The sequence below is a fragment of the Mycobacterium sp. Root135 genome (genome assembly GCF_001426545.1).
Taxonomy (GTDB): domain Bacteria; phylum Actinomycetota; class Actinomycetes; order Mycobacteriales; family Mycobacteriaceae; genus Mycobacterium.
This window is the reverse complement of sequence record NZ_LMEZ01000001.1, coordinates 171269-228226: the sequence shown is the minus strand read 5'-3', so window position 1 is coordinate 228226 and position 56958 is coordinate 171269. Positions and strand designations below refer to the sequence as shown.

At 67.4% G+C, this 56958-nt stretch carries 54 protein-coding genes and 2 pseudogenes (2 of these 56 only partly in view); 35 read left to right on the top strand and 21 right to left on the bottom strand.

Translation table 11 applies throughout. The features are described from left to right. Together ASD37_RS01080 and ASD37_RS01075 are read left to right on the top strand one after the other, a co-directional pair. Positions 1-1629: the 3' portion of an amidohydrolase family protein gene (locus ASD37_RS01080; RefSeq protein ID WP_056546813.1), read on the top strand. The gene continues 162 nt to the left of window position 1, outside the view; 1629 of the gene's 1791 nt are visible here — the last part of the coding sequence; the start codon falls outside the window, past its left edge; its stop codon occupies positions 1627-1629. Further along, positions 1619-2062, top strand: a complete 444-nt coding sequence (locus tag ASD37_RS01075) for a nuclear transport factor 2 family protein (RefSeq protein WP_056546808.1) — start codon at positions 1619-1621, stop codon at positions 2060-2062. The genes ASD37_RS01080 and ASD37_RS01075 overlap by 11 nt, the downstream gene beginning before the upstream one ends. Before the next feature lie 52 nt (positions 2063-2114). Here the strand turns inward: ASD37_RS01075 and ASD37_RS01070 are convergent, their stop codons facing one another. The 4 genes from ASD37_RS01070 to bfr form a co-directional block, all read right to left on the bottom strand. Next, the gene (locus ASD37_RS01070; RefSeq protein WP_056546805.1) at positions 2115-3275 is read right to left on the bottom strand and encodes a DUF222 domain-containing protein; all 1161 of its coding nucleotides are present in this window, start codon (positions 3273-3275) and stop codon (positions 2115-2117) included. 165 nt (positions 3276-3440) lie between these two features. Further along, positions 3441-4793: a glutamine synthetase family protein gene (locus tag ASD37_RS01065; protein WP_056546802.1), complete on the bottom strand. Its 1353-nt coding sequence runs from the start codon at positions 4791-4793 to the stop codon at positions 3441-3443. Positions 4794-4828: 35 nt separating this feature from the next. Then, positions 4829-5311 (bottom strand): carboxymuconolactone decarboxylase family protein, encoded by a 483-nt coding sequence (locus ASD37_RS01060; RefSeq protein ID WP_056546800.1) that lies wholly within the window; start codon positions 5309-5311, stop codon positions 4829-4831. A gap of 76 nt (positions 5312-5387) precedes the next feature. Then, positions 5388-5867, bottom strand: coding sequence for a bacterioferritin (bfr, locus tag ASD37_RS01055; protein ID WP_056546797.1), 480 nt, complete (start codon positions 5865-5867; stop codon positions 5388-5390). A 374-nt stretch (positions 5868-6241) separates the two neighbouring features. Here bfr and ASD37_RS30740 point away from each other — a divergent pair, with 374 nt between their 5' ends. Further along, positions 6242-6436: a bacterioferritin-associated ferredoxin gene (locus ASD37_RS30740; protein WP_082569886.1), complete on the top strand. Its 195-nt coding sequence runs from the start codon at positions 6242-6244 to the stop codon at positions 6434-6436. A 4-nt stretch (positions 6437-6440) separates the two neighbouring features. Here the strand turns inward: ASD37_RS30740 and ASD37_RS01050 are convergent, their stop codons facing one another. Genes ASD37_RS01050 through ASD37_RS01040 form a run of 3 tightly spaced genes read right to left on the bottom strand, consistent with a single transcriptional unit; the run spans position 6441 to position 8366 of the window. Beyond that, positions 6441-7199, bottom strand: a complete 759-nt coding sequence (locus ASD37_RS01050; protein WP_056546794.1) for an enoyl-CoA hydratase/isomerase family protein — start codon at positions 7197-7199, stop codon at positions 6441-6443. Between the two features lie 16 nt (positions 7200-7215). Next, positions 7216-7656, bottom strand: a complete 441-nt coding sequence (locus ASD37_RS01045) for a TIGR03618 family F420-dependent PPOX class oxidoreductase (protein WP_056546791.1) — start codon at positions 7654-7656, stop codon at positions 7216-7218. Further along, complete coding sequence (locus ASD37_RS01040) at positions 7653-8366, bottom strand: EthD domain-containing protein (protein WP_056546788.1); 714 nt, start codon at positions 8364-8366, stop codon at positions 7653-7655. Before ASD37_RS01040 ends, ASD37_RS01045 begins: the two co-directional genes overlap by 4 nt. 85 nt (positions 8367-8451) lie before the next feature. Between ASD37_RS01040 and ASD37_RS32085 the strand changes: the two genes are divergently transcribed. Both ASD37_RS32085 and ASD37_RS01035 read left to right on the top strand, forming a co-directional pair. After that, positions 8452-8652, top strand: coding sequence for a hypothetical protein (locus tag ASD37_RS32085; protein ID WP_235567938.1), 201 nt, complete (start codon positions 8452-8454; stop codon positions 8650-8652). A gap of 17 nt (positions 8653-8669) precedes the next feature. Further along, positions 8670-10439, top strand: a complete 1770-nt coding sequence (locus ASD37_RS01035; protein WP_235567937.1) for an FUSC family protein — start codon at positions 8670-8672, stop codon at positions 10437-10439. Positions 10440-10453: 14 nt separating this feature from the next. Here the strand turns inward: ASD37_RS01035 and ASD37_RS01030 are convergent, their stop codons facing one another. Together ASD37_RS01030 and ASD37_RS01025 are read right to left on the bottom strand one after the other, a co-directional pair. After that, positions 10454-11077, bottom strand: a complete 624-nt coding sequence (locus ASD37_RS01030; RefSeq protein WP_056546785.1) for a PaaI family thioesterase — start codon at positions 11075-11077, stop codon at positions 10454-10456. A 41-nt stretch (positions 11078-11118) separates the two neighbouring features. Continuing rightward, positions 11119-11685 (bottom strand): TetR/AcrR family transcriptional regulator, encoded by a 567-nt coding sequence (locus tag ASD37_RS01025; RefSeq protein ID WP_056546781.1) that lies wholly within the window; start codon positions 11683-11685, stop codon positions 11119-11121. A gap of 151 nt (positions 11686-11836) precedes the next feature. On the opposite strand from ASD37_RS01025, the gene ASD37_RS01020 reads away from it, so the two are divergent. Genes ASD37_RS01020 through ASD37_RS01005 form a run of 4 tightly spaced genes read left to right on the top strand, consistent with a single transcriptional unit; the run spans position 11837 to position 16292 of the window. Further along, the gene (locus tag ASD37_RS01020; protein WP_056546778.1) at positions 11837-12502 is read left to right on the top strand and encodes a GntR family transcriptional regulator; all 666 of its coding nucleotides are present in this window, start codon (positions 11837-11839) and stop codon (positions 12500-12502) included. Positions 12503-12559: 57 nt separating this feature from the next. Next, positions 12560-13975: an allophanate hydrolase gene (locus tag ASD37_RS01015; protein WP_056546775.1), complete on the top strand. Its 1416-nt coding sequence runs from the start codon at positions 12560-12562 to the stop codon at positions 13973-13975. Beyond that, positions 13972-14673, top strand: a complete 702-nt coding sequence (locus tag ASD37_RS01010) for a cysteine hydrolase family protein (protein ID WP_056546772.1) — start codon at positions 13972-13974, stop codon at positions 14671-14673. The genes ASD37_RS01015 and ASD37_RS01010 overlap by 4 nt, the downstream gene beginning before the upstream one ends. 11 nt (positions 14674-14684) lie before the next feature. After that, positions 14685-16292, top strand: coding sequence for a hypothetical protein (locus ASD37_RS01005; RefSeq protein WP_056546769.1), 1608 nt, complete (start codon positions 14685-14687; stop codon positions 16290-16292). Positions 16293-16306: 14 nt separating this feature from the next. On the opposite strand, the gene nagB is transcribed toward ASD37_RS01005, so the two are convergent. Further along, positions 16307-17071 (bottom strand): glucosamine-6-phosphate deaminase, encoded by a 765-nt coding sequence (gene nagB, locus ASD37_RS01000; RefSeq protein WP_200959730.1) that lies wholly within the window; start codon positions 17069-17071, stop codon positions 16307-16309. Between the two features lie 116 nt (positions 17072-17187). Here nagB and ASD37_RS00995 point away from each other — a divergent pair, with 116 nt between their 5' ends. Continuing rightward, positions 17188-18039 (top strand): GntR family transcriptional regulator, encoded by an 852-nt coding sequence (locus tag ASD37_RS00995; RefSeq protein ID WP_156720677.1) that lies wholly within the window; start codon positions 17188-17190, stop codon positions 18037-18039. A gap of 19 nt (positions 18040-18058) precedes the next feature. On the opposite strand, the gene ASD37_RS00990 is transcribed toward ASD37_RS00995, so the two are convergent. The 3 genes from ASD37_RS00990 to ASD37_RS00980 are packed head-to-tail and all read right to left on the bottom strand — an operon-like array spanning position 18059 to position 21656. After that, positions 18059-19756: an ABC transporter ATP-binding protein gene (locus ASD37_RS00990; protein WP_056546763.1), complete on the bottom strand. Its 1698-nt coding sequence runs from the start codon at positions 19754-19756 to the stop codon at positions 18059-18061. Beyond that, positions 19753-20685, bottom strand: a complete 933-nt coding sequence (locus ASD37_RS00985; protein WP_235567936.1) for an ABC transporter permease — start codon at positions 20683-20685, stop codon at positions 19753-19755. Before ASD37_RS00985 ends, ASD37_RS00990 begins: the two co-directional genes overlap by 4 nt. 14 nt (positions 20686-20699) lie before the next feature. Then, positions 20700-21656, bottom strand: a complete 957-nt coding sequence (locus ASD37_RS00980) for an ABC transporter permease (protein WP_056546757.1) — start codon at positions 21654-21656, stop codon at positions 20700-20702. Between the two features lie 159 nt (positions 21657-21815). Here ASD37_RS00980 and ASD37_RS00975 point away from each other — a divergent pair, with 159 nt between their 5' ends. The 6 genes from ASD37_RS00975 to ASD37_RS00950 all read left to right on the top strand — a co-directional run bounded on the left by ASD37_RS00975 (position 21816) and on the right by ASD37_RS00950 (position 30792). Beyond that, the gene (locus ASD37_RS00975) at positions 21816-23462 is read left to right on the top strand and encodes an ABC transporter substrate-binding protein (RefSeq protein WP_056546754.1); all 1647 of its coding nucleotides are present in this window, start codon (positions 21816-21818) and stop codon (positions 23460-23462) included. After that, positions 23459-24925, top strand: coding sequence for a M17 family metallopeptidase (locus tag ASD37_RS00970; protein ID WP_056546751.1), 1467 nt, complete (start codon positions 23459-23461; stop codon positions 24923-24925). The genes ASD37_RS00975 and ASD37_RS00970 overlap by 4 nt, the downstream gene beginning before the upstream one ends. Before the next feature lie 77 nt (positions 24926-25002). Continuing rightward, positions 25003-26352, top strand: a complete 1350-nt coding sequence (locus tag ASD37_RS00965) for an aspartate aminotransferase family protein (protein ID WP_056546748.1) — start codon at positions 25003-25005, stop codon at positions 26350-26352. 21 nt (positions 26353-26373) lie between these two features. Further along, the gene (locus ASD37_RS00960; protein WP_056546745.1) at positions 26374-27843 is read left to right on the top strand and encodes an FGGY-family carbohydrate kinase; all 1470 of its coding nucleotides are present in this window, start codon (positions 26374-26376) and stop codon (positions 27841-27843) included. Continuing rightward, positions 27840-29126 carry a diaminopimelate decarboxylase gene (gene lysA / locus ASD37_RS00955; RefSeq protein ID WP_056546744.1) on the top strand — a complete coding sequence of 429 codons (1287 nt, stop codon included), beginning with the start codon at positions 27840-27842 and terminating at the stop codon, positions 29124-29126. The genes ASD37_RS00960 and lysA overlap by 4 nt, the downstream gene beginning before the upstream one ends. Then, positions 29119-30792 carry a serine hydrolase gene (locus ASD37_RS00950; protein ID WP_162253209.1) on the top strand — a complete coding sequence of 558 codons (1674 nt, stop codon included), beginning with the start codon at positions 29119-29121 and terminating at the stop codon, positions 30790-30792. Before lysA ends, ASD37_RS00950 begins: the two co-directional genes overlap by 8 nt. A 14-nt stretch (positions 30793-30806) precedes the next feature. Here ASD37_RS00950 and ASD37_RS00945 read toward each other — a convergent pair whose 3' ends face one another. Together ASD37_RS00945 and ASD37_RS00940 are read right to left on the bottom strand one after the other, a co-directional pair. After that, on the bottom strand, positions 30807-31094 hold the full coding sequence (locus tag ASD37_RS00945) for a HigA family addiction module antitoxin (protein ID WP_056546739.1): 288 nt from the start codon (positions 31092-31094) through the stop codon (positions 30807-30809). A gap of 12 nt (positions 31095-31106) precedes the next feature. Continuing rightward, positions 31107-31388 carry a type II toxin-antitoxin system RelE/ParE family toxin gene (locus tag ASD37_RS00940; protein ID WP_056546736.1) on the bottom strand — a complete coding sequence of 94 codons (282 nt, stop codon included), beginning with the start codon at positions 31386-31388 and terminating at the stop codon, positions 31107-31109. 163 nt (positions 31389-31551) lie between these two features. On the opposite strand from ASD37_RS00940, the gene ASD37_RS00935 reads away from it, so the two are divergent. From ASD37_RS00935 to ASD37_RS00910, 6 genes and pseudogenes are all read left to right on the top strand, one after another. Further along, entirely contained in the window at positions 31552-32169 is a 618-nt protein-coding gene (locus ASD37_RS00935) for a TetR/AcrR family transcriptional regulator (protein ID WP_056546733.1), read from the top strand. Continuing rightward, positions 32162-33262, top strand: a complete 1101-nt coding sequence (locus tag ASD37_RS00930; RefSeq protein ID WP_056546731.1) for a hypothetical protein — start codon at positions 32162-32164, stop codon at positions 33260-33262. The genes ASD37_RS00935 and ASD37_RS00930 overlap by 8 nt, the downstream gene beginning before the upstream one ends. Beyond that, positions 33195-34871: a tetratricopeptide repeat protein gene (locus ASD37_RS00925; RefSeq protein ID WP_056546728.1), complete on the top strand. Its 1677-nt coding sequence runs from the start codon at positions 33195-33197 to the stop codon at positions 34869-34871. The genes ASD37_RS00930 and ASD37_RS00925 overlap by 68 nt, the downstream gene beginning before the upstream one ends. Positions 34872-34908: 37 nt before the next feature. Next, a pseudogene (locus ASD37_RS31275) lies at positions 34909-35499 on the top strand (rhomboid-like protein); the annotation flags it as partial. Between the two features lie 39 nt (positions 35500-35538). After that, entirely contained in the window at positions 35539-36018 is a 480-nt protein-coding gene (locus ASD37_RS00915) for a nucleoside deaminase (RefSeq protein ID WP_056549584.1), read from the top strand. Next, positions 36015-37316 carry an alpha-amylase family glycosyl hydrolase gene (locus ASD37_RS00910; RefSeq protein WP_056546726.1) on the top strand — a complete coding sequence of 434 codons (1302 nt, stop codon included), beginning with the start codon at positions 36015-36017 and terminating at the stop codon, positions 37314-37316. The genes ASD37_RS00915 and ASD37_RS00910 overlap by 4 nt, the downstream gene beginning before the upstream one ends. Here the strand turns inward: ASD37_RS00910 and ASD37_RS00905 are convergent. Beyond that, positions 37313-37737 (bottom strand): annotated as a pseudogene (locus ASD37_RS00905) (DUF1810 domain-containing protein). The gene ASD37_RS00910 and the pseudogene ASD37_RS00905 sit on opposite strands and share 4 nt — an antisense overlap. Positions 37738-37826: 89 nt before the next feature. On the opposite strand from ASD37_RS00905, the gene ASD37_RS00900 reads away from it, so the two are divergent. From ASD37_RS00900 to ASD37_RS00890, 3 genes are all read left to right on the top strand, one after another. Further along, positions 37827-40025, top strand: a complete 2199-nt coding sequence (locus ASD37_RS00900; protein WP_082569884.1) for an adenylate/guanylate cyclase domain-containing protein — start codon at positions 37827-37829, stop codon at positions 40023-40025. Further along, complete coding sequence (locus tag ASD37_RS00895; protein ID WP_056546724.1) at positions 40022-41425, top strand: mechanosensitive ion channel domain-containing protein; 1404 nt, start codon at positions 40022-40024, stop codon at positions 41423-41425. The genes ASD37_RS00900 and ASD37_RS00895 overlap by 4 nt, the downstream gene beginning before the upstream one ends. Before the next feature lie 433 nt (positions 41426-41858). Further along, positions 41859-42854: an esterase family protein gene (locus ASD37_RS00890; protein ID WP_056546719.1), complete on the top strand. Its 996-nt coding sequence runs from the start codon at positions 41859-41861 to the stop codon at positions 42852-42854. Between the two features lie 209 nt (positions 42855-43063). Here the strand turns inward: ASD37_RS00890 and ASD37_RS00885 are convergent, their stop codons facing one another. Further along, entirely contained in the window at positions 43064-43297 is a 234-nt protein-coding gene (locus tag ASD37_RS00885) for a hypothetical protein (RefSeq protein ID WP_056546716.1), read from the bottom strand. A 304-nt stretch (positions 43298-43601) separates the two neighbouring features. Here ASD37_RS00885 and ASD37_RS00880 point away from each other — a divergent pair, with 304 nt between their 5' ends. Further along, a complete protein-coding gene (locus tag ASD37_RS00880; protein ID WP_056546713.1) occupies positions 43602-43892 on the top strand; it encodes a hypothetical protein in 291 nt (96 codons plus the stop codon). Here ASD37_RS00880 and ASD37_RS00875 read toward each other — a convergent pair. Then, the gene (locus tag ASD37_RS00875) at positions 43889-45361 is read right to left on the bottom strand and encodes a cell wall metabolism sensor histidine kinase WalK (protein ID WP_056546710.1); all 1473 of its coding nucleotides are present in this window, start codon (positions 45359-45361) and stop codon (positions 43889-43891) included. The genes ASD37_RS00880 and ASD37_RS00875 overlap by 4 nt on opposite strands. After that, positions 45358-46146 (bottom strand): response regulator transcription factor, encoded by a 789-nt coding sequence (locus ASD37_RS00870; protein WP_056546707.1) that lies wholly within the window; start codon positions 46144-46146, stop codon positions 45358-45360. Before ASD37_RS00870 ends, ASD37_RS00875 begins: the two co-directional genes overlap by 4 nt. A 348-nt stretch (positions 46147-46494) precedes the next feature. Here ASD37_RS00870 and ASD37_RS00865 point away from each other — a divergent pair, with 348 nt between their 5' ends. Continuing rightward, a complete protein-coding gene (locus ASD37_RS00865) occupies positions 46495-48027 on the top strand; it encodes a SulP family inorganic anion transporter (RefSeq protein ID WP_235567991.1) in 1533 nt (510 codons plus the stop codon). A gap of 7 nt (positions 48028-48034) precedes the next feature. Here ASD37_RS00865 and ASD37_RS00860 read toward each other — a convergent pair whose 3' ends face one another. Then, positions 48035-48964: an NADP-dependent oxidoreductase gene (locus ASD37_RS00860; protein WP_056546703.1), complete on the bottom strand. Its 930-nt coding sequence runs from the start codon at positions 48962-48964 to the stop codon at positions 48035-48037. Between the two features lie 76 nt (positions 48965-49040). Between ASD37_RS00860 and ASD37_RS00855 the strand changes: the two genes are divergently transcribed. Both ASD37_RS00855 and lon read left to right on the top strand, forming a co-directional pair. Beyond that, positions 49041-49670, top strand: a complete 630-nt coding sequence (locus ASD37_RS00855; RefSeq protein WP_156720675.1) for a VC0807 family protein — start codon at positions 49041-49043, stop codon at positions 49668-49670. Positions 49671-49734: 64 nt separating this feature from the next. Continuing rightward, positions 49735-52056: an endopeptidase La gene (gene lon / locus ASD37_RS00850; protein ID WP_056546697.1), complete on the top strand. Its 2322-nt coding sequence runs from the start codon at positions 49735-49737 to the stop codon at positions 52054-52056. 25 nt (positions 52057-52081) lie between these two features. Here lon and ASD37_RS32080 read toward each other — a convergent pair whose 3' ends face one another. Then, complete coding sequence (locus tag ASD37_RS32080; RefSeq protein ID WP_235567935.1) at positions 52082-52480, bottom strand: hypothetical protein; 399 nt, start codon at positions 52478-52480, stop codon at positions 52082-52084. Positions 52481-52664: 184 nt separating this feature from the next. Here ASD37_RS32080 and ASD37_RS00840 point away from each other — a divergent pair, with 184 nt between their 5' ends. The 6 genes in view from ASD37_RS00840 to ASD37_RS00815 are tightly spaced (at most 58 nt apart) and all read left to right on the top strand, a layout consistent with a single transcriptional unit that may run on beyond the window. Beyond that, positions 52665-53699, top strand: a complete 1035-nt coding sequence (locus tag ASD37_RS00840; protein ID WP_056546693.1) for an LLM class flavin-dependent oxidoreductase — start codon at positions 52665-52667, stop codon at positions 53697-53699. 12 nt (positions 53700-53711) lie between these two features. Next, positions 53712-54044, top strand: coding sequence for a TfoX/Sxy family protein (locus ASD37_RS00835; RefSeq protein WP_056546690.1), 333 nt, complete (start codon positions 53712-53714; stop codon positions 54042-54044). A 38-nt stretch (positions 54045-54082) separates the two neighbouring features. Continuing rightward, complete coding sequence (locus tag ASD37_RS00830; RefSeq protein ID WP_056546687.1) at positions 54083-54640, top strand: hypothetical protein; 558 nt, start codon at positions 54083-54085, stop codon at positions 54638-54640. 58 nt (positions 54641-54698) lie between these two features. Then, complete coding sequence (locus tag ASD37_RS00825) at positions 54699-55745, top strand: endonuclease domain-containing protein (protein WP_235567934.1); 1047 nt, start codon at positions 54699-54701, stop codon at positions 55743-55745. Beyond that, positions 55742-56362 carry a hypothetical protein gene (locus tag ASD37_RS00820; RefSeq protein WP_056546684.1) on the top strand — a complete coding sequence of 207 codons (621 nt, stop codon included), beginning with the start codon at positions 55742-55744 and terminating at the stop codon, positions 56360-56362. Before ASD37_RS00825 ends, ASD37_RS00820 begins: the two co-directional genes overlap by 4 nt. Further along, positions 56362-56958, top strand: the start of a protein-coding gene (locus ASD37_RS00815; protein WP_056546680.1) for a helicase HerA domain-containing protein. Its footprint extends 2595 nt past the window's final position; 597 of the gene's 3192 nt are visible here — the first part of the coding sequence; its start codon is at positions 56362-56364; its stop codon lies off the right edge, out of view. Before ASD37_RS00820 ends, ASD37_RS00815 begins: the two co-directional genes overlap by 1 nt.

The following is a 56958-nucleotide window of genomic DNA, read 5'->3' as shown; positions in this document are numbered from 1 at the left end:
TGGGTGCTGCCCGGCATGCTCGACATTCACACCCACTACGACGTCGAGGTGCTCAACGGACCCGCGCTGGCCGAGTCGCTGCGCCACGGCGTGACCACCGTGATGCTGGGTTCCTGCTCCCTGTCGACCATCCACGTCGACGGCACCGAGGCCGGGGATCTGTTCGGCCGCGTCGAGGCGATCCCTCGCGAGCACGTCATCGCCGCGGTCGACGGCCGCAAGACGTGGCGCACGTGCGAGGAGTACGTCGAGGCGCTCGAAGGGATGCCGCTCGGACCCAACCTGGCGGCGTTCATCGGCCACTCCGACATGCGGACGGCGGTCATGGGTCTCGACCGCGCGACGCGCAAGCGCGAGCGGCCCACCCGCAGTGAGCAAGCGGAGATGGAGCGCATGCTCGCCGAGGCCCTGCAGGCGGGCTTCGTCGGAATGTCGTCGATGCAACTGCTCTTCGACAAGCTCGACGGTGACGTCTGCCGGTCGCGCACCCTGCCGTCGACCTACGCCGGGGCGCGCGAGCAGCGGCGGCTGAAGTCGTTGCTGCGCAAGGCCGGTCGCATTCTGCAGTCGGGGCCCAACATCGAGAACCCGGTCAACCTGGGGTCCCAGCTCGCACAGTCGCTCGGCATCTTCCGCAACCCGCTCAAGACGAGCCTGCTGTCGGCGGCCGACGTCAAGTCCAACCCGTACGCGATCGCGATGATGGGTCCGGTCGCCCGGCTGATCAACCGGCTTGGCGGGAACTTCCGCTGGCAGCACCTGCCCGTGCCGTTCGAGGTGTACGCCGACGGCATCGACTTGGTGATCTTCGAGGAGTTCGGCACGGGTGCGGCGGCCCTGCACCTGCGCGACGAGGTCGAGCGCAACGCGATGATGCGCGACGAGGACTACCGCCGCAGGTTCCGCAAGGACTACGAGAGCAAGTTCGGCGTGCGGGTCTGGCACCGCGACTTCTTCGACGCCGACATCGTCGACTGCCCGGACGCCAGCGTGATCGGGAAGTCCTTCGGACAGGTCGGCGTCGACCGGGGCAACATCCATCCAGTCGACGCGTTCCTGGACCTGGTGTTGGAGCACGGCGCCGCATTGCGCTGGCGGACGACGATTTCCAACCACCGGCCGGAGGTGCTCAAGAAGCTGGCCCGCGATCCCGGTGTGCAGATGGGCTTCTCCGATGCCGGCGCGCACCTGCGGAACATGGCCTTCTACAACATGGGTCTGCGACTGCTGCGGCACGTCCGAGACGCGGAAGCCGCAGGCACGCCGTTCATGACCGTCGAGCAGGCGGTTCACCGGCTGACCGGCGAGCTGGCCGACTGGTATCGGCTCGACGCCGGGCATCTGCGGATCGGTGACCGTGCCGACGTCACGATCGTCGACCCCGCCTGCCTCGACGAGCGACTGGACGCCTACGCCGAGGAACCCGTCGAGCAGTACGGCGGGTTGTCGCGCATGGTGAACCGCAACGACGAGACGGTCAGGGCGGTACTCGTCGGCGGTCGGGCCGTGTTCCTCGACGGCGAGCCCACCGATCTGGTCGGCCGACGACGCACGGGTCGCTTCCTGCGCACCGCGCACAAGTCCCCCGCCATCCCCACGCAGAAGGACGAGTTGACCAGTGTCGGTTGAGAAGACGGTGTTGGACATGTGGGCGGCACTGTCGGCCCGTGACTGGGAGGGGTTGAAGTCCCACCTCTCCGAGGACTGCATCTATCTTGACGTGCCGGTCGGGCCCGCCGCCGCGGCGAAGGGACCCGACGACATCGTCAAGAGGCTGAAGATCGGCCTCGAGCCGTTGGCCTCCTACGAGAACTTCACCGGACTGCTCGTCGTCGACGGCGTCAACGCCATGTACGAACATCACGAGGAATGGCATTGGGCGACGGGAGAATCGGCCGTGCTCCGGTTCGTCACCGTGCACCGGGTGGAGGACGGCAAGATCTCGCTGTGGAAGGACTACTGGGACATGAGCGCGCTGGCGAACCACGCTCCCCCGTCATGGCTGGAGGACTTCGCCAACGCCGACATGTCGTGGATGTACGACGCGAGCGGCGTCGTCTGAGGGTTGGTTGGCGATCTCAATCCCCGCGCCACTGGCATCGTCAGGCCAAGTTCTAGGGTTCCGGTGGGGATTGGCCAGGGTGCACCACCGGAGTGATGGTGGCCCCTTGGCTGGCCCGGCAGGCGATCGCCCCGGGTAGGAACTGCCCGCCCATCATCGCGGCGGGCCGCAGGCCGGCGAGCCGACCCAGTGCGGGGGTGAGGGCTTCGGTGAGGGTCAGCTCGCGCTTCGGCTTGGTAGACATCGCCGGCGGTTCACCGTCGAGGCTCGCTCGCCCGTCGGCGGGGTCGCCGGCCGAATTACTCGGTGTGGCAGCGTCATCGGAGTCGGCGTCCACGGTGTCGGCCGGTTCGGGCACGGTGGGCTCCGGAGTGTCGAGCCCTGGCGGCGGTGTGGGCCGTTCGTCGAGGGTGTCCGCGCTCGCGATCACGTAGACCACCACCCCCGTCGAGGGCGGGTTCTCACCGGCCGGGCAGTCGTCGGCATCGCAGAGGCAGGCCAGGCGGTCGGCCCCGTGGGCCAGGGCGCCGATGGCGTCGGCGCGGCGTTGGTCCAGCGTGCGCGGGTCGGCCGGGCAGATGGTGCGAGCCAGGGCGTCGACGCGGGCGTCGAAGGCCTCGGCGTCATGGGCGAACAGCGTGGCGTAGACGGTGGCCATGCCGCTGCCGTCCTCGTCGATCGCCACGTCCACCGCACGCCCGCGTGCCTTGGTTTCGGTGCGGCGCACTGCGTGGGGGTCGACCTGGGCGACGAAGGCGTCCACGGTCTTCTCCGCCGTCGCGACCGACATGGGCTCCCGGGTGCTCAGCGCTTCGGCCAACAGTCGGTCGAGTTCATGTAATGCCACAGGGTCGACGACCAGGGCGCCGCGCTGCACCACTGTGCGCACCAGTTGGTAGGTGATCAGTCCTTCGGCGAACACTGCCGCGACCAGCGGGAATCGTTCGTGCAGCGCGACGGCGATCAGCAGTTGATTGGAGGCGGCGCCATGGGTGATGCGGGCCTCTGCGCCGATATGGGCGGCGACGGCGTCGAAGTTGTCCAGGCACCACTGGTCACGATCGGCTGACCCGGAGGCGGCGTAGGCAGACCTCAGCATGGCCGCCATCGCCGCCACCTTGCGAGCGCACGCTGCGGACTCCACCCGTGCCCACGCCGCAAGCGAACCGGCACCCGAGGTGCCGGTCGTGGCGTCCACCAAGCTGTCGAACATACTTTCGATCTTACAGCGTCGGACGACGAAAGTGATTGCGCTGCAATCGTTCTGTGTATAAGTCGCCTGCCTGTGGACAACCTCGCCTGGGGCACCGGAATGTCGGAGTCGAGTGCTAGTGCCGCCGACTCAGGGCACTTCGAGCACTCGCCCTACACACGCTCCCTAAACACTCCATGCCAGCCGGAACTTCTCGGCCAGTTCCTCGGGCGTCAGATCGGCGAAGTGCTCGTGCTCGTACCGTCGAACGGCGACAACCGAATCCACCACGGCGTCACCGAGAATGCCTCGCAGCAGCGCCGATTCGGCCAGGGCGGTGACGACGGCCCCTTGATCGGTGGACAGCAGGCCGATGTCGGCCGTGGTCCGTTCGTCGGCGGACAGAGTCCCGGGGTCGACCGCCACCTCGGGTAGAAGCGGCAGTTCGCGTTCGATGCCGTCCAGGGCGAGCCCGAGGATCGCCGCCGTTGCAAGGTAGGGGTTCGCCGTGGGGTCGACGACCTTCACCTCGACGTTCGCACCGTGCGCGTTGCCAGGCCCACCCCGCAGGAAGCGGACGGCCGCCTCGCGGTTCTCGGTACCCCAGCACACGCTGGCACCCGCCCAACTGCCCGGCTGCATTCGCAGACCCGACAGGATGGAACCGCACAGCATGGCCTGCGCCTCGGGCAAACCGGCCAGCACGCCGGCTACGGCAGCTTCGCCGGCGGGCCTCATCCCCTGCGCTCCCTGGCCGCCGGAGAACAGCGGAACCCCGTCGTGGCGAAGCGAGAAGTGTTGATGCGCACCGGAACCGACGCTTCCCGCGAACGGCACCGGAGACAGGCTCACGCGAAGCCCGTGCCGTCTGGCGGTCCTTGCCACCAGGATCCGGGTGGCCATCAGCTGATCGGCCGCGGCGACCGGTGGCTTGGGCGCCAACGAGATCTCGAATTGGTTGGCACCGTATTCGGGGTGGAACTGCTCGACGGACACCCCGGCGGTCGTGGCCGCTTCGGTGACGTCGCGGACGAATCCCTCGAATTCCAGGACACCGGCCAGTCCGTACTGCGCCCACAGATGTGACGGCAGGGCGGCGCCGTCGGGCGCGACCAGGACGAACTCCATCTCGTGGCCGACGAGTGCGCTGAGGCCTGCGGCGGCGAGGCGCTCTTCGATGCGCGCCAACGCGCCTCTGCTGCAGAAGGGGTCGGGAGCACCGTCCTGGTCGAAGAACGAGCCCGGTGCCCAAGCCAGGCCGTCGCCGAGGATTCTCAGCGCGTCGACGTCCACGCGGATCCGCTGGTCGCCGACGACACCGATGGCGCCGCCGACGGCAATGCCCGACTGGTCGATAGTGAACACGTGCCAGACCGGACTGGCACCAAGCCCGGGGTTGGCGAATGCACTCATCCTGCTCAACGGCACGGTCTTGGCGTGACAAAGCCCCGCCGCGTTGACGACAGTGCCGACCAGAGTGGTGACTCCGGCCGACTCGAGGGTGGACGTGGCTGCGGCGGTGAGTGGTGTGGCTGCCATGGGCCCATTCTGCACGGACCTGGCGGCGGCGCAGGTTAGAGCGTGATCTTGCAGGACTGGCCGATGTCCAACGTTCGCAGCACTCGGCCCATGCCGAGCCACATCGCACACGACAGAGCCAGGTCGGTCAGCAGTTCGGCGTCGAACTGCTCGTTGCAGCGCGCCCAGAAGTCTTCGTCGTCGCGTAACTCGGTGTGGCCGTTGGCGAATCGGGCGGCGAACTCGGCTGCGACGCGCTCCTGGGGGCTGTAGCCGGGCCAGGTCTTCCATTCGGCGGCGTGCGCGTAGAGGTCCTCGTCCACCCCGGCCGCCTCAGCCGCGGAGTCGCGCGTGTTCTGGCACACCACGCATTCGTTGTCGAGTGCGAGCACCATGCGGGCCAGCTCGCGAGTGCGCATCGGCAGCCGGTTCTTGGTGTAGACGGCGTTGGTGAATCCCGCCATCGGGATGCCGATGTCGGGAGACCGCGTGATCCACCCGGCTGCGTCGTCGTCGGCGAAGTCCCCGATTCTGCTCATGGGCGCATAGTACGCCGGAGACGACGTTTCTGGAACAGGTTCTAGTTTTCCGGCCAGGCCGCTAGAGCCGACGTGCCTATTGCGGCGGGCGTGCCACGCACTGGGCGGCGTAGAGCTGCTCGCCGAGCTTGTCCATCAACTCGAGCTGCGTCTCCAGGTAGTCGATGTGCTGCTCTTCGTCGGCGAGGATCGTCTCCAGCAGAGTCGCGCTGGTGGAATCCTCCTTCAGGCGGCACATGACCACGCCGGGCTTGAGCCGGGCGACGACGTCGTACTCGACCGTCAGGTCTGCCTCGAACTGCTCGCGCAGCGTCTGGCCCACCTTGAGGGAGAACAGCCGTTGATAGTTCGGAAGCCCGTTGAGCAGCAGGATGCGGTCGGTGATCGCCTCCGCGTGGTTCATCTCCTCGAAGGCTTCCTTGCGCGTGTGTCCGGCGAGCTCGGTGAAGCCCCAACTCTCTTGCATCTTCGAATGCAGGAAATATTGGTTGATCGCCGTCAATTCGCTCGTCAATTGCTCATTCAGCAATTTCAGTACGTCGGGATCGCCATTCATGTTCGTCGCTCCTAACGACACCGTGAGGGCTGGTCACGTGTCAGTCGTGGGCTTGCCGGCGCGCCTCGTCCGAAGCGAGAACGCCTCCACAATCTAGTTCACCGACGGCGCCCAGGAGAGGTAACGAAGGCATCCGGAGGCGTGTCGTCGGAGTTGCCCATGATGACAGAAGCCCAGGTGAGGGTAGGCAAACCACGGTTTTCGGGCCCGGTGATGGACTGGCTGTCCTAACTAAGGTTAGACTGGGCTAACTTGGATCGCTGCACGATTTCTTCGGAGACGATGACGATGAAAGGGAACGAAATGCCTACATTCGTGCCCACGAATTCGTCGGCACTCCGACCGTCGAATTGTCGCGTAGAGGTAATCGGCTGATGTTCGTATGTTTGTGCACCGGCGTAACGAGTCAAGCCGTCAGCGACCTCGTCGCTTCCGGTGCGTCGACGTCCAAGCAGATCGCCGAGGCGTGCGGAGCGGGTTTGGACTGCGGCCGCTGCCGGCGAACGGTGCGAGCCATCATCGAGGCGGCCAGCGCAAGAACCCCGTGCCCCCTGCACGCGGCGAGCTGAGCGGCTAGGTCGTTCGCCGATCGGCGAACGACGCCAGCGCGTCGGCGTTGGCCACCGCCCCCAGCAGTTCTTCGAACTGGGCGTACTCCCGGGCAGCCGCGGCGGCGATTTCACCGCGTGTGGGCTCGACCATCGTCTGCTTGACCGCGATCAGGCTCGAAATCGGCCGCGAGGCAAGGATTTCCGCGTGCCGGCGAGCCTCGGGCAGAAGGTCGTCTGGCTCGCAGACCTTCCACGCGAAGCCCATCCGCTGCGCTTCCGTGGCGTCGATCCACTCCGAGGACAGCAGCATCCACGCCGCGTTCTGCCGACCGACGAGCTGGGGCAGCAGGTAGGAGGACGCCGCTTCCGGGGCGACGCCGAGGCTGGTGAACGGGCACTTCAACCGCGCCGTCGACGACATGAACACTAGGTCGGCGTAGCCGAGGATGGTGGCGCCGATGCCGACGCCGAGGCCGTTCACCGCGAGGATCAACGGCTTCCGTAGCGCGGTGAGGGTTTCGATCATCCCGGGGAAACCGTGTTGCCCGGACTGGAACTCGGGATCGGTGATGCGGGCCTGCATCTCGACTAAATCGTTGCCCGCACTGAAGGCGCGGCCCGCTCCGGTCAACAGCACGACGGCGACGTCTGCGTCGTCGTCGGCCTCGCGCAGCGCGATCGTCGTGGCGTCGTACAACGCCTCGTTGAACGCGTTGAGCGCCTCCGGGCGATTGAGGGTAAGGGTTCGCACCCCGTTGGCATCGCTTGTCTCCAGCAGCACGGCTGCAGCGTATTCGCTACCCGTTGGAGTAGACGCGCCCGGGTGCGATCAGGACGACGGTGCGTCGCTGTTCCGCCATCACCCTGTCGTATTCGGCCCAGTCGTCGTGCTTTCCGCCCGCCGCGCTGAACACCTCGCGCAGCAGAAGCCGAAGGCCGTCGCCGTTGAGCCACGGCTGAGGATCGTCCGGCCCGGCCAGCTCGGCGTTGCCCTCGACCGTCGCCCACCGCCATCCGTTGCGGAACGTCACCGCAATCTGCGGTCGCGCCCGCAGATTGGCCAACTTCACCCTGCCGTAGGTGACGAAGGCCAGCGTCGGTTCGCCCGTCACGGGATGCGCGACGAGGCCCGCGTTGACCAGTGACGCCTGGACCGTGCCGTCACCGCGGACGGTGGAGACCACTGCCAGACCACTTTCCGAGGACGCCAGCTCGACGGCGTCGCCGAGGCTCGTCATGCCGTCAGCTCCGCGGCGAACGGCGAGCGCATGACGTACCGACTCGTCGGGACGGTGTCGACGCGTCGATTGGCACCGAACGCGGAAGTACTGGCCACCATGCGGTTCATCCGATCCTCGAGGTCAGCGTCGTCCGCCGCGCCGAAGAAGGCGTGCAGATCCTTGGTCGCCTCCAACGGAAACAGCTCCTCGACGATCGCGTCGATCACCGGCGCGTCGGAGGTCAGCGCTCGCACCACCGCGTTCTGGGTGTAGCCGAACGTCGACTGAGTGGCGATCGCCACCGGGGTGTGGTCGACATGCCAACGCGCAAGCCAGGTTTCCTCGTCGAGATCGGCCGGCCGCCGCAGCAGCGCGACGTTGGCGAAGCCTGGTGTGCGCGCTCCCGCGGCCGTCGGAGGCGGGGGCAGCGGCACCGATTCGGTGACGAGATAGGCGTCGAGTCGGTCGCATTCACCGGCCAACAGGTCCAGCGCGCCACGCACGTGCGGGCCGTAGGACTGCTGGGTCCAGATGCTGACGAAGCCGACGACGGGCGGATCCAACGTCGTCAGTGTCATCAGCGAGTCACCGACGACGGCGTCTCGGACGTTGACCGCCAGCCCTGGTGCTCCCAGCGCGAGCAGGTCGTCGGCGACTTCCGTACGCACCCGGGTGCACCACGCGTCGTCGCCCGCAGCCGCCCTGAGCGTGATGATCACCTTCTCCACCGGACGAACGTACCGCCACGGCCGCCGCCCTGACCCACATTGGCGGATCGGCCCGGTAGTTTTGAGGCGTTGTGACGGGCAGGCGATGAACGGACTGGCGAAGCGACTCACCACGCCCGATCTCGGCGCGGTGGGGCGCAGCCTCGTCGGCGTCATCCTCGCCGCGGTGGCCGGCCTGCAGTGGGGCTCGGCAGGAGCGGCCACGGCGGGGCGGCCGCCGGTGCGGCGGCGATCGCGGGAGCCACTGCGCTGCAAGATAGTCCACGCGGGCCGTTGGTCCTGGTAGGCGCAATCTCGGTTCAGATGGCTGCCGCAGTGCTGATTGGCACGTCGACTTCGTCCTATGGCGTGCTCTTCGTACTCGCGGCGACGGCGTGGTGCTTCATCGCCGGTATGCAATGGGCCGTGAGCACCAACGCCGGGTTGATCGCCGCGGCGTCGGGTGCCTTGCTGGTCACCGCGCCGCCCGTCGCGCCGACCCTGTCGTCGGTAGGCACGGCGGCCCTGCTCGCCCTCGGCGGCGGTCTGGTGCAGGCGGTGCTGATCGGGCTGTGGCCGCGGCGTCGATGGCGGCTTCAGCGCGACGCCCTGACGAGGGCGTACCGTGCGCTCGGCGTCGACGCGAGGCGTCTCGCGTCCGATCCGACCGTGGGCCTTGACCCGGCGCCGCTGCTCTGGCTGCGCGACACGTTCACGATGAGCGACAGTCAGGCCAAGCGTCGCCCGCTCGCCTACCGCGCCTGGTACGGCCTGCCGCAGCGGATAGCGGTGACGCTGACGGCCCTGGCGGGCAGGTCGCCGGACGACCCCGCGGTGGCCGACGTCCTTCGCGCTGCCGCGGCAGTGCTCGACGTCGTCGCCAGCCGCAGTCACAACGCCAAGCGGGACGCCACCCTCGGGGTCATGCAGGTGGAGGCGGCGACCGACACGGTCGCGGTGGCGAACGTGGCCCTGGCGCACCGCCTTTCCCACCAACTCCGCGAGGCCGTGGCGCTGCGCTTTGGCGAGCTGACTCCCGACGTCGACCACGTCACGCGACTCGGTCGCCGTGGCGGGCTGTCCGCGATGCCGATTGCCGCGGCGGCGATCAGAGCGCACCTGGCGTGGGGGTCGCCGATCCTGCGGCACGCGATCCGGCTCTCCGCGGGCGTCGGCGCCGGGGTGGCGGTGGAGCGCTTTGCCGACGTCCCGTACGGGTACTGGATTCCGCTGACCGTGCTGATGGTGCTGCGGCCCGAGACCGCCCACACCTACACCCGGTGCGTCGGCCGGATCGCGGGTAACGCCGGGGGCATCATTGCGGCGTCGGTGGTGACGATCATCTGGCATCCGACCGGGCTGGCGGCCGCCGTGCTGGCGGTGATCGCCCTCGGAATCGCCTATGCGGTATCGAAGTTCGGCTACGTCGCGACGAGTGCCGCCCTCGCCGCCGTCGTCGTGTTCGTGATCGACGTGAGCAGCGCCGCCGACGCAGGCACGATGGCCGACCGGTTGATCGCGACGCTGATCGGCGGCGCGCTAGCGGTGCTCGTCCACGTCGTGCTGCCCGACCATTCCATGGTTCGGCTCCGGCAGCGGGCGGGTGAGCTGTTGAAGACCGAGATCGACTACGCCGCAACCGTCATCAAGGCCTTCGTGCACGGTCTCGACCATCCCGCCGAAGCCCTGGCCGCCGCGTGGGAACACGCCTTCCGGGCCCGTGCGGCGTTCGAGGCGGCGGCGGGTGCGACGACGTCGGACTCGGGCGACCTACGACGGTGGTTGAAGTCCTATCGCACCGCTCTCAACGCCATCACCACGTCGTGCGCGACGCTCGAATCAAGCCTGCCTGCGCAGCCCCCCGCCACCCTGCACACCGACTTCGTGGTGGCCGTCGACGAGTACGCCGAGGCGTTGTCGGGAGCACCAACGGCCCCTGGCGCCCCGTGGCGGATCGACGGGGATCGGCTGGCCGCCGCCGAACAGCGCATTCGCGAGGCCGGACGGAGACTGGGGCCCGACGACACGTCGAGTCGCGTCCTGGTGGCCGAGATCGGCGACATCACCCGCAGTTTGGTCGGCATCACCGACTGAATGCGGGGTCGGGATCAGTCGCGGGCCCACCGCGGTCGAATGAACACGCCCTCCGCCTCGACGGTGACTCCCTCGGCGTCGCAGAGGCGACCCTCGGCGAAGGTCTTGACCCCCTCGGTGCGCACGACGGCGGCCTCGACGTGCAGGTCGCCCAGCGCGGTCATCCTGCGGTAGCGCATGGTGATGGTGCCGGTCAGCCGGGGCTTGTCGGGTGCGCTGGCCGCTCCGCCGAGGGCGTGGTCGAGGATCAGCGCGGCGATCCCGCCGTGGACGTGCCCGGGAGGGCCCTCGAAGGCCGCGCCGAGGTGGAAGTCGGCGCGCACGCCGCCGTCGGCCGTCGGCGCGAAGACCAGTGGCGGAGCGACCGGATTGCGCATCCCGATCACGACGTTGCCCCACGGCATCTGGTCACCGTCGGCGCCGAAACGCACGCCGAAGGAGCCCTCGAGTTGCCTGCTGCGGAGTCGTGCGGTCGCAGCGTCGATTTCGGCCTTCGCGGCGGCCACGGCGTCACCGTCCACCTCGGTGCGAATGGTGGCGTCGATCAGTTCGCGAACGGAGTTCGTCAACGGCTCGTAGATGCGGCGAAGCCGTTCCACGTCCTCGGCGCTGAGGTTCTCCACCGGAAAGTCAAGCATTGCTGAACTAGAACACGTTCTAGCGCCGGTGTCGAACGCGACTACCCCGCCGGCGCGGGGCCGACCAGCAGTTGGCGGACCACCGGGGCGGCCCAGCGGATCAGCTCGTCGTGGCTTAGATTCGCCACGAAGGGGTTGGTCAGCACGTAGCGCGTGGTGGCCAGGCCGATGATGAACGAGCCCATCAACCCGGCGCGTTGGCCCGGGTTGTCGGGGGTGACGGCGAACAAGACCGGCGCCACCTGGGTGGCGAAGACCTTCCGCATGGTGTCGGCCGCGGTGACGCTCGTCATCGCGGCCCGCAGAAGTGCGACGAAGGTGGTGTCGTCCTCCCAGACGGCGAAGAACTTGGGCAGCAACACTTCCGCGACCCGGTCGGGGTCGACGCCGGTGAGGTCGGGCAGGTCGAGGGTGAACTCGACGGCGGCGGCGAAGAGGTCCTGCTTGCTGCCGAAGTAGCGGATGACCAAGGCCGGGTCGACGCCGACGTCGCCGGCAATCGCCCGCAGGGTGGTGCGCTCATAGCCCTCGGCGCCGAATCGCGTGCGCGCCGCGGCGAGGATGTCGGCGCGCGTCTCCTGGGCGTTGCGAGCTCGAGTCGAAGCCATCCCCCGAGGGTATGTCATCGACTGTTGACAGAGCCGCCGAAACGCCTTGCGGCGTCTCCGCCCCGAATTCGCGGGCTCGTGTGAGGCACCCGACTCCCCTAGGATCGTCGACATTCGGAGGTCGACGGACGACGGCGGGAGGTGGTGAGCCATGGGGTCGCTGGGGTCGGACGGGTCGGGGCTGCCTGCCACCCTGGTCGAATTGGCCACCCAACGAATCCGTGACGCGATCCTGCGGGGTGCGCTCGAGCCCGGCGAGAAGATCGTCGAAGAGCAGCTGTGCGCCGACTTCGGGATCAGCAGGGCGCCGCTGCGGGAGGCGTTGAGACTGCTCGCCCAACAGGGACTGGTCGAGCACCTGCCGCGGCGGGGTTCCCGCGTGACGGAGTGGTCGCCGACCGACATCCTCCAACTCTTCGCGCTGCGCCACGTCTTGGAGCGCCACGCCGTCGAGACCGCCCTGCCGCTCGCCGACCCGGCCACCGCCCTCCAACCCGTCCGCGACGCGTTGGCCTGCATGCACGAGGCGACCGACGACTTGGCGCGCGACGACGCGCACCGCGTGTTCCACGCCGCCGTCGTCCAACTCGCCGACAACCGTCAGCTGGACTTCACCCTCGAACCGATCCTGGTGAAGCTCCAGCTGCCGATGGCGATCAACCTGCGGGCCGAGGCACGGCACCATCACGCGGAGGACGGGGTCACGCGCCATCGCGAGATACTCGCGGCGCTGGAGACCAACGACGCGACCACGGTACTGGCCGCCCTCGAGGGTCATGGCCACCTGGACTACCTCGACCTCGGGGCACATCGCTAACACGATCGACACACAGCCGTACCAGGACTGGAATGATTCTGTCGACAATCGACAGTTATGGCTCAAGACTCATACCGACCGTCGATCGGCCCCTCGGTTGCCGAGATCCTCGCCTCACATGCCGGGGGCACCGGATCACCGACCAAGACGGCGACCAGGGTGGCCGACGCCATCGCCGCCCGCGGAGACGACGGCACCTGGCTCTCGACGGTGCCGCGCGACGAACTCCTCGCCGCGGCGGCAGACATCGAAAACCGGCCGGGGGCAAGGACTCTGCCGCTCTACGGCGTGCCGTTCGGCGTCAAGGACAGCATCGACGTCGCTGGCGTGCCCACCACGCTGTCGTGTCCCGACTACGCGTACGTGGCGACGGCGACCGCACCCGCCGTGCAACGGTTGCTCGACGCCGGCGCGCTCTACGTCGGAAAGACCAACCTGGACCAGTTCGCCACCGGGCTGAACGGTACGAGGACGCCGTACACCGTGCCGCGCAGCGTGTTCGGCGGCGAGATGATCTCGGGCGGCTCGAGTTCGGGCTCCGCCCTGGCAGTCGCCCTCGGCCAGGTGCCGTTCGCGGTCGCCACCGACACCGCAGGGTCCGGTCGCGTGCCCGCAGCACTCAACGGCGTCGTCGGCTACAAGCCGTCGCGGGGACTGATCAGCACGGTCGGGCTGGTGCCGGCCTGCAAGTCGCTGGACTGCATCAGCCTCATGGCGGGGTCGGTCGACGACGTCGACCGGGTGATGGACGTGATGACCGGCCGGGACGACGCCGACGCGTGGTCGCGCGACCGGGGGCCGCGCTTCGCCGGTGGCGACGTCCGCGTGGGGTTGCCGCCGGTCGAGGAACTCGAGTTCTTCGGCGACGACGCGATGCGCACCGCGCACCTCGGGTTCCGCGACCAACTCGCCCGCCATGCCACGATCGTCGAAATCTCGCTTGAGCCGTTCCTGGCCGCGGGCACACTGCTCTACCAGGGGCCGTGGGTGGCCGAGCGCCTCGTCGAATTCGGCGACTTCCTCGCCGCGAAGCCGGAGTCGATTCACCCGGTGGTGCGCGACATCCTGCGCAGCGGCGAAAAGTACACGGCCGTCGACGCGTTCGCGGCGCTGCAGCGGCTGCAGGAGCTCAAGGCCGAAGTCGGACGCCTGTGGGCCGGGGTCGACGTGCTCGTCGTCCCGACGATCGGAACCACCTTCACGGTGGCCGACGTGCTGGAGAGGCCCATCGAGTGCAACACGGTGCTGGGCCACTACACGCACTTCGGCAACCTTCTCGATCTACTCGGTGTCGCCGTGCCGGTGGGCACCACCGCCGACGGCCGACCCTGCAGCGCAATGCTTCTCGGACCCGCCCTGAGCGACGACACGGTACTGCACCTGGCGGCCCGGGTGCTGGACGAACCCCGCACCGACGGTCCGTCCGCCGCGCCCACCTCGGAACCCGCCCATTCGAAGGAGCTCCAGGCATGACCGTGTCCGCAGAGGTACCCGCCGAGCCGTTCGCGTTTCCACTCGTCGCGGGGAAGACCGCGCTGATCGTCATCGACATGCAGCGCGACTTCATCCTGCCGGGCGGGTTCGGCGAGAGCCTCGGCAACGACGTCGACCAGTTGCTCAAGGTGGTGCCCCCGCTGGCCGCCCTGATCGCCGCCGCGCGCGAGGCAGGAATCATGGTGATCCACACCCGCGAGGGACACGTACCGGATCTGTCGGATTGCCCGGCCGCCAAGCTCAACCGCGGCGCACCGAGCAAGCGCATCGGCGATCCGGGCAAGTACGGCCGCATCCTGATCCGCGGCGAGTACGGCCACGACATCCTCGACGAGCTCGCCCCGGTCGACGGTGAAGTGGTGATCGACAAACCAGGCAAGGGAGCGTTCTACGCCACCGAACTGTCGTCGATCCTCACCGACGCGGGCATCACGCAGCTTCTGATCACCGGGGTGACCACCGAGGTGTGCGTGCACACCACCACCAGGGAGGCCAACGACCGCGGGTACGAGTGTCTGGTCGTATCCGATTGCGTCGGTTCGTACTTCCCCGAGTTCCAGCGCGTCGGCCTCGAAATGATCAAGGCCCAAGGCGGCATCTTCGGATGGGTCGCCGACACCTCCGCCGTCATCCCGGCCATCCAATCCCTCGCCATCGCAACGCCTTCCCAGGCCTGAGAGGACCGACCATGTCGACCGACGTCACCGAAACCCCGTCCGATCCGCCATCGGCGACACCGGAATCCATTACCGCGGTGTCCATTCCGTGGTGGACGCGGGGTGACAGCAACGCCTTCTTCGGACTCGGGTTCAACATCCTCGTCAACGTCCTCACCCTGACCGGCCTGATGATCGGCGTGGTCAACGTGCCTGCCGGTGACGTGCTGGGCACGGTCCTGCCGGCGCTCGGGGTCGCGCTGATCCTGGGCAACCTGTACTACACGTTCCTCGCCAGGCGCCTGGCGAAGCGCGAAAACCGCACGGACGTCACTGCTTTGCCGTACGGCCCCAGCGTGCCGCACATGTTCATCGTCGTGTTCGTGGTGATGCTGCCGGTGTACCTCAACACCAAGGACGCGATGCAAGCCTGGCAGGCCGGCCTCGCGTGGGCGTTCATGATCGGCGTCATCGTCATGATCGGCGCGTTCGTCGGCCCCTACATCCGCAAGCTGACGCCACGGGCTGCCATGCTCGGCACGCTGGCCGGCATCTCGATCACGTTCATCTCCATGCGGCCCGCAGCGCAGATGTGGGAGGCGGCGTGGATCGGCCTGCCCGTCATGGCGATCATCCTCATCGGGTTCTTCACCGACGTACGTCTTCCGTTCGGCATCCCGGTCGGGTTGGCGGCTCTGCTCGTCGGCACCGCGATCGGCTGGATAGGCGGCTACATGTCCGCCCCCGACGTCAGCCAGGCGGTCTCCGACATCGCGATCGGCGTGCCGGACCTGCGCGTCGACATGCTCGTCTCCGGCTTGGCGAACCTGGCGCCGCTGCTGGGCACCGCAATACCGTTGGGCGTCTACAACTTCACCGAGGCGATGAGCAACGTGGAAAGCGCCGCGGCCGCCGGTGACGACTACAACCTGCGTAGCGTGCTGCTGGCCGACGGCGCCGGGGCGTGCATCGGATCGGCATTCGGGTCGCCGTTCCCGCCCGCGGTGTACATCGGACATCCCGGTTGGAAGGACGCCGGCGGTCGGGCCGGGTACTCGTTGGCCAGCGGCGTCGTCATCGGGATCCTGTGCTTCCTCGGCCTGTTCGGCGTGCTGGACTCGCTGCTCCCGGTACCCGCGATCGTGCCGATCCTGCTGTACATCGGGCTGCTGATCGGCGCCCAGGCGTTCCAGGCGGTGCCGAGGCTGCACGCGATCGCCGTGGTGGCGGCCATCCTGCCGAACCTCGCGCAATGGGCCGGCGGTCTGATCGACAACGCGTTGAACGCCGCGGGGACGTCGGCGACCGGGGTCGGCATGGAGAAGCTCAACGGCGCGGGCGTGGTCTACGAAGGGCTGCAGACTCTCGGCGAGGGCGCGGTGCTGGTCGGACTGGTGCTCGGCACCATGGTCACCTTCATCCTCGAGAAGAAGTTCTTGTACGCCGCGATCGCCTCGGCGGTCGGCGCAGTCCTGTCCTTCATCGGACTGATTCACGCCCCGCAGGTTGCCTGGGCGGCCAATCCGTCTGTCGCCCTTGGCTATGTGTTCTTCGGCGTGGTGTGCGTGCTGTATTCGTTCTTGCCCGGCGCGAAGGATCCGGTCGTCGTCGACGAGGCCGACGTCGTCGCGGGACACTAGGTCGTCGCGGGTCACTAAACGGATGCGGCATTCGGTCGGTGGTGGCAGCCGGCATTCTGCAGCTCGGCTGCCGCGGCTTCGTCGAGCACGACGACGGCGTGACGGTGTCGCTGCAGGATCGAGGCCGGGCAGTCCACCGTGATCGGGCCGTGCAACGCCCTGCTCACCGCCTCGGCCTTCGAGGCACCCGTGGCGATGAGCAGCGTGGTGCGCGCCTCCATGATCGTGCCCAAACCCTGCGTCACGCAGCGAAGGGGGACCTCGTCGGCGTCGTCGAAGAAGCGCGCGTTGTCCCGTCGCGTCCATTCGGCGAGCTCGGCAATCCTGGTGCGGGAGCTAAACGACGATCCCGGCTCGTTGAAGCCCAGATGTCCGTTACGTCCAATCCCGAGGACCTGTAGGTCGATTCCACCTGCACTGGCGATGTCGACCTCGTAGCGGTGACACTCCGCCGCGAGGTCATCGGCGTCGCCTGCGGGCACGTGCACGTTGGCCGGGTCCAGCCTCAGTGGTTCGGTCACGGTGGTCCAAATGGCGTGGGCGTAGCTACGCGGATCGTCACGGGTGAGTCCGACGTACTCGTCGAGCGCGAACCCGCGGACGGTGGACATGTCGAGACCGTTGGCGACGCGCGCGGCCAGTTCGGCGTATAGACCGAGCGGGCTCGACCCGGTGGCGAGTCCCACCACTGCATTCGGCGCGGCGCGAACCACATCGGTGACGATGTCCGCTGCGATGGCGGAGACTCCGGTGGAGTCGGCTGCAATGATGATTTCCACGTCAATCCTCATTCCTTGTATAACGATGTAGCTAGTAACGAGCGACCGGTCGCGTGGTGGACGTTGGACAGCAGATCCAAGGTTCGATCGATTGCCGCACCTACCTGGAGGGCTTTGTGACCGACGACCCACCGCACGACGGCGCAGGATCGCGCGGCAAGGGATCCCAACGCGCTCTTCGGTATCAGCATGTCTACGACCTCGTCGTAGCCATGATCGAGGAGCAGGGCATGTGCCCGGGTGATCAACTGCCCAGCACCGCCGAACTCGCCGAGTTGGCTGGTGTCAGCGTGATCTCCGTGCGCCGCGCACTCGACGAGCTCACCCGCAGCGGCAAGATCGTGCGGCACCAGGGGGTCGGGACGTTCGTCGCACCGGAACGGCTGGTGAGCGAACCGTCGCGCCCCGGTGCGCTTCTCGAGACCCTGCGGGGGCGGGGCGGCGAGGTCGAACTCGACACCAAGCTGGTGTCCATGATCGTCGGTCTGCCCAGCGCCAAACACGCTGCGGCCCTTAGCATCGACGCCGGCCAACCAGTGTGGGAGATCTCGCGGCTCCGGCGACTGGGAAGTACACCGAAAGTTCTCGAAAAAGCCGTTCTGCCTCTGAGCATCGTGCCCGCCTTGGACGAGGACCGGATCGCCAACGGTGGATCGCTCTACGAGTTCCTGGCCGATCGCTACGGATTGACCGACGACTTCGTCGAGCAGGTCTTCGAAGTGGACCAGCCGAACTCCTGGGAACGCTCCCACCTTCAACTGTCCGCCAAGGCCAGCATCGTTCGCATCCGGGGCATCAGTGTGAACGCGGCCGGCGTCGCCTTCGACAGCTTCCAGCAGACCTATCCCGCCAGAGAGTTTCTGTTCTACGTGTCGGGAAGTTCGGGCCCGCGGCTGATGGAGCACGACGACGGCGGGCCGTGGTCGGTGCGCCCCCTTGGCTCTCCCCCGCCGGCGTCCGTGGACTGATTGCACTGCCGCGATCCGGTCACGAGGCACGGTGGCGCTGTGGGTCCGGGCTCGGCACGCTGTCGAGCAGCTGACGGGTGTATTCCTCGGCGGGCTCGTTCACGATCTGCCACGGTTCCCCGGATTCGACGACACGACCGTTCCGCATGACGATTATTCGGTCCGCGTACGCCGCGGCGGTCGACAGATCGTGGGTGATCATCAAGATCCCCATACGATGTTCGCGACGGAGCCGGTCAAGGAGCTCCAGCACGCCCGTTCGAACCGACACGTCGAGCATCGACACCGGTTCGTCGGCCAACAACAGCCTCGGGCGCAGGACGAGGCTGGCCGCGATCGCGACCCTCTGCCGTTGCCCGCCGGACAATTCGTGCGGGTAGCGGCCCGCAAACAGGTCGGGATCGAGTCCCACTTCGCGCAGCGACTCCGCAGCCAAAGCGCGCCGCTCGCCGCGGCTTGCGCCGATGCGGTGCACCAAGAGGGGTTCGGTGACGGTGTCCTCGACCCGAAGACGACCGTCGAGCGCTTCATACGGGTCCTGATAGATCATCTGGACGTTTCGCCGTAACGGACGCCACGCGCGGGCACCGAGTCTCGTCGTCTCGACGCCGTCGATGCGGATGGAGCCGGACCGGACCGGTTGCATGCCGAGGATCGCCTGCAGGGTGGTCGTCTTCCCGCAGCCGGATTGACCGACGACGGCGACCAATTCGCCTTCCCCGACCCGCATGCTCACGTTGGCGACTGCATCGGAGGTGTCGACCACCGGAACCTCGGCGGTCGCCGCCACGGGTGTGCGGGAGAACGGGCGGCGGCGCCGCGAACGAGCGAGATCGCCGTAGGTGACCCGCAACTCCGACACCTCCAGTAGAGGCCCGACAGTCGAATCGATCGCCTCGGCGTCGACGGCCCGACGGACGTCGGCAAGGTTGGGCGTCGCCTCGAACAGCGCACGGGTGTACGGGTGTGCCGGCCTCCGGAAGAGGTCGTCTACGAGGCCGTCCTCGACGATCACCCCGTCGCGCATCACGGCGGCCCGCGTGCAGGCCTGCGCCACCACCCCGAGGTCGTGTGTCACCAGGACGAGGGCGAGCCCCAGCTCCGTCGAGAGCCGAACCAGGAGCCGGAGCACCTGATCTTGGACCACGACGTCGAGTGCGGTCGTCGGCTCGTCGGCGAGCAGCACCTTGGGCTCGCACGCCAAGGCCATTGCAATGACCGCCCGCTGCTTCATTCCGCCGGACAGCTGGTGCGGGTAGCGGGCGTCGGTCCCCGACGGCAGGTCGACCAGATCGAGTAACTCCCTGGTGCGGTCGGCAGCGCCACGGCCGCGAGCGATCCTGTGTACCTCCAACGCCTCGCGGATCTGCCATCCGATCGTCTTGACCGGGTTGAACGCGCTCATCGCCCCCTGGAACACCATGGCGACGTCGGTCCATCGGTGTGGTCGGATACCGGCTTCCCCGCCGGCGATCAGGTCGACGCCGTCGACGAACACCTCTCCTCCGACCGTCGCCGAGGCTGGCAGCAGCCCCATCGCCGCCAGAATCGTGGTGGTCTTGCCACACCCGGATTCTCCGACCAGGCCTACCCGCTCGCCGGGGGCGACCTTCAGACAGACGTCCTTTACGGTATGAATTGGCTTGTCGCCCCGCTGATCTCGCGGGTCGAACCACACGTTGAGGTCGACCAGTTCCAGGGCACTTCCTTGGATCACAGTGCGTCCTTCCCGCGTCCGACCAGCGGGCGCAGACGCCACGACTTCGTCGAGAGATACGACGCCCGTAGGCGCGGATTGAGTCCGTCCTCGATCGAATTTCCGACGAGATGGCACCCGACGATCAGGGCGGCGACGCACAGCCCGGCTGGCACGATCGCCCACCAGGCCCCGGTGCTGATCGCACCCCGTTCAAAGGCGTGCTCCATGATGGTTCCCCACGTCACCGCGGTGGGGTCGGACAAGCCCAGGAAGGCCAGCGCCGTCTCGTTGAAGATGGCGAGGGTGATGGCCAGCACGGTGTTTGCGATGAGCAGCGGACCGAGCTGAGGGACGATGTGCGTCAGGATGATTCGGCTGTGGCGAGCGCCAATCGACACCGCTCGCCGTACGTACACCCGTTCCCGCAGGCTCTTCACCTGGGCGCGGACGACGCGCGCGGTGCTGGTCCACATGAGGAACCCGATCACCATGATGACGTGGCTCAGGCTGGGTCCCCACACCGCCGCGACGACGATCATCAGCACGATCTGCGGAATCACCATGAAGTAGTCCGTGATGCGCATGAGCACCGCGTCCACCCAGCCACCGAAGTATCCGGACAGAACACCGAAGACGGCGCCGATGAGGATGGCGATCACGGCCGCGGTGAAGCCGACGAACATCGAGACCTGCCCGCCCTGCAGCACCAGACTCAGCACGTCTATGCCGCCGTCGTCGCAGCCAAGCCAGTGCTCCGCGGACGGCGGCTCGAACACTGCGCACGAGGGCGAGGTCGTGCTGTAGGGCTTGAGGAACTGCGAGAACAGCGACGCCGTCAGGAACAGCCCGATGACGACCAAGCCGATGATCGCGGGCGGCGTGGCCATCGCCGTTCGCAGCGCGCCCCACACGCCGCGGCGGCGCGCCGGCGCGGGCCCAGTCGTCACGTCGGCCTCCTCGCTCATTTGGCGACCCGCGGGTCGAGGCGGAAGTAGAGCAGGTCGGCCAGGTAATTGAGGAACACGACGGTCACGGTGATGGCGAGGAAGCCCCCTTGCAGCATCGGGTAGTCGCGCTGCAGGACGGCGTCGTACAGCGCCCGCCCGATGCCCGGCCAGGAAAAGATGACCTCGACGAGGATCGAGCCGCTCACCACTGCGCCCAGGGAGAGTGCGATCTGGGTGATGGTGGGGAGTGCGGCGTTGCGCAGAGCGTAGGCCCAGATGATCCTGCGACGCGTGAGTCCCTTCGCACGTGCGGTCAGGATGTAGTCCTCCCCAAGGGTTTCCAGCATCGCCGATCGGACGATGAGCGCGTTCTCCGCGTAGAGAGTCAGAACCAGGGTCAGCACGGGAAGTGTCATGTGCCGCATCAGATCGGCGAAGTGCTCACTCGGCGAGAGCGCTACGGCGAACGGGTCGCTCATCCCCACCGACGGAAGGACCCCCGCGAACAAGATGAGGAGCATCATGCCGAGGAATTGCGTGGGGAAAGCGTAGAAGGCCACCGCGACGCCGGTCGAGAGGTGATCGCCGACGGTGTTCCGACGAACTGCGGCGTAAACCCCCGCTGCCACTCCGACGACGATGGCGATCGTCGTACCGATCGTGACCATGGGCAGGGTGTTTCCGAATGCCTCGACGAGGTTGTCCAACACGGGCTGCCGGTTGGTGAAGGACACCCCGAGGTTGCCCTGGCACAGCTGCTGGAGATAGAGCACGTACTGCTCCCACAGCGACTTGTCGAGTCCGAACTCCACTTCGAGGGTGTGCTTGAGCGCCGGTGACGCATTGGGGATGCGTGACACCCGGGTCACCGCGTCGCCGGGGAGCACGCGAAAGAGGACGAAGTTCACGGTCAGGGCGACCAAGACGGTGACAATGGCGAAGAGAGAGCGCTTCCAGATGTACCCGCGCACCCGTACACCTTCCTGTTGACGCAACTTCAGTTGGTCATCATACTAAGCACGCAAAGTGAACCCCGTGTTACGAACCGTCAGGTCCGTGGAGTCGTTCGTGCCGGTGGCATCAGCGGTCGGCGGCGACCGGCCGGAACACACCCGAAGGGAAGGTCGTAGATGAGGTTCAGACGGACGGTCGCGGTGCTCGTAAGCACCGCCGTGGTCATCACCCTGTCGGGGTGCGGCGGCGGAGCCAAGGATTCCGAAGCCACGGTGCTACGGATCGGGGTGAGCGCCACGATCGACTCACTCAACCCGTTCGTCTCGAGCTCCGACTACAGCAGCGTCGCCTTCGAGTACGTCTACCCGCATCTCACCGAATACGACACGACCGACATGTCGCTGCAGCCGTCGTTCGCAGAGAAGTGGGTGACGTCGCCCGACGGATTGAAGTGGACGTTCGACACGGTCAAGGGCGCGAAGTGGTCCGACGGCGAAGCGTTGACCGCCAAGGATGCCGCGTTCACACTCAACGTGATTCACCAATTCCAGGATGGTGTCGCCGGAAAATTGGCCGGCTTCATGCAGGGAGTCACGTCCGCCGTCGCCGATGACGACGACCACCTGACGGTGACGTACTCCACGCCGGTGTCCAACGTGCTGGCGCAGATGACGCAGCTGCCGATCCTGCCCGAGCACATCTGGTCGCAGTACGCTCAAGGTGACGGCAAGGCACTCACCACCTTCGAGAACGGCGCACCGATGGTCTCCGGTGGGCCGTTTCAGCTCAAGGACTACAAGAAGGACCAGCTCGCACTCTTCGAACGAAATCCGCAGTGGTGGGGCAAGACCAAGCCCGCCATCGGCGGATTCGGGCTGCAGATCTTCGCCAACTCCGACGCGATGGTGACCGCGCTGCGCACCGGGCAGGTCGACATGATCGGCGAGTCGACACCCGCCACTACGGTGCCGTCGCTCAAAGAGGCGAACCTCGACGTCGGCACGACGGCAAGTACGGGCTACTACGAACTGATCGTCAACACCAATCCAAAGAAGAAGAATCATCCCGAGCTGCTGAATCCCGAGGTGCGCAAGGCATTCGAGCATGCGATGAACCGCGATGAGATGGTGAAGACGGCGTGGCTCGGCATGGCGACGCCGGGGTCGACGATCGTCGCGCCGGCCACCGGATGGCATGACGACTCGATCAAGGCCCTGCCGTTCGACGTCACGAAGACGAATGCCATTCTCGACGGCCTGGGTTTCCGCAAAGGCCCCGACGGCATCCGCGTGGCCAACGGTGCTCCGATGAGCTATGACGTGATCTTTCCCACCGAGATCAACGGCGCAGGCGACCGCATGTTCCAGACCATGCAGAACAGCCTGCACGAGGCTGGGGTGAATCTGGTCATGCGCAAGATGGACACCGATGCCGCCAGCTCGGCAATCATGGGGCCCGACAGCACCTATGACGACTTCGACCTCGCGATGTGGGACTGGATCCCCCCGGTGGATCCGGACTTTCAGCTCAGCGTGCTGACGTGCGCGCAGTGGGGCAACAACAACGACAGCGGCTACTGCAACCCCAAGTACGACGAGCTCTACGCAGCCCAGGGGGCTGCCCGCGACCGCGCCGAACGCCAGAAGATCATCGACCAAATGCAACAGATTGCGTTCGACGATCGGCCCTACATAGTGCTGGCCTACCAGAACGTGATCGAGGCGCGCACGCCCAAGTGGACGGGGTTCTTGCTCTCGCCGCTCGTCGGATCGGTCAACAACCTCTCGACGCAGACGCTGCTCCAGGTGCACGCGGCCTCGTGACGGACGTGTTGTTCACTCGCAGAGATTCAGGCGACCTGGGCCGGGTCGTCGCCCGAGATCACGACGTCATCGTCGGCCTGTACTCCGACGGCGACGGCGTGCGGGGCGGGCGCGGCGCCGCGCTCGTCGGCGACGCCCTCGGCGTCGACCTCGTGGCCCTTGCCGCGACGGATCCGAACTTCGACGGCAGCCCGTCCGCGACGACGGTGGTCGTGGTCGGCGGGCCATCGGGTCCAACGCGCGCGCTGCTGGTGGGCCTCGGCGACCGGACCGCGTCGCCGGCGGTGCTGTTCGAGTCCGCGTTGGCGGCGAAACTCGGTCGTGCGTCGGTCTCCACCCTGCCCATGGAGGCCGACGGTGCACTCGGAGCGGTTGCACTGGGGCACGCACTCGGCGCCTGGCGATACCGGCGGGACACCAGTGGGCCCTTCCAGCCGGTGCCGGTGACGTTGATCGACGACGACACAGTCGGCGCCGACGCCACCCTGGTCCGCGCCGCAGTCCTTGCGCGGGTGACGGGGTGGGTGCGCCAACTGGTCGAGACACCACCGAATGCCCTGTGTCCAAACGACTTCGCCGACGCAGTCGTCGCACTTGCCCGCGAGCTGGCACCCGACTCGGTTCTCGTCGAGACGTGGGACGCGGCAACGCTTCGGGCCCGCGGCTTCGGCGCGACGCTGGGCGTTGGCGGGGGAAGTGCCCACTCCCCCCTGGTCGTCGAGCTACGCATCGAGGGCGACGGGCCCGTGACCGCGCTGGCGGGCAAGGGCATCACGTTCGACTCGGGTGGCATCAACCTCAAGCGCGACGGGGGCGAACTGAGCTGGATGAAGTCCGACATGGCGGCGGCCGCCTCGGTTGCCGCCGCCGTGATCGCGGCGGCGGCCCTCGGCCGCACCGCACCGGTCGTCGCGATCCTTCCGATAGCCGAAAACATGCCGGGCGGATCGGCTCTTCGGCCCGGTGACGTCGTATCGCATCCCGGCGGGCGCACCACCGAGGTTCTCGACACCGATTGCGAGGGTCGCCTGGTACTCGCCGACGCGCTCGGATGGTTTGCCCAGCAACGGCCCCAACACATCGTCGACGTCGGAACGCTGACGGACTCCGGCGCGGTGGGTACCGCGTTCTGGGGCTGCTGGGCGACCTCCGACGAGGTCGCTACGGCCTTGGTCAACGCGGGGTCGCGCGTCTTCGACCCCGGCTGGGCGCTTCCGCTGCATCCGACCTATGTGGCGCTGCTGCCGTCTCGCGTTGCCGACATCGCCAACGCGTCACCCGACGCGCCGGATTCCGGCCAGCTGGCGGCCACGTACCTGCGCACGTTCGTCGGCGACGTGCCGTGGGTGCACGTCGACAACGGCTCGTCGGCATGGCTCGAACGCGACTCGCATCCCTGGCCGGCAGGCCCTACCGGAACCCCGGTGCGAGCCCTCGTCGAATTCTTGCATCCAGTCGACTGAAAGCCCGCCCGACAGTAGTGCATACTTAGTATACTAAGCTGGCATCTGGAGTTGGCCAGCGAACAGGAAGAGCATTCATGACGACGTTCGACACCGCATATGCCGAGCGGACCGCGGTAACCAAGTCGCTCTACGAGCGCGCGTGCCGCACCATCCCCGGCGGAGCGGGTAGCACCGCCCGCCTGCCGCGCAACGGCTGGAAGCCCTATCCCCTCTTCATCGCCGAAGGCCAGGGTTCGCGCCTGCGCGACGTCGACGGAAACGAGTACATCGACTATCTGCTCGGCCTCGGACCGATGATTCTCGGCCATCGCCACCCACAGGTGACCAAGGCCGTCACCGACGCGATCACCGAATACGGCACCTGCTTCGGCCTGCCCTACGAGCTCGAGATCGAGGCTGCCGAGAAGGTCGTCGCAGCCGTTCCCGGCGTGGAACAGGTGCGTTTCACCAACTCCGGTTCGGAAGCCGTTGGGACCGCCGTCCGGCTGGCCCGCGCAACCACCGGGCGCCGCCTCATCGTTCGCTTCGAGGGGCACTACCACGGCTGGCAGGACACGGTCTACTGGTCCAACCACGTCGACCCGGTACTCGCGGGTGGAGCGGATCGGCCTCGCCCCGTGGCGATGGGTCCGGGCGTACCGGCAGAACTCGAGGGCACCCTGGTCGTCCTCACCTGGAACGACCCGGAGAGTTTCGTTCGACTGATGGAGGAACGTGGCGAGGAGATCGCCGCGGTACTCACGGAGCCAGCCGTGTTCAACACCGGCTGCATCCTGCCCGAACCGGGCTACCTCGAACTGTTGCGGGAGCAGACCACCAAATACGGCGCCATGCTCATCTTCGACGAGGTCATCACGGGATTCCGGTTCGCTCGCGGTGGTGCGCAGGAATGGTTCGGCGTCACGCCGGATCTCACCACCTACGCCAAGGGAGTCGGCGGTGGATTCCCCGTGGCCGCGGTCGCGGGCACGAAGGAGGCGATGCGGCTCATCGCAGACGGCACGTACTCCCACTCAGGCACCTACAACGCCAATGTCGTGCAATGTGCGGCGGTGTCGGCCACCATGGACGTGCTGTCGGAGCCCGGACTGTACGAGCGACAGCGCGCGCTGGGCGACCGTCTGGGGCGCGGCCTCAAGACGATCGCCGACGAAAAGGGCGTCGACGCCTACGTGAAGGGTATCGGCACCGTCTTCCAGCTGTGGTTCACCGACCGCCCGATCAAGAACTGGCGCGACGCCGCGGCGCATGCGCACGAGGAGGTGTTCACGCGGTGGTATCAGGAGATGGTGGTGCGCGGTGTCCTCTTTCACCCGTTGCAGTTCGAGAATCTCTTCGTCTCACTGGTACACACCGATGCCGACGTCGACGAGACGCTCACTGCCGCCGAAGCCGCGCTCACCGTGGTGGCGCGTGAGCGGTAGAACGCCGACGAGCGGCCTCCGGTGACGTCTCGCCCCGTCCTGGCCGTCGGCGTCGACCTCGGGACGAGCAGCGTCAAGGTGGTCGCCGTCGACGAGAGGGGCAGGTGCGTCGCGCGGGCGCGCGCCGGTTATCCGACGTCGCAACCCGAAGACGGTGCGGCCGAACAGAATCCAGCGGACTGGCTCACCGCATGCGACGTCGCGATCGGCAAGGTCGCAGCCGCCACCAACCCCTCCTCGTGGCACACCATCGGGTTGTCCGGCATGCTGCCAACCTTGGTCAGCATGGCGGGCGACGGCACGCCCGTCGGTCCCGCGATCACGTGGAGGGACGGCCGGGCCGAGCCCGACGGACGACGGATCGCCACGGCCGTCGGGCCGGACGTCCTCTACGAGCGGACCGGTCAACGCTTCGACGGCCGCTATCTGCTCGCCATGCACGCCAGGCGAGTCCGTCTCGGCCTCGCGGCCGAGACCATCGTTGCCGGGGCGAAGGACTACCTCTTCCACGCCTTGACGGGTGAACTGCTGACCGACCCGAGCACCGCATCCGGATACGGCGCCTATGACCTGCACACCAAAACCTGGGATGCCACGACGCTTTCGGCGGCTTCGGTCACGTCGTTGCCCAACGTGGTGACGTCCCGAACCAGCCGTCCGCTGGCCCCACGCGTGGCAGAACGCTGGGGTTGCACGGCAGGGCTCCCCGTGGTCGTCGGCGCGGCCGACTCGGTGCTGGGGGCATACGGGCTCGGTGTCCGCGCCGCCGGCGACGTCGCATACATCGCCGGCACCAGCAGCGTCATCCTCGGCTGGTCCGCATCGCCTCGCGTCGACGGCGCCGGTCGCTACCTGGTGACTCCCATGGCCGACGAAGGGTACGGACTCGAGATGGACCTGCTGGCAACGGGTTCGGCGATGGAATGGCTGGCGGCCCTGCTGGGCGTTGACGGCGGACCTGCGTCACTCGCCGACTTGGCCGCGACGGCAGCACTGGAATCCGCACCGCTCGTCCTGCCCTACCTGTCCCCGGGTGAGCAAGGGGCCCTGTGGGATCCACGGCTCGTCGGGGCCGTCGAGGGGCTAACGTTGCGCACCACCTCCGCGGAGCTTGCTCGGGGCCTGCTGGCAGGCATCGTGCTCGAGTCACGCCGATGCCTCGAAGTGCTCGAGCACGCGTCCGGTATCCGCGGCACGATTCTGATGAGCGGGTCGGGTGCCGCCCCCAGTGCGTTTCGGCAGGATCTCGCCGACGCGACCGGACGTGTCGTGTCGTTCGACCGGCACGAGCGGGACCATTCTGCGGTAGGTGCGGCGCTGTTCGCCGGTCGCGCGGAACTGCACTGGCCCGAGACGTCCGCCGAACCCCCACCTGAGACCGACGTCGTCGAACCCGACCCAGCCAGAGCCGAAGACTGGGCCACGCGCTTCGAACGGCACGACGCAGCCTGCCGATCTCAAGGCACCAGGCGTGAAGAAGGGCCAGCATGACCGAATTGCGCACACCCGCCGCCGTCGACTTGGGCCTGTACCCCGCGGGAACGACGCTGGACGCCGACGGACGATTGCTCGTCGGTGGCTGCGCGGTGGCCGAGCTGGCCGAGAAATATGGCACGCCGGCCTATCTCGTCGACGAGGGCGCCTTGCGCCGCACGGCACGCGCATACGTCGACGCATTCACCAGCCGTCATCCCCACTCCCTCGTGCTGTTCGCGTCGAAGAGCTTTCCGTCCGCCTCCGTCATCGGCGTGGTGTCGGAGGAAGGCTGCGGCACCGACACGGCTGCGGCGGGTGAACTCGGAATGGCGCTCGCGGGTGGAGCCGACGCCGCTCGAATGGTCTTCCACGGCAACGCGAAGACCGACGACGACGTGCGTGCTGCGATCGGCGCAGGGGTGCGTTACGTCGTCGTCGACAATCTCGACGACGTCGAACGCATCAGCCGTCTTGCGACGAAGCCGGTGCCGGTTCTGCTGCGCGTGAGCCCGTCACTCGACGCCAAGACGCACGCGGCCATGATGACCGGTCACGACGCGTCCAAGTTCGGCATTCCGTCGGACATGGTCGACGACGTGATCCGACGGATCCGTCGCGAACCGATGCTCGATCTTCGTGGCCTGCACGCGCACGTCGGATCCCAGCTCCTGGACCTCGGGCAATTCGAGGCGGCCGTACAAGCCCTTGCCGTGTTCGAGCGCTTCGACGTCTACGACTTCGGCGGCGGCCTCGGTGTTCGCTATACCAGCGCCGACGCCGCACCGTCGGTCGACGAGTACGCCGACCGCCTGGTCACCGCCGTCCATCGACACCTGGGCCGCGACGTCGAGTTGCTGGTGGAACCCGGCCGGTCGTTGGTGGCGCGCAACGGAATCACCGCCTATCGAGTCGTCACGGTCAAGCGTGGTGTGCGCACCCACGTGGCGGTCGACGGCGGCATGGGCGACAACCTCGAGGTGTCGCTCTACGGGCAGGCGTTCCAGCCGTCGGTGATCGACCGAAGCGGGCCCGCCGAGATCGTGGACCTCGTCGGCAGGCACTGCGAATCCGGTGACGAGCTCGCCCACGGCGTGGAAGTCGTATCCCCTCGCGTGGGTGACCTGGTCACGGTCCCGGTGACCGGTGCGTACTGCTACACGATGTCGAACAACTACAATGCGGCGTTGCGACCACCCGTCGTCTTCTGCCGGAGCGGTAGCTCCCGGTTGGCCGTTCGTCGGGAGACCTTCGACGACCTGTTGCGGCGCGAATGCCTGGTGGCTGGTGCCGATGACTGAGTCCGCCCGTGCGCTGGTCGACGCCGTCGCCAGGCAGTGGGCGGTGCCCGGTGGCGCGGTGCTGGTCGTCGACCGGCAGGGCGAGGTGTTCTCGCACGGCTTCGGCTATGCCGACGTACCTGCGGGCACAACCGTTGCGCCACATCATCTCTTCGAGATCGGATCGATCAGCAAGGTCTTCACCTCTATCGTGGTGCTCCGGCTCGTTCGGCAAGGGCTGATCGAGCTCGACCAGTCCGTCGGCTCGGTGTTGGACTGGCTCCCAGAGCCGCTGCGAGGCAACGGCATCACCATCCGGCGGCTGCTCAACCACACCGCCGGACTGGTGGCGAGCGTCGATGCGCTGCCCGACGAGGTCGGCCAGGTGGCGACCTTCACCGGCGACGTGTCGCCAGCCCCGCCTGGGACGTTCTTCCACTACTCGAACCTGGGCTTCATCCTGCTGGGCCTCGTCGTGCGACAGGTGTCCGGGCGTCGGCTCGTCGATCTGGTGCGCGAACGCATCCTCTCGCCGCTGGGCATGACGTCTACCATCGCCTGTGTCACCCACGACGACTACCCGAGGCTGGCGCGCGGGTACCAACCTCGTCACGACGATCGACCGTGGGTTCCGGGTGACGCGCTCGCAGGCGCGCCGTGGTTGGAGGTGGCCGGCGCCGACGGCAACGTCGCCGCCACCGTGTCGGATCTGGGCCGGTTCGCCCGCATGCTGCTGGGCCGCGGCACGCTGGACTCCGCGTCGATCCTGGACGCCGCGGACTTCGCCACGATGGTGGCGTCGACTGCGCCCGAAGGCGAGGACGTTCTTGCCGCGCCCGGCGTCCCACCGACCGAGAGCAGCCGCTACGGGCTCGGGATCAACGTCGAACGGGTCGACGCACGGACGGTGCTCTCGCATGGCGGCGGCATGGTCGGGTACGCGTCGTTCCTCCTGGCCGATCTCGACGCCGGTGTCGCGGTTTGCGTCGTGACCAACGCCAACGGTGACTCCCCCGTCGCCGAGGCGATCGCCCGCTCCGTCGCCGCGGAATTGGCATGTCCTGGAGCCGTGAACCCTGACGCGTTCGACCCGTGCTGGTGGGACGCAAGACTCGTGGACGGTGGGAGCGTCACCGGCCGATTCGTTTGCATGCCAAAGGGATTGGATCCGTCGACCGGTCCGCGCGAGATCGAGGTCCGGGTCGAGGAACGCGACGGTGAGCGGGTCACCATGTCGGTGGACTGCGACGGCGAGCGGTCGCCTCTGTTGCGCACGTGGTCCGGCCGGGCGGTGACGTCCCACCGATCGCTGGCCAGGTTTGCGCTCACCGTCGACGCCGGCGTGTGGCTATGGGGTTCCAGCGAGTTCGCCCGACCCGACGCTCCGAGCCCATTGGTTGCTCCGACGGAACGTCTGGAGTCGCTGTGCGGCCATTACCGTTCGTACACACCATGGTTCACCAACTTCAGGGTGGTACTGCGCCGTGGCCGACTCGTTCTGATCGCCCCAGGAGGCGTGGAGGCTCCCGCCGACGAGGTTGAACTGGTTCCGCTTGGCGAGTCGACGTTCAGGATCGGCGCCGACCCACGACTGCCCGAGCGCATCACCTTTGGCCCCCGTGCCGGGGGGACGACGTCGTGGGCGGACCGCGACGGCTGCCGCTACTCGCGCGCGTTCACCGAATAACCTTGACGCCTCCGCTATGCGATCCGTTCAATCGAAGCGAGCTCGTCCGCCAGGTGCACACGGGCGACCTCTGCGTCGTAGTGCGCCTGCATGTTGACGAAGAACATGTCGCTGAGTCCGAGTGCGCGCGACAGCCGGAGGCCGGTGTCTGCGGTGATCCCGCGCTTGCCGTGGACGATCTCGTTGATACGGCGCGCTGGCACGTCGATCGCCTTGGCAATTCGGTACTGCGTGATGCCCATTGGCTCGAGGAACTCGGTTAGCAGGATCTCGCCGGGATGGGTGGGTGCGAAGTCGGCCATTGGTATCTCCCTTCAGTGGTAGTCGACGGGTTCGACATTGGCGGCACCGCTCGCGCTCCAGGTGAAGCAGATTCGCCACTGGTCGTTGACGCGGATGCTGTACTGGCCGGCGCGTTCGCCGACCAATTTCTCCAGGCGGTTGCCCGGAGGCACCCTGAGGTCGTTGATGGTCTCGGCCGCATTGATGAGGACGAGCTTCTTGTACGTGAGTCTGCTGAGCTCCGGGCTGAGGCTCTTGACGTAGCGGCGTTGCCAGGTCGCTTCGGTGTCCTTGTTCCGGAACGAACGGATCACGGGTCAATGATAACGCCGTGCGTTATTAACGGCAAGCGTTACTACCAGCTCGCCGTCCACGCGACAGCGTTGGAGTCGCGCCAGTCACACCACCGGTCGGGGGTGTCGGAGCTAACCCGAGATTTCGTGGTCACGTGTCCACGAAGTGGCATACGCTAACCACATGCCCAGCCGCACCCTCAGCGCCGACCCGCGCGCCGAACGCGTCCGCACCCTGTTGCGCACCGCCGCGTTCGACCTAGCGCACGAGCGACCGGTCGACGAGATCACCGTCGGCGACCTGGTCGCCCGCGCCGGGGTCAGCAGGCAGGTCTTCTACCGCCACTTCACCGATCGTGACGACGCGGTGGCGACCGCCGTCACCGTGGCCTTCGCCACCGCCGTCGCCGACATTCAGGGCGACGCCCGGGCGCGGGTCACCAGCCTGTTCGACTTCGCCGCCGAACACCGCGCGGCGTACCGCAACGTGGTCCCCAGCGCCGTCACCCAACGCGTGGTCATGGCGTTCCGCGACGAACTGCTGCCCGCCTGCGAGGAAATCGCCGCCCAGGGCATGCGCGTCGTCGGCCCCATCACCGACGTCGCCCCCGACGCCGTCAGCCGCTTCCTGGTCGGCGGTTTCCAAGAGGTGCTCCGGTCGTGGATGGAAGACCCTTCACCCGAGGATCCCGCCTCCGACCTCCGCGCCCGCGTCAGCGCCGCACTCGACACCGTGGACGCACTGTTGCGTCTCCCCCGACCCACCGACACCACACCTGAGAAAGGCACCCACCATGGGTAAGCACGCCGCTCCACACGAACACCACGTTCCCAGCCTCCCGCTGGCCAACCGGCACGTTTCGCCCGCCGACGTTCGCAAGATGGCGCTGGCCATGGCGGCACTGACCGTCTTCGTGGTCGCCATGATCGCGAGCTACTCGGGCGCGTTCGCCAAGCCCACCCTGCACCACCTCGACGTCGCCGTCGCCGGGCCACCACAGCTGGTGGACGGGATGCGGAGCCAGGACAACCTGGAGGTGACGCCCGTCGCCGACGCCGCCGCCGCACGCGCCCAGGTCTACGAGCGCAAGACCGACGCCGCCTTCGCCGTCGGCCCGACCGGCGACCTGACCATCTACGTCGCCGGCGGCGGTGGCCGCAGCGTCGCCAACGCCTCGGAGGCCGTGGGGCGCGCAGTCGCCGCCAAGGCCGGGCTGACCCCGAGCGTCGAGGACGTCGCTCCGACGTCGGCCGCCGACCCCCAGGGCACCGTCGAGTTCTACGCCGTCATCTTCCTGTCGATCGGCGCGACCATGGGCGCCGCCGCCTTCGGCTTGATGATGGGCAGCGTCCGCAGGCTCTCGACGCTGGCGCTGCGGACGGTCAGCCTCGCGGCGTACTCCGCGCTGCTGGCGGGTGCGGTGACGGTCTACGTCGACGGCGTCCTCGGCGCCCTGACCACCCACACCTGGCAGGTGTTCGGCGCGCTGTGGCTCTACGCCTTCGGCGTCGCGGGTGCCGTGACCGGCGTCGCGGCAGCCTTCGGCACCGTCGCCTCGGCGGTGGTGACCCTGTTCCTGATCATCGTCGGCAACGCGGCGGCCGCAGGGCCGGTCGGTCTGCCGCTGCTCACGGGCTTCTACCGCACGTTCAACGCGATCGTCCCGCAGGGCTCGGGCGTGGCGCTCCTGCGCAGCATCACCTACTTCGGCGGCAACGGCGCCTGGACCCCGATCCTCACCCTGGCCACCTGGGGTGCCGCCGGACTCGCGCTCGCGGTGATCGCGGTACTCGCCCCCAAGGCATGGACGACTTATCGTGCCAGTCATGACCGCTACCGTGTCCGCTCCGGAGGAACCGTATTACGACCTCGGGTCCTTTCATCGGTCGACTGACACCCCGTCCGCCCAGGCCCAGCTGTGGTTCGACCGCGGCTTGGTCTGGGCGTACGCGTTCAACCACGAAGAGTCGATCCACTGCTTCGAACGGGCCCTCGCCCTCGACCCCGATCTCGCGATCGCGCGGTGGGGCATCGCGTACGCGATCGGCCCGAACTACAACAAGGCCTGGGACGCGTTCGACGCGAAAGACCTGGCCGCGTCGCTGATCAGGGCGCGTCGCGAGCTCGAACTGGCGGCGGGCGGCCGCGCGAGCGACGTCGAGCGAGGCTTGATCGACGCCCTCGCCACCCGCTTCCCCACCAACGACCTGGACGCCGGCCACGCCCGCTACGCCGACGCGATGGTCGCGCTCGCCGGGAAGTACGCGGACGACGTGGACGTGCAGGCCCTGGCCGCCGACGCGGCGATGAACGTCTCGGCATGGGCGCTGTGGGACACCAGGACCGGCGAACCAGCGCCGGGTTCGCGGGTGGTGGAGGCCAAGCATCTCCTCGACGGCGCCCTCGCCACCGACGCGGGCCGACGACACCCCGGCGTGCTGCACCTCTACATCCACGCAATGGAGATGTCGGCGCACCCGGAGTCGGCACTGCCTGCGGCGAACCTGCTCCGGGGGTTGGTGCCCGACGCCGGCCATCTCCAGCACATGCCCAGCCACGTCGACGTGCTCTGCGGCGACTATCGCAGTTCCGTCGAGTCCAATACCGCTGCCGTACAAGCGGACCGGCGATTCGTCGAGCGCGAGGGCCCTCTCAACTTCTACTCGCTGTACCGGGCGCACGACCTGCACTTCATCGTGTACTCGGCGATGTTCGAGGGCCGGTATGAGACGGCGGCCCAGGCTGCCGACGAACTCGCCGCCCAACTGACTCCCGAGCTGCTGTCGATCGAGTCGCCGCCGATGGCCGACTGGCTGGAGGCGTTCGTGCCGCTTCGGGTGCACGTGCTGATCCGCTTCGGCCACTGGGAGGAGCTGATCGACCATCCCCTCCCCGAGGACCCCGAGCTCTACTGCACCACGGCGGCGACCGTCCACTACGGGCGCGGGATCGCCTACGCCGCAACGGGACGGGTCGCCGAGGCCCGCGCCGAACGAGACGCCATGCATCGCGTGTACGCAGGGATCCCGCAGAGTCGATACCTGTTCAACAACACCAGCCGCGACATCCTGGCGGTCGGCGTCGCGATGCTGGACGGTGAAATCGCCTACCGTGAGGGACGTTTCGACGATGCCTTCGAATACCTCAGGCGGGCAATCGAACTCGACGACGCCCTACCTTACGACGAGCCGTGGGGCTGGATGCAGCCGACCCGGCACGCCTACGGCGCGTTGCTGCTCGAACAGGGCCGCGTCGGGGAGGCGGCTGCGGTGTACGCCGCCGACCTCGGACTCGACGACACGCTGAGCCGCTGCTGCCAGCACCCGAACAACGTCTGGAGTCTGCACGGGTACCACGAATGCCTGACCAGGCTGGGACGCGACGAGGAGGCGGCTGCCGTCGCCGAGCAGTTGGCGACGGCCATGGCCAGGGCCGACGTACCGATCGTGGCGTCGTGCGCCTGCCGGCAGACGACCGACAAGTGCTGCGACTCCGGGCAATGACCCGGGTTGCCAGCAACGCCCTCTATCGTCGGCGACCGTGAACGACGTGTGGGACCGGGTGCGGCACTACGTCAGCAGCGCTCCCCTGACCTACGCCTGGCTGGCCGCCCTCGGGGCGACGACCCTCGTGCAACACCAGTTGGCCCCGAGGACCCTGCGGACTCTGCTGCAGTCGACGTCGACGAACATCCATCACCTGGCGTCCGATCCGCTGCGGGTGCTGTTCCAAAGCCTGCTGTGGATCGACGGCCGGTATTGGTGGCCCTACTTGTTGATCTTCACCGTATTCCTTGCGCCTGCCGAGCGGTGGCTGGGACACCTGCGCTGGGCAGTCGTCGGTCTGATCTGTCACGTGGGCGCGACCTACGTCAGCGAGGGCTACCTCTACTGGATCATCCACGAGAACGTGGCGTCCTCCCGGCTGGTCGACGCCCGCGACGTCGGCGTCAGCTACTTCGTCGTCGGGATCGTCGGAGTGCTGTTCTACCGGGTGCCGCGGCGATGGCGCTGGGGATATCTCGCCGCGACGCTCGGACTCGTCGCAGGCGGGTTGCTGTACCAGACCAACTTCACCTCGCTTGGGCATCTCTGCGCGCTGCTGATCGGCCTGGCCTGCTACCCGCTGACGCGTCGACGACGGACCGTCGCGCCTGCGTACACTCCGGCTGTGGGGATCAGCGACGACGACCGTGGGCACCTGCGCCGTTGCGTGGAGTTGGCCAGGGAGGCCCTGGAAGCCGGCGACCAGCCCTTCGGCTCGGTGCTGGTCGACGCCGCCGGCGTGGTCCGCTTCGAAGACCGCAACCGCATCAAGGGCGGAGACGCGACCCGCCACCCCGAATTCGAGATCGCCCGCTGGTCCACGTCGCACCTGACGCCCGACGAACGCGCCGGCGCCACGGTGTACACCTCGGGTGAGCACTGCCCGATGTGTGCCGCGGCCCACGCATGGGTAGGCCTTGGCCGGATCGTGTATGCGACGTCGTCCGCACAACTGGTCGGATGGGTACAGATGTGGGGGGTGTCCGGGTCACCGGTGGCGCCGCTGCCGATTTCGACGATTGCCCCCGACGTTCAGGTCGACGGTCCCGCACCCGAATTCGCCGAGGAGATGAAGGCGATGTACGAAAGGACGTTCCGAGCATGAACGATCCGGCCTGGGTCGAGCACGCGATCTGGTGGCAGATCTACCCGCTCGGATTCGTGGGGGCCTTCCCCGCCGACCCTGCACCGAACGCCGACGAGCACCGCCTGCGCCGCGTCGCCGAATGGTTCGACCATGCGCTCGAACTCGGCGCGTCGGGGGTTGCGCTCGGCCCCGTCTTCGCCTCCCAGACCCACGGTTACGACACGACGGACCACTACGCGATCGACCCGCGCCTCGGCGACGACTCCGACTTCGACCACCTCGTCACCGAGGCCAGAAGCCGCGGCCTTCGGATCCTGCTCGACGGGGTCTTCAACCACGTCGGCTCCGAGTTCGGTCGTCACCGCGAGGCCGTTGCCGGCGGCGACGACTCGTGGTTTCGCAAGGGCCGCAACGGTTTGGCCACCTTCGAGGGACACGGCGGGCTGATCACGCTCAACCATCGCAACCCCGAGGTCGTCGACTACGTCGTCGACGTCATGGTGCACTGGCTGCGGCGCGGCGCCGACGGTTGGCGCCTCGACGCCGCCTACGCGGTGCCCGCCGAATTCTGGGCCAAGGTGCTGCCGCGGGTCCGCAGCGAGTTTCCCGACGCGTGGTTCGTCGGCGAGGTCATCCACGGTGACTATGCGGGCATCGTGTCTGAGTCGACCTTCGATTCGGTCACCCAATACGAACTGTGGAAGGCGATGTGGAGCAGCCTCAACGACGTCAACTTCCACGAACTCGACCACGCGTTGACCCGGCATGACCAATTCCTCGAGACCTTCGTCCCCCTGACGTTCGTCGGCAACCACGACGTCACCCGCATCGCCAGCCAACTCTCCGACGAGCGGCACGTCGGCCATGCGCTCGCGGTGATGCTGACCATCGGCGGCACGCCGAGCGTGTACGCCGGCGACGAGTGGTCCTACCGCGGCGTCAAGGAGGAGCGTTTCGGCGGCGACGACGCCGTGCGTCCGGAATTCCCCGGGCACCCAAGCGAATCCGACCACCTCGGGCATGACACCTTCCGTCTGCACCAGCACCTGATCGGCCTGCGGCGTCGCCATCCGTGGCTGCACCACGCCCACACGACGGCCCTGCACCTGACCAACGGCCAGTACGTCTACCGCACGTCCGCGGACGAGGGCACCCTCGTCGTTGCGCTCAACGTGGACGACAAGCCGTTGCGGATGCCGTTGGCGGAGTTGGGGTTCGGCAGTGGTCGGGTCGTCGCCGGGTCCGGCGTGCCGCCGGAGGACGTCGTGGACCAGCTCGACGTCGAGCCACACGGCTGGGCCGTCCTCACCGTCTAACGGCCGGCCAGCATTGCCTGGGTCTTCGCGTCCCGCTCACCGCCGTAGAACTTCTCGAGCACGGCCACGAACTCGCGGTCGTCCTCGGCCACCTCGGCGAACAGCGTCGTCGACGACCACAGCTTGAGGGCGTCCACCTGGCCCATCAGCGCTTCGGCGCTGACGGCGCCGGACTGCGACACCAACTGCGCGCACTGCCGCAGGCGGGGACCGAGGACGTCGTGTGCGAGGTAGGCGGAAGCCTCGTCGCGCGAGGCGATTCCGTAGTAGTCGGCGGTCGGCGTCCTGCCAAGGCCGCGCAGTTGAGGAAAGACGAACCACATCCAGTGGGACCGCGGCCGCTGCGCAGTTCGTCGAGCACGGTCTCGAAGACGGGGGCCTGCGCCTCGACGAAGCGCTCCAGGTGATGAGGATCGTCCATGCCTCCACCGTGCCTCAAATCGCGGCACGCGTCGAACATTTCTCGAGTGACAGCGACCAGCCTCTTTTGCCAGCTACTCTGACCAACCGATGACGACGCCGCAGCAGGACGACACCCAGGTCAGGGCAGCCGACTCGACCGAATCCGCCACGCGGAGCCGACGCCGGGTGATGTCGCGGGTGAGCATCCAGTCGAAGCTGCTGGTGATGCTGCTCCTGACGAGCATCCTGTCGGCGGCGGTCGTGGGTGCGATCGGCTATCAATCCGGGCGCAGCTCGTTGCGGGCGGCGGTATTCGACGCCCTGACCGAGATCCGGCAGTCGCAAAGCCGCAGCCTGCAAATTGGGATCGAGGATCTGAAGAACTCGTTGGTGGTCTACTCACGCGGGTCGACGGCCACGATGGCGATCGGGGACTTCACCGCGGGTTTCGACCAACTCGCCAACGCCACCGTGAACCCGGCGCAGCAGCAGGCGCTGAACGACTACTACGTAAAACGCTTCGCCACGGACGAAGCCGCCCAGACGGGCGCCAAGGTCGACGTCCAAGCGCTGCTGCCGAAAGGCGGCGCCGCGGCCTATCTTCAGTCGCTCTACACCGTCCCGTTCGGCGCCTACGGCAAGCCCACCGCGAACTGGGACGCCGCGATCGCCAACGACGACGCGCGCGACGGCAGCGCGTGGTCGGCCGCCAACGCCCGGTACAACGACTTCTTCCGTGAGATCGTCCAACGTTTCGAATTCGAGGACGCCCTGCTGCTCGACGCAAGGGGCAACGTCGTCTACAGCGCGTACAAGGGCGTCGACCTCGGCACCAACGTGCTCACCGGGCCGTACAAGGGCAGCGAGCTCGGAGACGCCTTCCGCGGGGCGCTCGACTCCAACGCCGTGGACTACGTCGGGCTCACCGACTTCGGCGACTACCAGCCAGCCACCGAACCGACCGCCTGGTTCGTGTCCCCGGTCGGGCCACAGGGACGCGTCGACGGCGTGCTGGCGTTGCAGTTTCCCATCTCCAAGATCAACAAGTTGATGACCTTCGACGGGCAGTGGCAACGATCCGGGATGGGCGCCACCGGCGAGACCTTCATCGTCGGCCCCGACGATTTGATGCGCTCCAACTCCCGCTTGTTCGTCGAGGATCAGAACACCTACGAGCGCGACGTCGTCGAGGCTGGCACGCCGCCCGACGTGGCGCAGGATTCGATCCGGCAGCACGGCACCACGCTGGTGCAGCCCGTGGCCACCGAGGCGACCAAACTTGCCCAACAGGGTCAACGCGGCACGCTGATCGCCGACGACTACCTGGGCCACGAGACGCTGCAGGCCTACGCGCCCGCCGACATTCCCGGGCTGCGGTGGGCCGTCGTCGCCAAGATCGACACCGCCGAAGCGTTCGCTCCGGTGTCGGCGTTCACCAGGAAGCTGGTGCTCTCGACGGTAGGCATCATCTTCGTGGTCTGCATCGCCGCGATGCTGCTGGCCCGGCTGTTCGTGCGACCCATTCGCCGACTGGAGAGCGGCGCTCAACAAATCAGTTCCGGCGACTACGGGACCACGATCCCCGTGGTGTCGCGAGACGAATTTGGGGACCTGACAGTCGCTTTCAACGACATGAGCCGAAACTTGGCCATCAAGGAAGATCTGCTCAACGAGCAGCGGCGGGAGAACGACCGACTGCTGCTGTCGCTGATGCCCGAACAGGTGGTGGCCCGATACCGCGACGGCGAGGAGACCATCTCCCAGGACCACCAGGACGTCACGGTGATCTTCGCCGACATCGTCGGCCTCGACGAACTGTCGGCCGCCCTGACCTCCGAGGAGTCGCTCGCCATCGTCAACAAGCTGGTGCGCCAGTTCGACGCCGCAGCCGAGGGCCTCGGCATCGAACGGGTCCGCTCGCTGCGCAACGGGTACCTGGCGAGCTGCGGGCTCAACGTGCCGCGTATCGACAACGTTCGGCGCACGGTGGACTTCGCGATCGAGATGACCCGCATCGTCGACCGGTTCAACGCCGAGGGCCGCTACGCCCTGAAGCTGCGGGCCGGCATCGACACCGGCACGGTGAGCAGCGGGTTGGTGGGCAGGTCCAGCCTCGCCTACGACATGTGGGGTTCGGCGGTCGACCTGGCATATCAGGTGCAGAGCGGCTCGCCGCAGCCCGGGGTCTACGTGACGGCGGACGTCTACGACGCGATGCGCGACACCCGCCAGTTCACCCCCGCGGGCGAGGTCACGGTAGGCACCGTGGCACAACCCATTTGGCGACTCGGGGAGCGTCAGTCATGACCAGGGTGGTCGACTCGTCCTGGTTCTACTGGGCCGTCGGCGTCGCGATCGGGCTGCCGATCGGTTTGGTGGCGCTCACCGAGCTCCGGGTCGCGCTGACCCGTCGCAACAGCGGACTCGCCCGCCCAGTGGGGTTGGTGCGCAACTACATCCTGCCGCTGGCCGCGCTGCTGCTGCTCTTGATCAAGGCCACCGAGGTGCCCGCCCAGGCAACTCCGGTGCGCATCATCTCCACCGTGCTGGGCTTCGTCCTTCTGATTCTGATGCTGTCGGGGTTGAACGCCACGCTCTTCCAGGGTGCGCCGGAAGGATCGTGGCGCAAGCGAATCCCGTCGATCTTCCTGGACGTGGCCCGCTTCGTGGTCATCGCCGTCGGGCTCGCGGTGATCTTCTCCTACATCTGGGGCGCGAACGTCGGCGGCCTGTTCACCGCGCTCGGCATCACGTCGATCGTCCTGGGCTTGACGCTGCAGAACTCCGTCGGACAGATCATCTCGGGTCTGCTGCTGCTCTTCGAACAGCCCTTCCGCCTCGGTGATTGGGTCGACGTGACCTCGGCCCGGGGACGTGTCGTCGAAGTCAACTGGCGCGCAACACACATCGACACCGGCAGCGGTCTTCACATCATCCCCAACTCCGTGCTGGCCGCGGCGTCCTTCGCCAACCTGAGTCGACCGCCCGGCGAGCACTCCATCTCGGTGAAGACGACGTTCTCTCCCAACGACCCGCCCGACGACGTGTGTGCGGTGCTGACCCGCGTCGCCAGCGCGCTGCCGCATCTGCGTGCCGAGACCGCGCCGACGACCGTCACCAGCGGTTCGGGTGAGTACACGACGACGATCCCGTTGCGCTCCCCGGCCGACGACTCTGCCAGTCGGGCAACGTTCTTGCGGTGGGCGTGGTACGCCTCCCGGCGCGCGGGTCTACGCCTCGACGACGTCGAGGACGACTTCGCGAGCGAGGATCGCATGGCGAGCTCCATGCGGATCGTGGCGCCGACGTTGCGGCTCAACGACGCCGACCAGCAGGCGTTGATCCCGAGCCTTCGGCTCACCAGGTACGGCGCGGACGAGGCGATCCAGACCCCGGGGTCGGTACCCAAGCGGATGACCTTCATCGTGAGCGGCCGGGTGCGTCTGATCGCGCGCGGCGAAGACGGCGCGCTCGTTACGGTCCGGACCCTGGAGGAAGGTGACTTCCTGGGGTCCAGCACGCTGACCAGGGAGCCCGTCACCGGCGGCGCGTATGCCCTCGACGAGGTCACCGTGCTGCAGATCGAACGCGCCGACGTCGAAGAACTGGTGGCGCGAAAGCCGTTGCTGCTGCAGGAAATCGGCCGCACCATCGAGGAGCGCAACGCCGACGTGCGGCGGGCGCTCGCGGCGGCCAACCCGAGCTGACGGGCTCCGGCGCCTGCCACAGAGTTTGCTGACACGTGACCGCGTCGTGACGTTGGCTGGTTGACCACTCGGGTGCGGTGCGCCACCGGCGCGGCGGCTGACCCTGCCCACCCTCGTCCCAGCTCTCCCGACGTCGCGTCATCGATCCAGCTCAGAGCCTTGAGCGTGCACGGTTGCCGTTTCATCGTCGTCGGGCATCGCCACCGGTCTTGACCACATTGATCACTCCATTCACACAGGTCACATGCTGGTTTGGCCGCACGCGTTCGGCGAAGGTCTCTGCGCCGAGTCGGAATCGTTAGCCAACCGCGACGTGCGTTGTCGGTGTCGAGAGCCGGATCGAACCACATCCGCGTGATTCACTAACGCTCGAAGAGCAACGGCGATTGCTCGAAGACATGGGATGCAAAGAGAGAGGCGGTCTGTTGCCGTTATGAAGTTCGACAGAATGATTCGTGGTACGTGGTTACGCCGGCTGGCCGTTGGACTGATGGCAGCGGTGACCTTGCCCGGGCTGATCGGCTTCGTCGGTAATTCGGCGACGGCTGGCGCGTTCTCTCGACCGGGCCTCCCGGTCGAATACCTGATGGTGCACTCGGCGGCGATGAACCGCGACATCAAGGTCCAGTTCCAGGGCGGTGGGCCGCACGCGATCTACCTGCTCGACGGACTGCGCGCCCAGGACGACTACAGCGGGTGGGACATCAACACTCCCGCGTTCGAGTGGACCTACGGCTCCGGCCTGTCGACGGTCATGCCCGTGGGTGGCCAGTCGAGCTTCTACACAGACTGGTACCAGCCGTCGCAGGGCAACGGGCAGGACTACACCTACAAGTGGGAGACGTTCCTGAACCAGGAACTGCCCGCCTACCTGGAAACCAATTACGGTGTGTCGCAGACCGGCAACGCCGTCGTCGGCCTGTCGATGGCTGGCGGCAGCGCGCTGACCTACGCCATCTACCACCCGCAGAACTGGATCTACGCGTCGTCGCTGTCGGGCTTCCTCAACCCCTCCGAGGGTTGGTGGCCGATGCTGATCGGTCTGGCGATGAACGACGCGGGTGGCTACAGCGCCGAGAGCATGTGGGGCCCGTCGAGTGACCCCGCCTGGAAGCGCAACGATCCGATGGTCAACATCAACCAGCTGGTCGCCAACAACACCAGGGTCTGGATCTACTGCGGCACCGGTACGCCGTCGGATCTGGATTCGGGCTCCGATGGTGGCAACCTGATGTCGGCGCAGTTCCTCGAGGGCTTCACGCTGCGCACCAACCAGGCCTTCCGCGACAACTACATTGCCGCCGGTGGCACCAACGGTGTGTTCAACTTCCCGGCCACCGGTACCCACAGCTGGGGCTACTGGGGTCAGCAGTTGCAGCAGATGATCCCCGACGTCCAGCGGACGCTGGGAGCCCAGGCCACCGCCTAACGGAGCCTGTAGCACAGAAGAACTGTCACACCGAAGAACCAAGGGAACCTGCCGTCACCCCCGGACGGCAGGTTCCCTTCTTCATGCGTTCGTCACCCATTCCAGAGTTCCCACGCCAAAGGCCCTGACACGGAAGTGTCAGGGCCTTTTCGTCTGTCTGTCAACGGCTTTCGCAACGCCGGGCGGGACGGTCACCCGCCGGCCGGACATCAGCCGAAGAACAAGAACGGCGCCGGCGAGGAGAAGTTGCCGTAGGAGTTCGGCGACGACACCGTCGGCGGCTGCACGACGATCGCGTTGTGCCCCTTCTTGTCGGTGATGGTGGCCCGCCCGTTGTCGGTGACGGTGCTGGGGTTGGCGGCCGCGCCGGCGATTGGGGCCGCGGCAATGGCCGCTGCGGCGAGTCCGGTCATGACACTGGCGGCGACGTAACGCATCTTCATCTTGTGCTCCCTTACTCGGTTCCTTGAGATTTGATCTCGTCTGACAAGAACCAATTTACCGACGAGAGAGCATCTTTCATCGAGAACGACCTCCTTCATGCGAAACACAAACATATGCGTCGGATATGTGACCGCGCCGACCCCGGACGCGTCAGCGCTCAAATTTCTGCCGAAACCTGTTGCAATACACCGTGATACAAGAGATCCGATCGATCTCCGGCGCATTCTCCACGCGGCTGCCCACCCACGCACGTCCGTAGGCTGACAGAGGAAAGTCAAACCGCCACCTGGACAAAGGAGTTCAATGAGCACCCTCGGAATCGCCGCCGCCAGCGTCAGCCTGACCACCATCGTCGGACTTGGCCTCGCCGTCCCGGCCGGGGCCAGCGTCAACTCGACCGCCGACACCATCGCCCAGCTCGAAGCGCAGGGCCACCACGTCCAACTCAACGGCTCAACGAGCGTGCCGCTGTCGCAGTGCAAGGTCACCGGCACCAGCGGGCTGAACGGGTCCAACTACGACGAGTCGGGCAACAAGATCGACCCCGACCTGCACAGCACGGTCTACGTCGACGTCGTGTGCCACAACCCCTAACCGGCAGTCCCCTCGGCCGGAGGCAGCCGAAACTCGAATTCCGTGCTGCCTCCGCCGGAGCGGGCCGACACGGCGCCACCGTGGGCTTCGACGATGGACGCCACGATCGACAGGCCCAGGCCGGTCGACTCCGGCTGATCGGCGCGTGCTCGGTCGCCTCGAACGAACCGCGCGAAGAGCTCCGGCAGCAGCTTGGCGTCGATTCCCGGCCCGTCGTCGGTGACGGTCAGCCGTACCGTCTCGCCGGCCTCGTCGCTGACCAGCCGCAGTGCGGTGGTGACGGTGACCCCGGGCGGAGTGTGATGGCGCGCATTGGACAGAAGGTTGCTCACCACCTGGTGCAGTCGCGCCCTGTCCCCCATCACGTACACCGCTTCTGCGGGCAAGTCGGTTGGCCACAGATGGTTGGGAGAGGAGACGATGGCGTCGTTCACCGCGTCGGCGACCAGCGTGGTCAGGTCGACTCGTTGAATCTCGAGCCCCTGTCTCTCGTCGAGGCGCGACAGCAGCAGCATGTCGCCGACCAGTGCCGTCATTCGACGGGACTCGGACTCGATGCGCGCCAACGCATATTCCGTCGTCGGCGGTAGGGCAGCACTGTCCTGACGGGTCAGCTGGGCATATCCCTGGATCGCAGCCAGCGGTGTGCGCAGTTCGTGACTGGCGTCGGTGAGGAACCGGCGCATGCGCCGGTCGGACATCGCGCGCGCCGCCAATGCCGAATCGATGTTGGCCAGCAGGCGATTCAGCGTCTCACCGACGATGCCGACCTCGTTGTCGGGATCAGAGTCGGCTTGCCGTACCCGCGTGGTGATGCGGTGATCCTCGTCGGCCAGTGGCATCTTGGCCGCCCTCGCCGCGGTCGCGGCTACCCGGCGAAGCGGACGGAGCGCCCACCGCACCAACACCACGGTTCCCACGGCGGCCAACAGTGCGGCCACCACCGTGATCACAACCACCGCAACGGTCTTCGCGGCGACGACGCGATTGGCACTCTCCATCGAGACCGCCGACACCAACCGTCGGCCGTCACCCACCTCGGTGCTGGCGGCACGATATCTGCCCAACCCGTCGAGTTCGACGGTGTGCGGCTCGTCGGTGTCCCAGGCCGCCGACTGCAGCGAGTTCACCGCCGGGCCCGGAGTCGCGTCGGTGTCTCCCTCGGAGAACATCGCCGAGTCGACCACCGAGTCGCCGTCCATCACCGCGATGAGCGTGCCGGGGGCCTGCCCGATGAAGTCGGTCAGCGGTTCACCGTCGAGTCCGGACTTTTCGTAGGAGTGCTCGAAGGCCGCCAGGGAGTGTTCCACCTCGGCGTCGCTCATCGTGGTCATGTAGGTGTGCAGGCTGTAGACCGACAGCGCACCGGTACCGAAGGTGACCACCGTGACGAGCACGGCGACCCCACCGACGAGCTGCTTGCTGAGAGTGCGAGGACGCCACCACGGAGTCGTCGACGCGGAGGTCATCGAGGCGGCCGAATTTGGTATCCCACACCACGAATGGTGTGAATCAGCGGCTCGTGGCCGCGATCCAGCTTCTTTCGCAGATACGACACGTACAGGTCGACGATGCTGGTGCGGCCACCGAAGGAGTAGTTCCACACCTGCTCGAGGATCTGCTCCCTGGTCAGTGCCCGGCGCGGGTTGCGCATGAGATACCGCAGCAGGTCGAACTCCGTCGTCGTCAACTCGATGCGCTCCCCCGCCCGGGTCACCTCGCGGCTTGCGACGTCGAGGGTGAGATCGGCGACGCGCAACGTCTCCTCGGCGGGTTGCTCGTCGGCCGGCGGCGTGGCGTCGGCGCCACGTTTGAGAAGCCCCCGCAGCCGCAGCACCAGTTCCTGCAGGTCGAATGGCTTCGTCAGGTAGTCGTCGGCACCAGCGGTGAGGCCGGTGACCCGGTCGGTGACCGAGTCGCGCGCCGTCAGGAACAGCACCGGGGTGTAGGTGCCCGCAGCCCGCACCCGCTGCAGGATCCGGAGTCCGTCGACGTCGGGAAGCATGATGTCGAGCACCAGGATGTCGGGATCGGTGGAGGCGAACTTGGTGAGCGCCTCGCGTCCGTCGTGAGCCACGTCGACGTCCCACCCCTCGTACTTCAGCGCCATCGTGACGAGGTTCGTCAGTGCCCGCTCGTCGTCGATCAACAGCACCTGGATGGGCGACCCGTCCGGCCGCCGGATCGCGGGAAGTTGGCCGAGGATGGCCGTCCGGGGTTGCGCAGGTGCAGGGTGAACCGACGTCGTCGTCATGTCTTCGAGTGTTACGGGCATATGGCGACCTGTCACTGTACTCACAGGTTCTTCTCATGTTCGCCGGCGAGACCGGATCGTTTGGCGTCGTCCATGGTGTTCCGAAAAGCATTGTCATACCTGGCTTTTTCTCAGTCGTCAGGACGACGAACGGGAGACGCCGCCGATGAAGGGTGTGATGGTGCCAACAACTCCGGGCGCCAAGATTTGGATCTTCTATGCGTAGCACCGGCGTGCTTGACCGCTTCGCCGAGTGATAAATACTCTGGCACTTGTGAATTGAGTAGCGGTTCACCTAATTCATTGTCAGAGAATCGTTTTCGTTCTCTTCACCGTCAGGAGCAGGTCATTCTCAAAAGCTCGGGGAGTTCGGTCTCCCAACGAATCGCACCCATCCTCCGTTATGACCTGCCCGCCTCGCTCGTGGTCTTCCTGGTAGCCCTTCCGCTGTCGCTGGGGATCGCGATCGCCTCGGGCGCACCCGCGCTCGCCGGCCTCATCGCCGCGGTGGTGGGCGGCGTCGTCGCGGGCGCCGTCGGCGGGTCGCCGTTGCAGGTCAGCGGACCGGCGGCGGGTCTCACCGTCGTGGTCGCCGGCCTGATCGGCCAGTTCGGCTGGAAGGTCACCTGCGCGATAACGGTCGCGGCCGGCGTCCTGCAGGTGCTCTTCGGTTTGAGCAAGGTGGCAAGGGCGGCGCTGGCGATTTCACCGGTAGTGGTTCACGCGATGCTCGCAGGCATCGGACTCACGATCGCATTGCAACAGGTCCACGTATTGCTGGGCGGCGAATCGCAGAGTTCTGCTTGGCGCAACGTAACGGAACTGCCAGAACAGGTGCTCGGCGCGCACGGCCCGGGGGTCGCCCTCGGTGTGCTCGTCATCGCCATTCTGGTCGGGTGGCGATGGGTACCGGGACGGCTCGGCAAGGTGCCGGGCCCGCTGGTCGCCATCGTGACGGCGACGGCGGCCGCGATCGTGTTCGGCGTCGACGTGGACCGCGTCAAATTGGACGGTTCACTGCTGGACGCGATCGCGCTGCCGAGTCTTCCCGAGGGCAACTGGGGCGCATTCGCCACCGGTGTCCTCACCGTCGCCTTGATCGCGAGCGTAGAGAGCTTGCTGTCCGCGGTCTCGGTCGACCGGATGCAGAACGGTCCCCGCACCAACTTCGACCGCGAGCTCATCGGTCAGGGCACGGCCAACATCGCATCGGGCACCCTGGGCGGCCTTCCCGTCACGGGCGTCATCGTGCGGAGTTCGACGAACGTGCAAGCTGGTGCGCGCACTCGCGCCTCGGCCATGATGCACGGCGTCTGGGTCTTGGTGTTCGCCCTTCCGTTCGCCGGGTTCGCCGAACAGATCCCCATGGCGGCGCTCGCTGGACTGCTGATCGTGATCGGCATTCAATTGGTCAAGCGCGTCCACATCGAAACCGCCCGCCGCACAGGAGATATCGCGGTCTACGCCGTCACGATCGTCGGTGTGGTGTTCCTGAACCTCCTCGAGGGCGTCCTGATCGGCCTGGCCCTGTCGATCGCCCTGACGGTGTGGCGGGTGGTGCGCACCAGGATCGTCGCGGAGTCCGTCGACGGCGACGGCACCTGGCGCATCGTCATCGAGGGGTCCTGCAGCTTCCTGTCGCTGCCGCAGCTGACCGGTGTGCTGGCGTCGGTGCCACCGGGAACCAAGGCCACCGTCGACCTGTCGGTGGACTTCATCGACCATGCGGCACACGAGGCGATCGGCGACTGGCGGCGTCAGCACTGCGCTGCGGGCGGGACGGTGGAGATCCGCGAGCTGGGCTCGGTCGAGATGGACAGCGCGCTCGACGGACCGCCGGTCCGCGACATCGCGCGCGCGGCGGCGCCGTCCACCAGCTGAGCCGGCGTCATCGCATGCTCAGCACCAGCTTGCCGCGGGTGTGCCGTTGTTCGAGGGTGCGGTACGCCTCACGTACCTGATCGAGCGGGAACACTCCGGCGATGGGAACCTCCAGTCGACCGGTGGCGACCAATTCGGCGAGTTCGGCCACCACCGCTGCACTCGACGCCGCCGCGGTGCCCTCCACCTTGACCCCAAATCGTTCGACGGCGGCGAAGTCGATGATCGTGTCGACGCGCTCGGGTGCAATGCCGAGATCGTCGACTGCGAGCTCGACGTAACCGCCGCCAAACAGGTCGAGGAACGCGTCGACGCGACCCGTCGGCGACGCGGTGCGGAGGCGGCCGGCCAGATCGTCGCCGTAGTTGACCGGCGTGACACCGCGATCAGCCAACCACGCGTCGTTGTCCGGGCCTGCGATGCCGAGAACCGTTGCACCCGTGTGCTTCGCAAGCTGCACGGCTATGGTGCCGACGCCGCCGCTGGCCCCGGACACCGCCACGACGTCGCCGGCTCCGAGGGCCACCGACCGCACTGCCGCGTAAGCGGCTGCGCCAGCGGTGTAGAGGCTGCCCGCCACCTCCCACGGCACGCCGGCCGGCTTTGGGGCGAGTTGCCCGGTGGGCACCCTGGTGTACTCGGCGTGACTGGAGCGCGTCAGCGAGAACCCCATCACCTCGTCGCCGACGGCGAAATCGGTTGCGCCGCTACCCACCTCGACGACTACGCCCGCCAGGTCGCTGCCCTCACCCTCCGGGAACGTGGCGGGCCAACGGTCGTGCAGCAGGCCGCGCCTGATCATCGACTCCCCCGGGTTGATGCCCGCCGCCGTCACGGCGACCACCACCTCGCCGCTGGCGGGTCGCGGACGCGGAACGTCACGCACCTCTAGGACGTCGAGCTCGCCGTACCGGTCGTATCGAACCGCCTTTGCCATGCGTCCCACGACACGGGTACGACGTCGGCTATTCCCTGACAGGCGCCGGTCAGGCGCCCTGGCTAGAGTGATCGCGGTGACCGAGCAGGCCCCCACCCCGCGCCCTTCGATGCGGCCGCTGTTCCAGACGATCCTGCTCGACGTGGCACCTCCCCTGGTCGCCTACTACGGGCTGCGGGCGTTGGGCGTCTCCGAGTACGTCGCCTTGCTGTCGGCCACCGTTCTGTCGGGGGCGCGGGTCGTCTACGGCGTGGTGAAGAGTCGACGGCTCGACCCCTTCGCCGTCTACCTCCTGCTGACGTTCGGGCTGAGCCTCGCCGTCGGCCTGGCCACCACCGATCCCAAGCTGATCCTGGTCGGCAACACGCTCGTCAACGGCATCGGCGGCCCGCTCTTCCTCGGCAGTTGCGTCGTCGGCACCCCGTTGACGCAGGTGGTCGGCGAGCGCTTCCGGCCGGCCGACCAGGCCGACCCGACACCGGACGAGACCCGACGGATCCGTCGCATTCACGTTCGGCTCTCGGCGATGTGGGGCGTCGGACTGCTGGTCGAGGTGGCGATTCGCCTGGTGGTCATCGCCCACCTGTCCGTGGACGCCGCCAACGGGGTGAACTCGGCGATCACGCTGCCGGTCATCGGCTTCCTGGTGTTGGCGACGGTCGTGGTCAGCCGCCGTGCTGCCGCGGCCGCCGAGGCGCCCGCCTAACCCCTGGGAACAAACCGACCCCACCCAAGGTTGAGCGCATCAGGCTGAACTTTGAAGGAGTCTGATGTCTGAAAACATCGCAGTGCCCGTGCTCTTCGTCAGCGAGCCGATCGTGCTGCCAGGAATGGTCGTCCCCATCGAACTGGACGACGCGGCACGTGCCGCGGTCGACGCCGCCCAGGCAAGCGAGAGCGGCAAGCTGCTCATCGCGCCCCGGCTCGAGGACCGCTACCCCACCTACGGCGTGATCGCCTCGATCGTGCAGGTGGGTCGCGTCCCCGGTGGCGGTGCCGCCGCCGTCGTCCGCGGTGAGAAGCGCGCCCACATCGGCTCCGGCACCACCGGACCCGGCGCGGCGCTGTGGGTGGAGGTCACCGAGGTGGGCGACTCCGCAATCACCGACGAGACCAAGGCGCTCGCCGCCGAGTACAAGAAACTGCTGCTGGCGATGCTGCAGCGCCGTGAGGCCTGGCAGATCGTCGACGTGGTCAACAAGATCAGCGACCCGTCGGCACTGGCCGACACCGCCGGTTACGCCTCGTACCTGACCGACGTGCAGAAGCGCGAGCTGCTGGAAACCGAGGACGTGGCCCGGCGGCTGCGGCTGCTGATCGACGTGACCGCCGAGCACCTCGCCGAGACCGAGGTCAACGACAAGATCGCCGACGACGTGCGCAGCGGTATGGAGAAGACGCAGAAGGAGTTCCTGCTGCGCCAGCAGTTGGCCGCGATCCGCAAGGAGCTCGGCGAAGGCGAGCCCGAGGGATCCGATGACTATCGGGCCAAGGTCGAGGCCGCCGATCTGCCGGAGAAGGTGCGCGAGGCCGCGCTGCGCGAGGTCGGCAAGCTGGAACGCTCCAGCGAGCAGAGCCCCGAGGGCGGCTGGATCCGGACCTGGTTGGACACCGTGCTCGACCTGCCGTGGAACGTCACGACCGAGGACTCGACCGACTTGAAGTCGGCGCGGGAGATCTTGGACGCCGACCACCACGGGCTGGACGACGTCAAGGACCGCATCGTGGAATACCTGGCCGTGCGGGCCCGTCGGACGCAGCGTGGGCTGCAGGTCGTCGGGGGTCGCGGCTCGGGTGCCGTGATGGTGCTGGCGGGGCCTCCCGGTGTCGGCAAGACGTCACTGGGTGAATCGGTGGCACGGGCGTTGGGCCGCAAGTTCGTTCGCGTCGCGCTCGGTGGCGTGCGCGACGAGGCCGAGATCCGTGGGCACCGGCGTACCTACGTCGGCGCGCTGCCGGGCCGGCTGGTCCGGGCGATCGGCGAGGCGGGGTCGATGAACCCCGTCGTGCTGCTCGACGAGATCGACAAGGTGGGTTCGGACTACCGAGGCGATCCGAGTGCGGCGCTGCTGGAGGTGCTGGATCCGGCGCAGAACCACACGTTCCGCGACCACTACCTGGACCTCGACCTGGACCTGTCCGACGTCGTGTTCCTGGCGACGGCCAACGTGATCGAGAACATCCCGTCGGCCCTGTTGGACCGCATGGAGCTGGTGCAGATCGACGGTTACACCGAGGACGACAAGGTCGCCATCGCCCGTGACTTCCTGCTGCCGCGGCAGCGGGACCGCGCGGCGCTGACGCCCGAGGAGGTGTCGGTGACCGACGAGGCGCTGCGCAAGATCGCCGCGGACTACACCCGCGAGCCCGGTATGCGTCAGTTCGAGCGGCTGCTCGCCAAGGCGCTGCGGAAGGCGACGACCAAGCTCGCGGTGGATCCGCAGAACCTGGTCATCGACGAGCCGGATCTGGTTGCCTACCTTGGGCGTCCGCGCTTCACTCCGGAATCCGAGGAGCGCACCGCGGTGCCCGGCGTGGCGACCGGCCTGGCCGTCACGGGTCTGGGCGGCGACGTGCTGTTCATCGAGGCGAACTCGAACTCCGGCGACGCCGGTCTGCAGTTGACCGGTCAGCTGGGTGACGTGATGAAGGAATCGGCACAGATCGCGCTGTCCTACGTCAAGGCGCATGCCGAGCAGTTGGGCGTCGACCGGGCAGAACTGAATCGCCAAATCCACGTTCACTTCCCGGCGGGCGCGGTGCCGAAGGACGGTCCGTCGGCGGGCGTCACGATGGTGACCGCACTGGTGTCGATGGCCACTGGCCGCAAGGTTCGCGGTGACGTGGGCATGACGGGCGAGGTCACTCTGAACGGTCGGGTGCTCCCGATCGGCGGGGTGAAGCAGAAGTTGCTCGCCGCGCAGCGCAACGGACTGAAGACGGTGTTCATCCCGGCTCGCAACGAGCCGGATCTGGACGATGTCCCAGCCGAAGTGCTTGCGGCGCTGGACGTCAGGCCGATGACCGACGTGGCGGACATCGTCGCGCAGGCGTTGGAACCGGTGACGGACGTGGCGACGGTTGCCGCCTGACAGATGGCACGTACAGCGGGGTCGACTACCGTCGGCCCCGCTGTCGTGTGCCGAACCGGCGGTGCAACTGCTGTTTCGACACGCCAAGCACGGTGCCGATCTCGCCCCAGGAGTAGCCGGCGGTGCGAGCCTCCAGGACCGCGTCGTCATACCCTTCGCGGGCGTCCATCAGCGCGTCGCGGGCGTCGGAGAGTCGCCGCAAGCTGTGCCCGTCGAGCAATTCGGCCATGACGGGGTCGTGCTTGGCGGGCACGGCGGAGTAACTGTCGTCGAAATCGTCATAGTCGTCGAAATCGTCGGAGCTTCCCGCCTCGCCGGGTTCGGTTGCGTCCAACACGATTCCGAACTCTTCGGCCGTTCGACGGCGAATCTCGGCGATCTCGGGGTCGTTGTCCCACCACGGTGTCGGTGCCGGTGTCGTCACGTGCGCAGTATGCGACGCGGGGGTGACACCATTGATTGCTCTCATCCGTCCGCCGCATCCACCCCGAACCGCCAGCCCAACCACACCACACCCCCACACCCGTCAACATCCGATGACGAACGTCAACAAAAGTTGACGCCCCACACCGCCACACCACCCCACACCCGATACGGAGACCTACCAGATGCCCAGACGCGGAGAACCGTTGCGCAAGCTCGGGTTCCTGACCATCGGTCGATTCGACGACGCCAACCCCGGCCCGGGAATCGAGGAGACCCTCCAGGTCATCGAGCGCGCCGAGGCCCTGGGCTTCGACAGCGTCTGGCTGCGCGACCGCCACCTCCAACCCGGCATCTCGAGCCCGGTGGCGATCATGGCTGCCGCCAGTCAGCGCACGTCGCGCATCGAGCTCGGTACCGCCGTCATCCCCCTGGGCTTGGAGAACCCCTTCCGCCTGGCGGAGGATCTGGCCACCGTCGACGTCATGTCCGGCGGACGCGTCAACCCGGGTGTCTCCGTGGGCACACCGATGATGTACGACCACTACAAGGCGGCGCTCTACCCCGACACCCACGACCTCGAGGACTTCTCCAAGGAACGGGTGCTGCGGCTGTTGCGCGCCCTGCGCGGTGAGCCGGTCAGCGACTTCGAGGGCGTCGTCGGCATCGAGCGCTTCACCCGCCGGATCCAGCCGCACTCCCCCGGCCTCGCCGACCGGGTCTGGTATGGCGGCGGACTCGAATCCGCCAAATGGGCTGGCGCACAGGGTGTCAACTATCTGACGAGCTCGGTGGTCAGCGCCGGAGACACTCCGGAAGGCACGGGGTCCCCCGACTTCGCCACCATTCAAGGCCAGCAGATCGACGCCTATCGGGCAAGCCACCCGCGGCCCGAAAGCGCGCGCGTGTCACAGGGTTTGGTGGTCATCCCCACCGACTCGGCGACCGGCGACCAGATCCGACGCTACCGCGAGTACGCCGCGAGCCGCTTCGAGCGCACCAAGGCTCCGCAGGGACCCAAGGGCATGCTGTTCTCCCCCGACTACGTCGGCACGTCCGACGAACTGGCCGACCAGCTGTTCGAACACGCCGGGTTCCAGCGCGCCAACGAAATTGCCTTCGCGCTGCCGTTCTCCTTCGAGGAGGCCGACTACCGCCAGATCGTCGACGACCTGGCGGAGAACCTTGGGCCACGGCTGGGCTGGACGCCCGCGACGTGAGAACCTCGACACGTGCCCTACGACGAGGATCTGGCCCACCGCGTCCGTGAGCTGCTCGGTGAGACTGCCGGCGTCGACGAAAAGCGGATGTTCGGCGGCCTCGCGTTCATGGTCGGCGGCAACATGGCCGTGTGCGTCAGCGGCCAGGGCGGCCTGATGGTCCGCGTCCCCGCCAAGGAGACCAACACGTTGCTCGAACGCGCGCACGTCGAGCCGATGGTGATGGCAGGGCGCCAGACGCGCGGCTGGATCCGCGTCGGCACCGCCGGGGTGGCGACCAAACGGCAACTGCGCACGTGGGTCGACAAGGGCGTCCACTACGCCGAAGGGCTTCCTGCGAAGTAGCGGCGTTTGCCGCCATCGTCGTCGGGTATGCCCGCGCCATGGCGCACAACGACTCTCGCCGCGGCGACATCGCCACGCGGCTACTCAAGGAAGCGGGCACCACCTACGACGCCCGCGAGGCAGGCATCACGCTCAAGGACACCCCGATGCCGCTGTTCGAACTGCTTGTCCTCTGCATGCTGGCCAGCAAGCCCATCGACGCGGGCATTGCCGTCGCCGCCGCCCGCGAGGTGTTCCATGCCGGCCTGCGCACACCCGAGGCCGTCCGCGACGCCGACCGCAAGACCATGATCGACGCCTTCGGACGCGCGGGATACGCCCGCTACGACGAGAATGCGGCCGCCGCGGCCAAGCTGCTGCAGCAATTCAAGGGCATCGGGACGACCGGGTCCGACATCTTCCTTCGCGAGGTACAGGACACCTGGACGTGGGTGCGGCCGTACTACGACGAGCGGGCGCGCGGTGCCGCCGAACAGCTTGGGCTGCCCACCGACCCGCAGGAGCTGAGCGCACTCGCCGCAGGCCGGGACGCCGAATTCGCCGCGGCGCTCGTGCGTGCGTCGCTCGACGACGACCTGCGCGCCGCCGTCGTCTGACGCCTACGCGGCACCTAGGACAGAATGGGTGCGATACGACGACGGTGCAGGAGGTCGGGTGAGTTCAGCGGCATGCGGGCAACCGCTGTCGTCGACGCACCTTCCCGGTGGCCGAGTCGTCCGGCTGGTGGGCGTCACCGAGGAGCAGCTCGCGGTCAGTCTCGACCCGCTGCCCGACGGGTCGCCCGTGGTGATCCGTCACCGGCTACGGACCGAGGTGTCGTCGGCCCAAGACGTGGTGGAGGACGTTCTCGGCCAACTCGAGTCCATCGCGATCGAGCTCTTTCCGGCCTGGTTGCCGGACGCCGGCGCCATCGACACCGCCAGTGACTTCGACCGTCGCGTGGTGCGGGAGATCGCCCATCGGTATGCCGCCGACACCGCCCACTTCGGACCGTTCCTCGCCGACCTCGCCGAGGCGGCACTTCGTGGCACGCCCACCGAGCGGCGCTTCGATCTCGACATCCGCGCCCGTGGGCTGACCAGGGCCATCACCGACTGCTATTTCCGCAACGGCATCTCGCTACTGATTGGCGAGAACGGATCACACACCGACGGCGCTCAGCGGCGCGCTGCACTGGCCTTCGACTGGCTGGCCGACCACGGTGTCGGAACGTGGCTAGCCGCCGGCGTCCTGCCGCTCGTCGACCGCTATCCAATCTGGCAGCTGGCCGTCCCGGGTTATCTCGACGCCCTGTCGCGCGACGCCCCCGACGCGCCACCGCCCGTCGACTATCCGGCCCTGGCAGGACTGCCGCATCCGGCCAGTGCGGCCGAGCAAGCCCTTGAGCGACGTCTCGCCCGGTGCGCCTGGGCAGTCGGACGGACCTGGAATCAGCAGTACAGCGGCGGTTCGCTGGTACCGCCCATCCGGGTGGACTTGATGTGGCCGGCCGAACGGTGCGTGGTGGAGATCGACGGACCGGACCACCGTGGCAGTCTCAAGTACGCAGCCGATCGACGGCGCGACAACGGCCTCACCCTCGACGGCTTCGCCGTGCTGCGATTCACCAACGAGGAGATCGACGACGATCCCGCTCGGGTCCTGGCCGTCATCGAAAGCCTGCTGTCGAAGAAGAGAACCAACGAAGGGAATCTGCCTTGAGCGTCGCCCCCGATGAACTCACCGGCACCGAGCAAGCCGTGCTACTGGTTCTGATGGCCGAAGCGCGACCCGTCCGCAACCCCGAATTGCGCGATCTTGGGCCAGAACTGAAGAAGGGCGGTCGCGATCGCCTGCTCGAGAAGAAGCTGATCGAGGTTACGACGGAAAGTCGCGCCATGGCACTCGAGCTGACCGACAGTGGGTGGGCGACGTGCGCGGCGATCATCGGCGCCGCCGTTCCCGAGCGGCCGTCAGGTCAGGGCAGGGCGCTCTACACCGTGCTGCGCGCACTGCGACGCCACCTCGACCGTGAAGGCCTGGCTCCCGCCGACCTCTTCTTCGCACAGGATGACTCGGTCGACGTCGAAAGCCAGGTCCGGGCCGCGTACGTCAAACTCGCGGCTCGCGCCGGAGGCTGGGTGGACCTGGTGCGACTGCGCGCCGAACTGCCCGACGTGACCAAATCCGAGCTGGACGACGCGCTGACGCAGATGCAGCGCCAGCCGGGCGTCAGCCTCATCCCCGAGGAGAATCAGAAGACGTTGACCGACGAGGACCATGCGGCCGCCGTCGACATCGGCAACCGGGCCAGGCACCTGATCGCGATCGAGTCGTGATGGATCCGCGGGAACGGGAAGCCCTCAAGTCCCTTCGCCTGTCATTTGCGCCGTCGGCCGACGACCTGTGGCACGCACAGGGTGCGTTCCACGTGCCCGGCGTCCACGACAAGGCGCTCGAACAGGTCATGGACGCGTTCTCCGATGCCGACCGGCACCCGGAATCCAGCCCGCTGGGTGTGGTCGTGCGCGGCACGGCAGGCTCCGGCAAGACGCATCTGCTTGGCCAGGTCCGCGAGCGAGTGCAGGCCGGCGGCGGGTTCTTCTTCCTGCTGCAACTTCTCGATGCGACGAGCTTCTGGGAGTCGGCGCGGAGCAGCATTCTGGAGAGTCTCGGCAGGCCGGCACAGGACCGCGAAACCCAACTCAAGCAACTGCTGTGGGAACTCGCATCGGTGGCTCACGTTTCCCGCGCCGATCGTCGGGCGGTGTCCGGTGAGGACGAACTCACCCCGGAGATCCTGACAGCCTTCGTCAACGCTCTCCACAAGGCGGCACCGCAGACGGTCCGCCAAACGCAGCACACCCTTCGCGCCCTCACCCTGCTCGGCGCCGAAGATCTCGGTACCCAGGACATCGGGCAGGCGTACCTCAAC

Excerpts from the sequence above, each read along its gene's own strand:
- ASD37_RS00975 (WP_056546754.1), top strand. The coding sequence starts at position 21,816 with ATGAGGTTCAGACGGACGGTCGCGGTGCTCGTAAGCACCGCCGTGGTC.
- ASD37_RS00830 (WP_056546687.1), top strand. The coding sequence starts at position 54,083 with ATGGCGCACAACGACTCTCGCCGCGGCGACATCGCCACGCGGCTACTC.
- ASD37_RS00900 (WP_082569884.1), top strand. The coding sequence starts at position 37,827 with ATGACGACGCCGCAGCAGGACGACACCCAGGTCAGGGCAGCCGACTCG.
- ASD37_RS00840 (WP_056546693.1), top strand. The coding sequence starts at position 52,665 with ATGCCCAGACGCGGAGAACCGTTGCGCAAGCTCGGGTTCCTGACCATC.
- ASD37_RS01015 (WP_056546775.1), top strand. The coding sequence starts at position 12,560 with ATGGCTCAAGACTCATACCGACCGTCGATCGGCCCCTCGGTTGCCGAG.
- lon (WP_056546697.1), top strand. The coding sequence starts at position 49,735 with ATGTCTGAAAACATCGCAGTGCCCGTGCTCTTCGTCAGCGAGCCGATC.
- ASD37_RS01030 (WP_056546785.1), bottom strand. The coding sequence starts at position 11,077 with ATGCTTGACTTTCCGGTGGAGAACCTCAGCGCCGAGGACGTGGAACGG.
- ASD37_RS00875 (WP_056546710.1), bottom strand. The coding sequence starts at position 45,361 with ATGACCTCCGCGTCGACGACTCCGTGGTGGCGTCCTCGCACTCTCAGC.
- ASD37_RS01065 (WP_056546802.1), bottom strand. The coding sequence starts at position 4,793 with ATGGCAGCCACACCACTCACCGCCGCAGCCACGTCCACCCTCGAGTCG.
- ASD37_RS00885 (WP_056546716.1), bottom strand. The coding sequence starts at position 43,297 with ATGAAGATGCGTTACGTCGCCGCCAGTGTCATGACCGGACTCGCCGCA.
- ASD37_RS01035 (WP_235567937.1), top strand. The coding sequence starts at position 8,670 with ATGGCTGCCGCAGTGCTGATTGGCACGTCGACTTCGTCCTATGGCGTG.
- ASD37_RS00935 (WP_056546733.1), top strand. The coding sequence starts at position 31,552 with ATGCCCAGCCGCACCCTCAGCGCCGACCCGCGCGCCGAACGCGTCCGC.
- ASD37_RS00880 (WP_056546713.1), top strand. The coding sequence starts at position 43,602 with ATGAGCACCCTCGGAATCGCCGCCGCCAGCGTCAGCCTGACCACCATC.
- ASD37_RS01020 (WP_056546778.1), top strand. The coding sequence starts at position 11,837 with ATGGGGTCGCTGGGGTCGGACGGGTCGGGGCTGCCTGCCACCCTGGTC.
- ASD37_RS01060 (WP_056546800.1), bottom strand. The coding sequence starts at position 5,311 with ATGAGCAGAATCGGGGACTTCGCCGACGACGACGCAGCCGGGTGGATC.
- ASD37_RS00895 (WP_056546724.1), top strand. The coding sequence starts at position 40,022 with ATGACCAGGGTGGTCGACTCGTCCTGGTTCTACTGGGCCGTCGGCGTC.
- lysA (WP_056546744.1), top strand. The coding sequence starts at position 27,840 with ATGACCGAATTGCGCACACCCGCCGCCGTCGACTTGGGCCTGTACCCC.
- ASD37_RS01070 (WP_056546805.1), bottom strand. The coding sequence starts at position 3,275 with ATGTTCGACAGCTTGGTGGACGCCACGACCGGCACCTCGGGTGCCGGT.
- ASD37_RS32085 (WP_235567938.1), top strand. The coding sequence starts at position 8,452 with ATGAACGGACTGGCGAAGCGACTCACCACGCCCGATCTCGGCGCGGTG.
- ASD37_RS00925 (WP_056546728.1), top strand. The coding sequence starts at position 33,195 with ATGACCGCTACCGTGTCCGCTCCGGAGGAACCGTATTACGACCTCGGG.
- ASD37_RS00890 (WP_056546719.1), top strand. The coding sequence starts at position 41,859 with ATGAAGTTCGACAGAATGATTCGTGGTACGTGGTTACGCCGGCTGGCC.
- bfr (WP_056546797.1), bottom strand. The coding sequence starts at position 5,867 with ATGAATGGCGATCCCGACGTACTGAAATTGCTGAATGAGCAATTGACG.
- ASD37_RS01045 (WP_056546791.1), bottom strand. The coding sequence starts at position 7,656 with ATGACGAGCCTCGGCGACGCCGTCGAGCTGGCGTCCTCGGAAAGTGGT.
- ASD37_RS00950 (WP_162253209.1), top strand. The coding sequence starts at position 29,119 with ATGACTGAGTCCGCCCGTGCGCTGGTCGACGCCGTCGCCAGGCAGTGG.
- ASD37_RS00965 (WP_056546748.1), top strand. The coding sequence starts at position 25,003 with ATGACGACGTTCGACACCGCATATGCCGAGCGGACCGCGGTAACCAAG.
- ASD37_RS00860 (WP_056546703.1), bottom strand. The coding sequence starts at position 48,964 with ATGGCAAAGGCGGTTCGATACGACCGGTACGGCGAGCTCGACGTCCTA.
- ASD37_RS00910 (WP_056546726.1), top strand. The coding sequence starts at position 36,015 with ATGAACGATCCGGCCTGGGTCGAGCACGCGATCTGGTGGCAGATCTAC.
- ASD37_RS01005 (WP_056546769.1), top strand. The coding sequence starts at position 14,685 with ATGTCGACCGACGTCACCGAAACCCCGTCCGATCCGCCATCGGCGACA.
- ASD37_RS01010 (WP_056546772.1), top strand. The coding sequence starts at position 13,972 with ATGACCGTGTCCGCAGAGGTACCCGCCGAGCCGTTCGCGTTTCCACTC.
- ASD37_RS30740 (WP_082569886.1), top strand. The coding sequence starts at position 6,242 with ATGTTCGTATGTTTGTGCACCGGCGTAACGAGTCAAGCCGTCAGCGAC.
- ASD37_RS00930 (WP_056546731.1), top strand. The coding sequence starts at position 32,162 with ATGGGTAAGCACGCCGCTCCACACGAACACCACGTTCCCAGCCTCCCG.
- ASD37_RS00945 (WP_056546739.1), bottom strand. The coding sequence starts at position 31,094 with ATGGCCGACTTCGCACCCACCCATCCCGGCGAGATCCTGCTAACCGAG.
- ASD37_RS00870 (WP_056546707.1), bottom strand. The coding sequence starts at position 46,146 with ATGACGACGACGTCGGTTCACCCTGCACCTGCGCAACCCCGGACGGCC.
- ASD37_RS01025 (WP_056546781.1), bottom strand. The coding sequence starts at position 11,685 with ATGGCTTCGACTCGAGCTCGCAACGCCCAGGAGACGCGCGCCGACATC.